Source organism: Paenibacillus sp. NPDC056722, assembly GCF_042790635.1.
In the GTDB taxonomy this organism is placed as follows: Bacteria; Bacillota; Bacilli; order Paenibacillales; family Paenibacillaceae; genus Paenibacillus_AQ; species Paenibacillus_AQ agri.
In genome coordinates, this window is the sequence record NZ_JBHTYV010000023.1 from 1 (window position 1) to 47542 (window position 47542).

The 47542-nt window shown below is 50.4% G+C and carries 42 protein-coding genes, 9 tRNA genes, 1 rRNA gene and 1 other RNA gene; 3 read left to right on the top strand and 50 right to left on the bottom strand.

Annotated elements, in window-relative coordinates; all coding sequences use genetic code 11:
• Positions 1–420: 420 nt before the first annotated feature.
• From ssrA to ACFRAM_RS27905, 10 genes are all read right to left on the bottom strand, one after another.
• Positions 421–785: a transfer-messenger RNA gene (gene ssrA, locus ACFRAM_RS27860) on the bottom strand.
• Between the two features lie 194 nt (positions 786–979).
• On the bottom strand, positions 980–1459 hold the full coding sequence (smpB, locus tag ACFRAM_RS27865) for an SsrA-binding protein SmpB (RefSeq protein WP_175369975.1): 480 nt from the start codon (positions 1457–1459) through the stop codon (positions 980–982).
• A 309-nt stretch (positions 1460–1768) separates the two neighbouring features.
• Positions 1769–4657 carry a ribonuclease R gene (rnr, locus tag ACFRAM_RS27870; protein ID WP_379470225.1) on the bottom strand — a complete coding sequence of 963 codons (2889 nt, stop codon included), beginning with the start codon at positions 4655–4657 and terminating at the stop codon, positions 1769–1771.
• Between the two features lie 262 nt (positions 4658–4919).
• Positions 4920–5153 carry a preprotein translocase subunit SecG gene (gene secG, locus ACFRAM_RS27875; RefSeq protein ID WP_175369973.1) on the bottom strand — a complete coding sequence of 78 codons (234 nt, stop codon included), beginning with the start codon at positions 5151–5153 and terminating at the stop codon, positions 4920–4922.
• A gap of 207 nt (positions 5154–5360) precedes the next feature.
• Positions 5361–6647, bottom strand: a complete 1287-nt coding sequence (gene eno / locus ACFRAM_RS27880) for a phosphopyruvate hydratase (RefSeq protein WP_379470227.1) — start codon at positions 6645–6647, stop codon at positions 5361–5363.
• 73 nt (positions 6648–6720) lie between these two features.
• Positions 6721–8265: a 2,3-bisphosphoglycerate-independent phosphoglycerate mutase gene (gpmI, locus tag ACFRAM_RS27885; protein WP_175369971.1), complete on the bottom strand. Its 1545-nt coding sequence runs from the start codon at positions 8263–8265 to the stop codon at positions 6721–6723.
• Positions 8266–8267: 2 nt separating this feature from the next.
• Positions 8268–9020, bottom strand: a complete 753-nt coding sequence (gene tpiA / locus ACFRAM_RS27890) for a triose-phosphate isomerase (protein ID WP_175369970.1) — start codon at positions 9018–9020, stop codon at positions 8268–8270.
• Between the two features lie 24 nt (positions 9021–9044).
• Positions 9045–10226: a phosphoglycerate kinase gene (locus tag ACFRAM_RS27895; protein WP_175369969.1), complete on the bottom strand. Its 1182-nt coding sequence runs from the start codon at positions 10224–10226 to the stop codon at positions 9045–9047.
• 120 nt (positions 10227–10346) lie between these two features.
• Positions 10347–11357 carry a type I glyceraldehyde-3-phosphate dehydrogenase gene (gap, locus tag ACFRAM_RS27900; protein ID WP_379470231.1) on the bottom strand — a complete coding sequence of 337 codons (1011 nt, stop codon included), beginning with the start codon at positions 11355–11357 and terminating at the stop codon, positions 10347–10349.
• Between the two features lie 117 nt (positions 11358–11474).
• Positions 11475–12527: a sugar-binding transcriptional regulator gene (locus ACFRAM_RS27905; RefSeq protein WP_379470233.1), complete on the bottom strand. Its 1053-nt coding sequence runs from the start codon at positions 12525–12527 to the stop codon at positions 11475–11477.
• A gap of 321 nt (positions 12528–12848) precedes the next feature.
• Here ACFRAM_RS27905 and ACFRAM_RS27910 point away from each other — a divergent pair.
• Together ACFRAM_RS27910 and clpP are read left to right on the top strand one after the other, a co-directional pair.
• Positions 12849–12923: transfer RNA gene (locus tag ACFRAM_RS27910), tRNA-Arg, on the top strand.
• A gap of 188 nt (positions 12924–13111) precedes the next feature.
• The gene (gene clpP / locus ACFRAM_RS27915; RefSeq protein WP_175369966.1) at positions 13112–13708 is read left to right on the top strand and encodes an ATP-dependent Clp endopeptidase proteolytic subunit ClpP; all 597 of its coding nucleotides are present in this window, start codon (positions 13112–13114) and stop codon (positions 13706–13708) included.
• A 100-nt stretch (positions 13709–13808) separates the two neighbouring features.
• On the opposite strand, the gene ACFRAM_RS27920 is transcribed toward clpP, so the two are convergent.
• The 23 genes from ACFRAM_RS27920 to ACFRAM_RS28030 all read right to left on the bottom strand — a co-directional run bounded on the left by ACFRAM_RS27920 (position 13809) and on the right by ACFRAM_RS28030 (position 36277).
• Positions 13809–14447 (bottom strand): GDSL-type esterase/lipase family protein, encoded by a 639-nt coding sequence (locus ACFRAM_RS27920; protein ID WP_175369965.1) that lies wholly within the window; start codon positions 14445–14447, stop codon positions 13809–13811.
• Between the two features lie 84 nt (positions 14448–14531).
• On the bottom strand, positions 14532–15638 hold the full coding sequence (locus tag ACFRAM_RS27925; protein ID WP_379470236.1) for a PdaC/SigV domain-containing protein: 1107 nt from the start codon (positions 15636–15638) through the stop codon (positions 14532–14534).
• A gap of 263 nt (positions 15639–15901) precedes the next feature.
• Positions 15902–16657, bottom strand: coding sequence for an SIMPL domain-containing protein (locus ACFRAM_RS27930; RefSeq protein ID WP_379470238.1), 756 nt, complete (start codon positions 16655–16657; stop codon positions 15902–15904).
• 105 nt (positions 16658–16762) lie between these two features.
• Positions 16763–17314 (bottom strand): GNAT family N-acetyltransferase, encoded by a 552-nt coding sequence (locus tag ACFRAM_RS27935; protein ID WP_379470240.1) that lies wholly within the window; start codon positions 17312–17314, stop codon positions 16763–16765.
• A gap of 114 nt (positions 17315–17428) precedes the next feature.
• Positions 17429–17698: an HPr family phosphocarrier protein gene (locus tag ACFRAM_RS27940; protein WP_019914358.1), complete on the bottom strand. Its 270-nt coding sequence runs from the start codon at positions 17696–17698 to the stop codon at positions 17429–17431.
• Between the two features lie 97 nt (positions 17699–17795).
• Positions 17796–18725 carry a DNA-binding protein WhiA gene (gene whiA / locus ACFRAM_RS27945; protein WP_175369961.1) on the bottom strand — a complete coding sequence of 310 codons (930 nt, stop codon included), beginning with the start codon at positions 18723–18725 and terminating at the stop codon, positions 17796–17798.
• A gap of 64 nt (positions 18726–18789) precedes the next feature.
• A complete protein-coding gene (locus tag ACFRAM_RS27950) occupies positions 18790–19758 on the bottom strand; it encodes a gluconeogenesis factor YvcK family protein (protein ID WP_379470308.1) in 969 nt (322 codons plus the stop codon).
• 57 nt (positions 19759–19815) lie between these two features.
• Positions 19816–20715, bottom strand: coding sequence for an RNase adapter RapZ (rapZ, locus tag ACFRAM_RS27955; protein WP_066375696.1), 900 nt, complete (start codon positions 20713–20715; stop codon positions 19816–19818).
• A 57-nt stretch (positions 20716–20772) separates the two neighbouring features.
• Positions 20773–21723 (bottom strand): ROK family glucokinase, encoded by a 951-nt coding sequence (locus tag ACFRAM_RS27960; RefSeq protein ID WP_379470251.1) that lies wholly within the window; start codon positions 21721–21723, stop codon positions 20773–20775.
• A gap of 332 nt (positions 21724–22055) precedes the next feature.
• Complete coding sequence (locus ACFRAM_RS27965; RefSeq protein WP_379470253.1) at positions 22056–23324, bottom strand: DUF438 domain-containing protein; 1269 nt, start codon at positions 23322–23324, stop codon at positions 22056–22058.
• A 45-nt stretch (positions 23325–23369) separates the two neighbouring features.
• Entirely contained in the window at positions 23370–23597 is a 228-nt protein-coding gene (locus ACFRAM_RS27970) for a DUF1858 domain-containing protein (RefSeq protein WP_379470255.1), read from the bottom strand.
• 785 nt (positions 23598–24382) lie between these two features.
• On the bottom strand, positions 24383–25336 hold the full coding sequence (gene trxB / locus ACFRAM_RS27975) for a thioredoxin-disulfide reductase (protein ID WP_175369956.1): 954 nt from the start codon (positions 25334–25336) through the stop codon (positions 24383–24385).
• 206 nt (positions 25337–25542) lie between these two features.
• Positions 25543–27243 carry a tetratricopeptide repeat protein gene (locus tag ACFRAM_RS27980; protein ID WP_379470258.1) on the bottom strand — a complete coding sequence of 567 codons (1701 nt, stop codon included), beginning with the start codon at positions 27241–27243 and terminating at the stop codon, positions 25543–25545.
• A 264-nt stretch (positions 27244–27507) separates the two neighbouring features.
• Positions 27508–28458: a ribose-phosphate diphosphokinase gene (locus tag ACFRAM_RS27985; protein ID WP_066375716.1), complete on the bottom strand. Its 951-nt coding sequence runs from the start codon at positions 28456–28458 to the stop codon at positions 27508–27510.
• A 25-nt stretch (positions 28459–28483) separates the two neighbouring features.
• On the bottom strand, positions 28484–29311 hold the full coding sequence (hisJ, locus tag ACFRAM_RS27990) for a histidinol-phosphatase HisJ (protein ID WP_379470260.1): 828 nt from the start codon (positions 29309–29311) through the stop codon (positions 28484–28486).
• Positions 29312–29326: 15 nt separating this feature from the next.
• On the bottom strand, positions 29327–30061 hold the full coding sequence (gene hisIE / locus ACFRAM_RS27995; RefSeq protein ID WP_379470266.1) for a bifunctional phosphoribosyl-AMP cyclohydrolase/phosphoribosyl-ATP diphosphatase HisIE: 735 nt from the start codon (positions 30059–30061) through the stop codon (positions 29327–29329).
• Entirely contained in the window at positions 30058–30816 is a 759-nt protein-coding gene (hisF, locus tag ACFRAM_RS28000) for an imidazole glycerol phosphate synthase subunit HisF (RefSeq protein WP_379470269.1), read from the bottom strand. Before hisF ends, hisIE begins: the two co-directional genes overlap by 4 nt.
• Before the next feature lie 18 nt (positions 30817–30834).
• Complete coding sequence (gene hisA / locus ACFRAM_RS28005) at positions 30835–31572, bottom strand: 1-(5-phosphoribosyl)-5-[(5-phosphoribosylamino)methylideneamino]imidazole-4-carboxamide isomerase (RefSeq protein WP_175369951.1); 738 nt, start codon at positions 31570–31572, stop codon at positions 30835–30837.
• 186 nt (positions 31573–31758) lie between these two features.
• Complete coding sequence (gene hisH, locus ACFRAM_RS28010; protein WP_379470272.1) at positions 31759–32382, bottom strand: imidazole glycerol phosphate synthase subunit HisH; 624 nt, start codon at positions 32380–32382, stop codon at positions 31759–31761.
• Between the two features lies 1 nt (position 32383).
• On the bottom strand, positions 32384–32992 hold the full coding sequence (gene hisB / locus ACFRAM_RS28015; RefSeq protein ID WP_175369949.1) for an imidazoleglycerol-phosphate dehydratase HisB: 609 nt from the start codon (positions 32990–32992) through the stop codon (positions 32384–32386).
• Positions 32979–34289: a histidinol dehydrogenase gene (gene hisD / locus ACFRAM_RS28020; RefSeq protein ID WP_379470289.1), complete on the bottom strand. Its 1311-nt coding sequence runs from the start codon at positions 34287–34289 to the stop codon at positions 32979–32981. The genes hisB and hisD overlap by 14 nt, the downstream gene beginning before the upstream one ends.
• A 24-nt stretch (positions 34290–34313) precedes the next feature.
• Positions 34314–34973 (bottom strand): ATP phosphoribosyltransferase, encoded by a 660-nt coding sequence (gene hisG / locus ACFRAM_RS28025; RefSeq protein WP_066375749.1) that lies wholly within the window; start codon positions 34971–34973, stop codon positions 34314–34316.
• Between the two features lie 98 nt (positions 34974–35071).
• The gene (locus ACFRAM_RS28030; RefSeq protein ID WP_379470291.1) at positions 35072–36277 is read right to left on the bottom strand and encodes an ATP phosphoribosyltransferase regulatory subunit; all 1206 of its coding nucleotides are present in this window, start codon (positions 36275–36277) and stop codon (positions 35072–35074) included.
• A gap of 434 nt (positions 36278–36711) precedes the next feature.
• Between ACFRAM_RS28030 and gntK the strand changes: the two genes are divergently transcribed.
• On the top strand, positions 36712–38256 hold the full coding sequence (gene gntK / locus ACFRAM_RS28035; RefSeq protein WP_379470293.1) for a gluconokinase: 1545 nt from the start codon (positions 36712–36714) through the stop codon (positions 38254–38256).
• A 119-nt stretch (positions 38257–38375) separates the two neighbouring features.
• Here gntK and ACFRAM_RS28040 read toward each other — a convergent pair whose 3' ends face one another.
• The 17 genes from ACFRAM_RS28040 to ACFRAM_RS28120 all read right to left on the bottom strand — a co-directional run.
• The gene (locus ACFRAM_RS28040; RefSeq protein ID WP_379470295.1) at positions 38376–39527 is read right to left on the bottom strand and encodes an acyltransferase; all 1152 of its coding nucleotides are present in this window, start codon (positions 39525–39527) and stop codon (positions 38376–38378) included.
• 112 nt (positions 39528–39639) lie between these two features.
• Positions 39640–40149, bottom strand: a complete 510-nt coding sequence (locus tag ACFRAM_RS28045) for an acyltransferase (RefSeq protein ID WP_379470297.1) — start codon at positions 40147–40149, stop codon at positions 39640–39642.
• Positions 40150–40151: 2 nt separating this feature from the next.
• The gene (gene ppaX, locus ACFRAM_RS28050) at positions 40152–40802 is read right to left on the bottom strand and encodes a pyrophosphatase PpaX (RefSeq protein WP_379470298.1); all 651 of its coding nucleotides are present in this window, start codon (positions 40800–40802) and stop codon (positions 40152–40154) included.
• 2 nt (positions 40803–40804) lie between these two features.
• Positions 40805–41836: a prolipoprotein diacylglyceryl transferase gene (gene lgt / locus ACFRAM_RS28055; protein WP_379470300.1), complete on the bottom strand. Its 1032-nt coding sequence runs from the start codon at positions 41834–41836 to the stop codon at positions 40805–40807.
• A gap of 12 nt (positions 41837–41848) precedes the next feature.
• Complete coding sequence (hprK, locus tag ACFRAM_RS28060) at positions 41849–42787, bottom strand: HPr(Ser) kinase/phosphatase (protein ID WP_175369942.1); 939 nt, start codon at positions 42785–42787, stop codon at positions 41849–41851.
• A gap of 237 nt (positions 42788–43024) precedes the next feature.
• Positions 43025–44146, bottom strand: coding sequence for an ABC transporter ATP-binding protein (locus ACFRAM_RS28065; protein ID WP_379470302.1), 1122 nt, complete (start codon positions 44144–44146; stop codon positions 43025–43027).
• A gap of 109 nt (positions 44147–44255) precedes the next feature.
• Complete coding sequence (locus ACFRAM_RS28070; protein WP_379470304.1) at positions 44256–45353, bottom strand: PucR family transcriptional regulator; 1098 nt, start codon at positions 45351–45353, stop codon at positions 44256–44258.
• Between the two features lie 107 nt (positions 45354–45460).
• Entirely contained in the window at positions 45461–46405 is a 945-nt protein-coding gene (locus tag ACFRAM_RS28075) for an NAD(P)/FAD-dependent oxidoreductase (protein ID WP_379470306.1), read from the bottom strand.
• Between the two features lie 168 nt (positions 46406–46573).
• Positions 46574–46646, bottom strand: a tRNA-Lys gene (locus tag ACFRAM_RS28080).
• Positions 46647–46651: 5 nt separating this feature from the next.
• Positions 46652–46737, bottom strand: a tRNA-Tyr gene (locus ACFRAM_RS28085).
• 8 nt (positions 46738–46745) lie between these two features.
• Positions 46746–46818: transfer RNA gene (locus ACFRAM_RS28090), tRNA-Phe, on the bottom strand.
• Positions 46819–46899: 81 nt separating this feature from the next.
• Positions 46900–46977, bottom strand: a tRNA-Asp gene (locus tag ACFRAM_RS28095).
• An 18-nt stretch (positions 46978–46995) separates the two neighbouring features.
• Positions 46996–47071 (bottom strand) — tRNA-Thr (locus ACFRAM_RS28100).
• A gap of 28 nt (positions 47072–47099) precedes the next feature.
• Positions 47100–47175: transfer RNA gene (locus tag ACFRAM_RS28105), tRNA-Val, on the bottom strand.
• A gap of 8 nt (positions 47176–47183) precedes the next feature.
• A tRNA-Met gene (locus ACFRAM_RS28110) sits at positions 47184–47260 on the bottom strand.
• A 29-nt stretch (positions 47261–47289) separates the two neighbouring features.
• A tRNA-Ser gene (locus tag ACFRAM_RS28115) sits at positions 47290–47381 on the bottom strand.
• A gap of 79 nt (positions 47382–47460) precedes the next feature.
• Positions 47461–47542: ribosomal RNA gene (locus tag ACFRAM_RS28120) — 23S ribosomal RNA — on the bottom strand; the annotation flags it as partial.

The window sequence follows — 47542 nt, forward strand, 5'->3', positions numbered from 1 at the left end:
TCACTTATTTCGTACCGTCTTTGAATCATGCTTGATGCTCCATTCGTTTTTCTCAAATCTTACCACATTATTCTTTAGTTTTCAGACACGTCCTAATTAAAAACCTAGTTAAAAAGGCAATTTGAGTAGGTTCCTCGGGAAAACCAAGTACATTAACCATAAGTACTCCCAATAGCTTAATGTAACATCGTCTGTCTTAAATTTATCTATCCTGACACGCTACTTAATTTCCAAAAGCCACGTATTTTTGCACATATTCATTGCGGTACCACCCTGACTACCATCAGTGACTGTCACTGGTTACATCAACAGCACACCCTACAAACCCAGTCACATCAAGCTTTTTAACCACAACGTACCCTGTCATAAGCCCAAGAAATGCAGAAAGACCACCTCTTGAGGTGGTCTCACTGATGGTATTGGTGGAGCCGAGGGGAGTCGAACCCCTGTCCGAAGATAACGGCACATAAGTTTCTACGAGTGTAGTCACAGTTTTGATGTCACCCGAGTATCGCCCTGTAACCGGCTATACGTTGGGTCAGCCTGATTATCTTCTTCCGTCGACCCCAGGCGGAGACCAAGCGGCGTATCCCACTACTTGTTAGCCCCTATCCCTGTCACATGGGCGATGCAGGGTAGAAGCACGCACACAGGTTATTAAGCTGCGAAAGCGTAGTTGTTTTGTTGTTTGCCGTTTAATAGGCTTTAGCGTTGATGAAGCGGACGCGTCCCCACTACTCGCTGCTCATGCTCGAACTACCCCCGTCGAATCCAAGAACGGCCCCTCATTAAAAAGGGCGCTTCGGATTAAGCGGATCATCCAGCAAGAGAGATCCAATCCACAGCTTCTTCATCAGAAGACTGCTTAGAAGCAATTACTTTACTTACACAGTATATCACATTTATCAACACTTTAACACGTGGGTTAAAGGAATTGAAGGTTGAAACTGGAACTGCTACAAACAACGCACCAACTAGACTATCTGGCGATCTTTTGCTTCTCGCGCAGTGCACGTTGAATATCGCGTTGTGCATCTCTTTTAGCAGCAGAATCACGCTTGTCATATTGCTTCTTACCTTTACCCAAGCCAATCAACAGCTTCGCATAGCCATTGCGCACGTAGATCTTCAGCGGCACGATGGAGTAACCATCCTGCTTCGACAGACCAAGCAGCTTGTGAATCTGCGCTTTATGCATCAGCAGCTTACGTGTACGGGTAGGATCATCAGGATTGGAACGGTTGCCCTGCTCAAAAGGACTGATATGCATATTGTGAATGTGAATCTCGCCATTACGAATCGTGGCAAAAGCATCCCCAATATTAGCGCGGCCGTTACGAAGCGATTTGATCTCCGTTCCCGTCAGCACCATTCCAGCCTCAAAAGTGTCCTCGATAAAATAATCATGGGATGCTTTTTTATTCTGGGCGAGCACTTTCCCGTCTGCCTTTTTACCCATGAGAATCACTCCTTGAATCATATTTCATAAAATCATCCGAACGTCAGATCTATATTGTAACAAATGGAATCCACGGAGCGCAAGGAAGTTGGCAGGTCAGTCTTCAATTTATACTTAACCTTCTCCTCGTGTCTTGGAATTTTGTGTGTCTTCGTCCCTTAGGAGTATGGAATTGAGGTTTATCTCTGTGCCAAGGACTCTTACGGGCTAAGCAAATGCTTATTTGCTGCTGTAAAAAGAACGCTGTTCCCTGCAAACAGAGAACAGCGTCTTAATCAAGACTCCTTCAGCAGCTTATTGCGCTGCGTGCTACTTCTTTTTCTTCTTACGGCTCTTACCTTCGCCGTCTTTACCACTGCGCTTAGAGGATACCTGCTCTGCGGTCTCCACGTTGCCCGGGGTCACGGCTTGTCCGATGAACACGCCGCCCTTGGCTTTTTTCTTGCGACGCCCTTTGCCTTCGGTGCCCGCCCCAGCAGAGCTGGTGCCGCCGCGGTCTTCCCGGCTGCGGAACTTCGTGCTGCCGTCTACGCCGCGGAAGTCGCTGCGGCCGTTGCGGTCATGGCCGCTGCCTGGCGCGCTGTAGCCGCCTTTGCCAGACCCGAAGCCGAAGTTGATGCCTCCACTTCGGCCCTGCTCCTTCGCGCCGCCAGCGGTACGCTCGGCGCCGTCGCTGCGCTCTGCACCCGTGCTTACGCCGGGAGCGAGCACTGCTGCTGCCCGGCTCGCATCCTCGCCGGCCCCACGGCCGCCGCGTTTACGCTTGCCGCGGCCACTGCCAGCCGCGCTGCCTTCGGCACCGCGCGGCATTTCCCAGGCACGTGCACCTGCCGCGCCTGTCTTCCCTTTACCGGCCTTGCCAGCATCGGCCGTAACACCCGCGCCCTTGCCTCTGCCTGCCTTGCCAGCATCGGCACCTGAGCCGGGCTTGCCTTTGCCGCCGCGGCCCTTACCAGCGCCGGCCTTACCGCTGCCCGGCTTGTTGAACCCGCCCGGGCGGCCACCCTTGCCTCCACGTCCGCCGCCAAAACCACCGCTGCGGCGCTCGCCTGCCGCACGCGGCTTCATATCGACGAGCTCGAAGTCGATCGTGTGGTCGTCCATGTTCACACGGGCGACCCTGATCTTCACCTCGTCGCCGATGCGGAACACCTTCGAAGTGCGCTCACCGATAAGCGCCATATGGGCTTCGTCGAAGTGGTAATAATCATCGGTCAGCGCGCTGAGACGAATTAGTCCTTCGACGGTGTTTTCCAGCTCAATGAACATCCCGAAGCTGGTCACACTGCTGATCATGGCGTCGAATTCCTCGCCCACCTTATCCAGCATGTACTCTGCTTTCTTAAGCTGCTCGGTATCCCGTTCTGCTTCTACTGCTACGCGTTCGCGCTCAGAGGACTGCTGGGCAATGTCCGGCATCCGGGTAGCAAGATATTCTTGTCTCTTTGGAGTCAGCACACCGCCGCCTTCAATCACCTCGCGCATCACCCGGTGAATAACCAGATCGGGATAACGGCGAATTGGCGACGTGAAGTGGGAATAGTATTCTGCGGCAAGGCCAAAGTGGCCTGTGCTTTCCGCATCATATTTAGCCTGCTTCATAGAGCGAAGCATCATCGTGCTGATAACCGTCTGTTCCTTCGTACCCTGAATCTCCTCCAAAAGGTTCTGCAGCGCACGCGGGTGAACAGAGTTGCCCCGGCCCTTGACATGATGGCCGAAGTTGGCCGCAAAAGCCATAAAGTTCTGCAGCTTCTCCGGGTCTGGGTCTTCGTGAATCCGATATAGGAAAGGAACCTTCAGCCAGTGGAAATGCTCAGCCACTGTCTCATTGGCTGCGAGCATGAATTCTTCGATAATCTGCTCAGCAACAGAACGTTCCCGTTTTACAATATCTACAGCCTTGCCGTTCTCATCAACAATAATCTTGCTCTCTTCAAAGTCAAAGTCAACCGCCCCGCGCCGCATCCGCGCATCGCGAAGCTTCATGGCCAGCTCTTTCATCAGACGGAAGTCTTCAATCAGCGGACTGTAACGTTCCAGCAGCTCAGGATCTTCATCCTCCAGAATTCTGCGGACATTTTTATAAGTCATCCGCTCTTTGGTACGAATAACGCTCGTGAAGACATCATGCTTCACAACCTTCATATGCTCGTTGAACTCCATCTCACACGACATCGTCAGACGGTCTACCTGCGGATTCAAGCTGCAAATCCCGTTTGACAGCCGGTGTGGCAGCATCGGGATTACCCGATCCACCAAATACACGCTACACCCGCGATCATAAGCTTCTTTATCGAGTTCTGAGCTCTCACGCACATAATAGCCGACGTCCGCAATGTGAACGCCGAGCTTATAGTTTCCGTTCGGGAGCCGCTCTACGTTGACTGCATCATCGAGGTCCTTCGCATCTTCACCGTCAATGGTAACAATGTTCAGACCGCGTAGATCGCGTCGTCCCTGTTGAACGATCTCCTCTTCGGTAATGGCATCTGGGGCAGCATTCGCCTCCGCCATAACTTCCTCTGGGAAAGCCTCCGGCAGCTGATGCTTGCGGATAACAGACAGAATATCGATACCCGGATCATCCTTGTGCCCAAGAATCTCGATAATCTCCCCTTCAGCCGCTGACCGGCCCTCCGGATAATTCACGATGCGTACAACGACCTTCTCGCCGTCCACCGCACCATTAAAGGACTCCCTAGGAATAAAAATATCCCGGTTAATCCGTTTATCATCAGGCAGCACAAAACCATAAGTCTCCAAGCTTTGGAATACGCCTACAGTCTGCAGCACACCTCTTCTAACAATCCGTACAACCTCGCCTTCCATCCGTCCACCGGATGGGCTCTTGGAGCTCACGCGCACCAGTACGATATCGCCATTCATGGCACCCTTTAGGTCGTTCGCATGGATGTATACGTCAGGATGTTCCCGATCATCGGGGATAAGAAAAGCAAAGCCCTTAGCATGTGCTTGCAGTCTTCCGCGCAGCAGGTCCATCCGTTCCGGCACGCCGTAGCGGCCATGGCGGGTCAACACCATACGCCCGTCCTGTTCCAAGGCAATCAGCAGATCCTCGAACGCTTTGAACTCGTTGCTATCTTCCAGAGCGAAATGGCTCACCAGTTCGTCGTAAGTCATAGGTTTGTAAGCTGTTTCGCGCATAAAATCAAGTAGTACTTCCTGTGTTATCATTTGTTCCTTCACCTCGGCCCTCCGCGGCTCCGTAGCCGCTGGCATATATGTATGGCTTGTCCCTATAGGATAAATATGCCGCAAGTAAAATTTACCTTTACCTACTTCATACCCTAGTATACACGAAATCAATCGTCGGCATCCCTAGAACTGTAATCTGGACGTTAAGTCGGGACAAAAAATTAAGATATATAACAAAAAAAGCCTTCGCTCTGTTCCATCCAGAAGAGAGCCAAGGCTTTGCATGTACATTATAAAGAATCTAGTCAACAAAAACTGCAACAAGGATCGCCATGATAAAGAATCCGGCTGCCAAACCAACTGTTACACGTTGCAGTACGAGTTCCATACCACGTGCCTTTGTTTTACCGAAAAGATGCTCAGCACCGCCGGAGATGGCACCGGAAAGACCTGCGCTTTTCCCCTTTTGCAGAAGAACGACCGTAATCAGACCGATCGAAAAAACAAGGAGCAATACTTTCAAAAAGATATCCATTCACTTCCACCTCCTACGTCTAAGCATCATATCTATAGGCATTTAGGGTTCACGAATCTTAAACAGCATTCTCATTTTATCATAACAACTGGGGTAATACAACCAGTAAGACCATAAGTTCCTTTGAAATCCAGCGATTTGTCTACAATCAAAAAAAGACCTGCCGAAAACGGCAGGTCTTCTGTTCACTTCTTCGAGAGAAGTAAATTATCTTTTGAGGTTGTAGAAGGATTTCAGGCCGTTGTATTGAGCCAATTCACCCAGTTCGTCTTCGATGCGAAGCAATTGGTTGTATTTAGCAACACGGTCTGTACGGGAAGGAGCACCTGTCTTGATTTGACCAGCGTTAGTCGCAACTGCGATGTCAGCGATGGTGCTATCTTCGGATTCACCGGAACGGTGGGAGATAACCGCTGTGTAACCAGCGCGTTTAGCCATTTCGATCGCGTCGAAAGTTTCAGTCAGTGTACCAATTTGGTTAACTTTAACCAAGATGGAATTACCGATACCTTTTTCGATACCTGTTGCAAGACGCTCAGTGTTAGTAACGAACAAGTCGTCACCAACCAATTGAACTTTGTCGCCCAATTTCTCAGTAAGCAATTTCCAGCCATCCCAGTCGTCTTCGGACATACCGTCTTCGATGGTGATGATTGGGTATTTATCAACCCAAGAAGCAAGAAGGTCAACATACTCAGCGGAAGTGTAAGATTTACCTTCGCCAGCAAGTGTGTATTTACCGTCTTTGTAGAACTCAGTGGAAGCAACGTCCATACCCAGGAATACGTCAACACCTGGTTTGTAACCTGCTTTTTCGATAGCTTCGATGATTGTAGTGATTGCTTCTTCGTTGGAACCAAGGTTCGGTGCGAAACCACCTTCGTCACCTACAGCTGTGTTCAAGCCTTTGGAGCTCAGTACGGATTTCAGGTTGTGGAAGATTTCCGCACCAACGCGAAGAGCTTCTTTGAAGCTTGGAGCGCCTACAGGAAGAACCATGAACTCTTGAACGTCGATGTTGTTGTCAGCATGCTCACCACCGTTGATGATGTTCATCATTGGTACTGGAAGAGCTTTAGCGTTGAATCCGCCAAGGTATACATACAAAGGTACATCCAAAGCGTCAGCAGCTGCGCGAGCTACAGCCATGGATACAGCCAAGATAGCGTTAGCGCCGAGTTTACCTTTGTTTGGAGTACCATCAAGGGCGATCATCAATTTGTCGATACCCAGTTGGTCAAGAGCGTCCATACCGATAACTTCTGGAGCGATCAGCTCATTTACGTTCTCAACAGCTTTCAGAACGCCTTTACCGAGGTAACGGGATTTGTCACCATCACGAAGTTCTACAGCTTCGTGTGCACCAGTGGAAGCGCCGGAAGGAACGATAGCGCGGCCTTTAGCACCGGATTCCAGGTAAACGTCAACCTCTACAGTTGGGTTACCGCGGGAGTCAAGGACCTCACGAGCATATACGTCAGAAATAATAGTCATGTTAGTTAATCTCCTTTTATCGTTGGTATAGTCTTAATCTTGCTTTATTAAACGTTCCAGCGCCGGGTGAAGCTTACTTGCGGCTGGCAATCATGGATTGTCCGGTCATTTCCGCAGGTTGCGGAAGGCCCATCAGATCCAGAATAGTTGGTGCTACATCCGCCAGAATGCCGGAATCGCGCAGTACAACATTTTCATCGGTGAGGATGAACGGTACAGGATTGGTAGTGTGCGCCGTGAACGGACGACCGTCCTCGTCAAACACCATATCCGCATTACCGTGGTCGGCGATAATAATCGCTACGCCGCCCTTGGCAACAACCGCGTCTACTACCTTACCTACGCACTCATCTGTTACTTCGACAGCCTTGATGGTCGGCTCCAGCATGCCAGAGTGTCCAACCATGTCAGGATTGGCGAAGTTCAAGATAATAGCATCTTGTCTATCGGCTTCGATTTCCGCTACGCAGGCTGCAGCCACTTCGTATGCGCTCATCTCCGGCTTCAAGTCATAGGTTGCTACCTTCGGCGAATTAATCAGAATACGGGTCTCCCCAGGAAGCTCTTCATCGCGGCCGCCGCTGAAGAAGAAAGTCACGTGCGGATACTTTTCAGTCTCTGCAATGCGCAATTGCTTCTTGTTATTCTGCACTAGCACTTCACCTAACGTGTTGTCCAGGTTCTTCGGCGCGTAGGCTACGTATCCTTGCACCGTTTCGCTGAATGTCGTCAGGCATACGAAATGCAGTCCTTGCGGGAACAACGGACCCCGGTCGAAACCGCGGAAATCCGCATTGGTGAAGACTTGCGACAGTTGAATGGCACGGTCTGGACGGAAGTTAAGGAATACGACGGAATCGCCGCTCTCTACCGTTGTCAGAGGCTTGCCTTCGCTGTCCACAATTACACTTGGCTCAACAAATTCATCATATACAGAATTCTGATAAGATGAAGTGATTGCTTGCAGTGCATCTGTGTATTTCGGGCCTTCGCCATAAACCATTGCACGGTAAGCTTTCTCTACCCGTTCCCAACGTTTGTCGCGGTCCATCGCGAAGTAACGTCCAGATACGGTAGCGATATGGCCTACACCAACTTCTTCGATCTTAGCCAGCAGGTCCTTAATGAACTTCTGACCACTATCAGGCGCTACGTCGCGGCCATCCATGAAGGCATGGATGTACACATCGTGCATATCTTCCTTCTTCGCCAGATCAAGCATCGCGAACAAGTGTTGAATATGGCTATGTACCCCTCCGTCGGATACAAGCGCGTACAGATGAAGCTTTTTACCGGTTGTTTTAGCATTTCTTACAGCCGCAACAAGCGTCTCGTTATCGAAGAATTCTCCGTCACGAATCGATTTGTCAATACGGGTAAGATCCTGGTATACGATCCGGCCGGCACCAATGTTAAGGTGACCCACTTCAGAATTCCCCATTTGTCCTTCCGGCAGACCCACAGCTTCACCGCAAGCGGTTAGTGTGGTGTTCGGATATTGCTTAAGATAACGGTCATAGTTGGGCTTGTTGGCTTGGGCAACAGCGTTGCCTTCATCCGTACCGCGCAGACCGAAACCGTCCATGATAATAAGAGCTACAGGTCTTGGTGCTGACATTATTACTTCGCCCCCTCAACCAGGGACACGAAGGAATCAGGCTGCAGACTGGCACCGCCGACGAGAGCGCCGTCGATGTCGCTTTGACCCATGTACTCCGTTACATTCTCAGGCTTCACACTGCCGCCGTATTGAATGCGAACCGCTTCAGCTGTTGCTTCATCATACAGACCTTTTACAAGGCTGCGGATGTAGGCAATAACTTCATTAGCGTCCTCGGAAGTAGAGGATTTACCTGTACCAATGGCCCAGATCGGCTCATAAGCGATAACCACTTTAGCTGCTTGCTCAGCGCTAAGGCCTTGGAATGCAGCTTCAGTTTGAACTTTACAAACGTCTTTAGTTTGGTCAGCTTCACGCTCTTCGAGCTTTTCGCCTACACAAACGATTGGAGTAATGCCGTGACGGAATGCTGCGTGCAGCTTCTTGTTCACGATTTCGTCTGTCTCGCCAAAATAAGCACGACGCTCGGAGTGGCCGATGATAACATAATCCACACCAAGATCGCTAAGCATTACGCCGCTGATCTCGCCTGTGTAAGCTCCGTTATCTTCGAAGTGCAGGTTTTGTGCACCAATCTTGATGTTAGTACCTTTTACTGCTGCTACCAAAGCAGGCAGGTTAGTGAATGGAGCGCAGATTACAGTCTCTACGCCTTCTACTTCCGCTTTGCCTTTGATGTCGGCGATAAAGCTTTCCGCCTCCGGAACAGTTTTGAACATTTTCCAGTTGCCGGCGATAATAGGTGTTCTCATGGCTTGGTTGCCTCCTTCTACGTCTTACTTATCGTTAAGTGCTTCTACGCCAGGAAGAGCCTTGCCTTCCATGAATTCCAGGGATGCGCCGCCGCCAGTGGAGATGTGATCCATTTTGTCAGCCAGATGGAACTTCTCTGCTGCCGCTGCGGAATCACCACCACCGATTACAGTGTAACCTTCTGTAGTTGCGCAAGCATTAGCTACTGCAAGTGTACCTTCAGCAAACTTGTCGATTTCGAATACGCCCATAGGACCGTTCCATACAACCAGCTTGGAGTTTTTGATTACATCTGCATAGATTTCGCGGGTTTTTGGTCCGATATCAAGACCTTCCCAGCCTTCTGGAATTTCATTGAAAGGAACAATCTTCGTGTTAGCATCGGCACCGAATTTGTCGGCTACTACAACGTCAACTGGAAGCAAGAAGTTCTTGCCAAGCGCTTTTGCTTTCTCGATGAATCCAAGGGCAACATCCAATTTCTCGTTGTCCACCAAGGAAATACCGATCTCGAATCCCAATGCTTTGGTGAAGGTGTAGGACAAGCCGCCACCGATCAGGACATTGTCAGCCAGTGTCAGCAGGTTGTCGATCACGTCGATTTTGTCTTTTACTTTGGAACCGCCGATAATGGCAGTGAAAGGACGTTCCGGATTGGACAGTGCTTTGCCAAGTACGGACAATTCTTTCTCCATGAGCAGACCAGATACCGCTGGAAGGAAGTGAGCGATGCCTTCTGTAGATGCATGTGCACGGTGAGCCGCGCCAAATGCGTCATTCACGAACAGGTCAGCCAGTTCTGCAAACTGCTTAGCCAGTTCAGGATCGTTCTTCTCTTCACCTGGGTAGAAACGTACATTCTCAAGTACGAGAACGTCGCCTTCGCCCAGTTCAGCGATTTTAGCTTTAACGGCTTCGCCAACTGCTTCATCTGCTTTTGCCACTGGTTTGCCAAGCAGCTCGGACAGACGCTCAGCAGCAGCTGTCAAACGCAAGGAATCTACGAATTCACCTTTAGGACGGCCCATGTGGCTGGCCAGAATGACCTTTGCACCGTTCTCGATCAGGTATTTAATCGTAGGAAGCGTTTCACGGATACGAGTATCATCTGTAATTTTACCATCTTCTACAGGAACATTGAAATCGACGCGTACGAATACGCGTTTACCCTTTACTTCTACATCACGTACACTCTTTTTGTTCATGACAGTTTCCTCCACACCCATAGTTTATCCGAACAGGAATTACAAGGAATGCATTTAGAAAGAGCGGAAACAAGGAACTTCTGTTTCCGCTCTATAGATAATGCTTATATAAAAGTGATATTACTTAGCGATTTTTGCGAAGTGCTCCAAAGTACGAACCAATTGAGCAGTGTAGGACATTTCATTGTCATACCAAGCAACGGTTTTAACCAGTTGTTTGTCGCCAACAGTCAATACTTTAGTTTGTGTAGCATCGAACAGGGAACCGAAAGTGATACCCTTAACGTCGGAAGATACGATTTCATCTTCAGTGTAGCCATAAGTTTCTGGATCAGAAGCTTCTTTCATAGCTGCGTTCAGTTCTTCAACAGTTACGCTCTTCTCAAGTACAGTTACCAGCTCAGTCAGGGAACCTGTAGCTACTGGAACGCGTTGAGCAGCGCCGTCGAGTTTGCCTTTCAGCTCTGGAATAACCAGACCGATCGCTTTAGCAGCACCGGTAGTGTTAGGGATGATGTTCTCAGCAGCTGCACGTGCGCGTCTGAAGTCACCTTTGGAGTGAGGAGCATCCAAAGTGTTTTGGTCGCCAGTGTAAGCGTGAATTGTAGTCATCAAGCCTTCAACGATACCGAACTTGTCGTTCAGAACTTTAGCCATTGGAGCTAGGCAGTTCGTTGTGCAAGAAGCACCGGAGATAACAGTTTCAGTACCATCAAGGATGTCATGGTTAACGTTGTAAACGATAGTTTTCATATCGCCAGTAGCTGGAGCAGAGATAACTACTTTCTTAGCTCCGCCTTTCAAGTGCTTCTCAGCTGCTTCTTTAGTTGTGAAGAAGCCTGTGCACTCCAGTACGATGTCAACGCCAAGGTCGCCCCAAGGCAATTCTTCTGGGTTGCGGTTCGCAAGAACCTTAACTTCTTTACCGTTTACTTTGAAGAATCCATCATGCACTTCAACATCGCCTTTGAAAGTGCCTTGAGTTGTATCATATTTAAGCAAATGAGCAAGCATCTTAGCGTCAGTCAAGTCATTGATTGCTACCACTTCGATACCTTCTACATTTTGAATACGGCGGAAAGCAAGGCGGCCAATACGTCCAAAACCGTTAATACCTACTTTTACACTCATTGAATAGTTCCTCCTAGATTTCGTTTTATTTATTCAAGACAGGCCGTAAAGCTTGTCATGACAACAATATTAAGTATAATGCAAAATAATTAACGTTGCTCCCCATTTTCTGTAAAACTATAAAGGAAGCTGTAATTCACTGTCGATTTCTCTGCCAATCTCCACCGCAGCGGCCTCATCGGTAATCAGAATATCCTCCTGCCCAAAACGAAGCATCGCATGAATGGCTTTGGCCTTGCGTTTGCCGCCGGCAATTCCGACGACGACTTCCGTCCGCATGATATCCTCCAGACGCAGTCCCATTGTGAGCATGGTGTGAACCACCTTGCCCTCTTCATTGAAGTAATAACCAAAAGATTCGGCTACCGCCCCTTCTCCTTGGATCTCGTCCACTGTGGCTTCATCCAGATTACGGCGGCGGGTCATCTCCAGGGCGTCACCGATACCGTGCACGATGATACGTGAGCGGCGGATGATGCCGACGATCTCTCCAATATTGGAGTCCAGTCCGAGGGACTGATAAGCATCCTCGCTGAGCAAATCCGGTACATGTAGCAGCCGGTAGTTTGCGCCTACCCGTTTGGCCATCGTGGATGCGATGGTATTCGCTTGAATCTCCATACTCTCTCCCAGCCCTCCGCGCGCCGGTACAAACCAGGCGTTCTTATAGGAATGGGATAGCGGGGGGGACAACTGATCGGCCATCTCGGCTAGCGTTGAGCCGCCTGTAACGGCAATGGTATCGTCTGAACGCAGTACACCGAGTAACGCCTTGGCGCCAGCGCGTCCAAGCTCTCGTTTGGTGAACGGTGACGACTCGCAGTCACCCGGTACTATGATAACTTTACTAAGACCATAGGTTGTGCGGATTTTCTCTTCCAGATCATCCAGGCCGAACAGGCTCTTGGCGATCGGCTCCAGCAGGTCAAGCAGTCTGCGACCGGCATCGCTAATGCGCATGCCTACGCTCTCGATCTCAATGAGCCCTTGCGATTTCAGAAGATCCGTCTCGGCACGCAGCACCCGCTCCGTCATATCAAGGGAAGCGGCCAGCGTTCTGCGCCCAATAATATCGGACAACATGATCTGATGAAGAATCGTGTACCGTCTCTTAAGGGTTTCCATGAGATCAGGCAGAAGCTGCTTTTGGATTTCCAATAAATTACGCATGCTTTCACTCCTGCAACTTCGTCTTTCTCTATTCCCTTGTTCATGGTCTTAAAACGTCCCGGGTTAACTTTTTAAGTCCCACCCCTATTCTAACCAAATTTCGCAGGGAGCGCAAGTCTTCCGAGAGTAGAATTCACAACCTCTTTTCAACTTATACATATATCACGGGATGTAAGGGCTTTACCGCATCTATATTGCTTGTTCTGCAGCGAGGGCGGGCTTGTACCATTTCCATCCGATACCCATGGGAAATAAAGATTCTAACGCTTTGATATTAATACATTGCAATTGTAACCTTCTTGTATTATAATAATTTCTGTTGCGCCCGTGGTCCAATGGATATGACGTAGGCCTCCGAAGCCTGAGATCCAAGTTCGATTCTTGGCGGGCGCGCCACTAATTTTAACAGCTTTATTTGTAAGTTCTATAGTGTTCTTAACCAAAGTGCCATGATGTGGCTCTTTTTTTTGCAACTAAGTTTGACTTTCTTTGACTTTTTGTTTGAATTTGTTTATCATGTGGTTATTACGGTAAGAGTAAAAAATGAACACATTCGAAGAGCCAATACCAAGGAGGTTTTCCACGTGAGTTATATCCCAATGGTAGTAGAACAGAGCAACCGCGGTGAACGCGCTTATGACATCTATTCCCGCTTGCTGAAGGACCGCATCATTTTCCTCGGAACGGAGGTTAATGACGTGGTGGCCAATTCCATCATCGCCCAAATGCTGTTCCTGGCAGCTGAGGACCCGGAGAAGGATATTCACCTTTATGTGAACAGTCCTGGCGGATCAATCACTGCTGGTATGGCTATATTTGATACAATGCAATACATCAAGCCTGACGTTTCCACCATTTGTGTGGGCATGGCTGCTTCTATGGGAGCTTTCCTGTTGAACGCCGGTGCTAAAGGCAAGCGTTTTGCGCTTCCGAACAGCGAGATCATGATTCACCAGCCGCTGGGCGGTGCTCAGGGACAGGCAACGGATATCGAAATCCGCGCCCGTCGTATCCTGAAGCTGCGTGACAAGCTGAACCGTATCCTGTCCGAACGTACTGGCCAACCGCTGGAGCGTATTGAGAAGGATACTGACCGTGACTACTTCATGAGCGCTGCTGATGCTGCCGAGTACGGTATTGTTGACAAAGTGATTGAGAAGACACTGGTTCCTGGAGTTTAATTCTCCTGAGCATGCAAAAGCCCCTGAATCTGCGCTGCAGATCCAGGGGCTTTTTTTACATATTCGATCGGACTTTATGCTCTTATCCTACGTCTGTTAATCAGTACAGCATTCCGTACCCGAGTCCATCCAGTTTGCTCGCAATCACCCGATATCCCCGTCCATTGGGATGAAGATGGTCAATCGATAGCAAACCTCGCTCGTTGCCGGCGAACTCACCGTAGATCGAAGCGAAACCTACTACCCGGCTGCTGTAACCAGAAGCATACTGGTTAAATTGACGTACCCATGCTGTCGCTTCCTCTACTTGGGGGTAGGGATTATACAATCCCACGATTCTTATGATATAAGGCTCCCGTGTACCCGCCTTCAATTGTCCAAGCGAGTTCATGATGCCGCCGAAGTTCTGCCTACATTCCTGCAATGATTTTTGCAGAACCCTGGGTGAAATCCCATTAGGGCCTGACCCCGACTTTGCTGCACGGATTAGGTCATTGCCGCCGATAGATATCGTGATAATGTCCGCTTCCCGCACCGATTGCCGGAAGACGTTGCTTCTACGCAGACGTTGTTCCAGTTCAGCTGTAGTCATCCCATTAACACCCAGATTGGACGAGGCCACGAAGGAACCCAGCCTGGACTCCGCCGTTCTGCGGTATACTGGCACAAATCCATTGCCCGGCAACGCCCCAAATCCGGTCGTCAAGGAATCACCCAGCGCTGTATACTGAAAGCTCATAACTCTCCCTCCCCGCTCTATGCTGGACCTCTATGTATCATATGAGCCTTGCATAGAATAGGTAACGGGGAGGTGTCCTTGGCTCTATTTTAAAGCGGAAAACGGGCTACCCCCATTCGGTAACAACTCCTTGAAAGTGAAGGCGAATTCAGGGAATCCGGCAGCGTATGGAGTGTATTCATAAAGTTGGAAAAAGATAACGACCTTACCGTCTTTCAAATAGTAACTTTGCTCCGTATTCAGGCCTGTGAAGCCGCCAAAATAACTTTCATCAGCTTTGAATCGCTGGCTCAGCTTGGTGTTCAGGTCTTTCTTGTAATTGGGATTAGCGCCGAACAGATCACGCAAGAGCAGCTGTTTCCCATCTTTCAAAGAAAAGGTAAAGGCCTGACGGTAGGACATACCATGCGCGCCCCCGCTATAACCATACTGATTCAGCAGAACACTCAGCACACCATTTTGATTGTAGGTCACCGCATATCCTGCATCATATTCATAGGGAGGGCTCTGTTCGTCCCTGTCTGCGATGTCTGCTTCGGCCCCAGCCGCGAATCTCATGGTCGACTGCTTGAGTGCAGCGTTGATTTTCTGTTGCACATCCGTATTAGCTAGCCCGCTTATCTGTGGGTAATCGAGGTTGATGACTGCCCCCTTATCCTCACTACCCTTGGCATAATTCGCCGTGGTGATTTTCAGTGCATTCTGCGGACTGACCATAAGGTTCAGGCGGCCAGAGGGGGCGTTCCAGTCACCTTTATAACCCATATAATCGGTCAGGAGGCCCAGTGGTACATAAAGCCGGTTATTGACGTTTAGTCCTTCATAATCGTTAATGAAAAAGTTATTCACCGTGATGGACACCCCATACGAAGAGACCAGAAGCTTCGTCTCCGCACTGTCTTTTCCAATCGTATAGGCGCTGTCCTTTTGACTGTAGGTTACCGGAAGCTTTACGACATCACGCAGAAAAGTTACCGGCACAAAAACCTGTCCGTTTCTAACAATTCCGGTCTGCTGTGTAAGGGCACCATTCCATTTCAGAACTGCTACTGTGTCCGCTTTGCTCGGATTGTTCACAGCAGGTGCAGCAAAGCTAGTATGTACTGGCAGCACGCCTCCGCCCAGCAGCAGCCCCGCCGCCAGCAGGCCCACGCCCCATTTTCGTCCATTTTTCATCGATATCTTACTCATCTGTCATTTCTCCCTCCGAGTCATTTGCACTCCTCTAATTATAGAGAACACGCCATATGCAGTCGTTACAAATCTCTTTACAATTCCTTAGTAAATTAGCAGCATAACAGGTAGTGTTATTACATTTCATTAAACAAAATGAGAGAATTCGTACCTTTCTATAGAATATCCGCAGCAAAAAGAGGCCACTCCCTCCGCACACGCGGCTGGAAATGGCCCCTTCATGATTACAGCCTATCGTCATTCATGACGGGACTGCTGGTTTATTTCAATTCATAGGTTACATTAAGCTGTGTAGTCACTTTAACTTCTCCCGGCTGCACGGATGTGTTGCCAGAGGCATCAGCTGAAGCGGCCATCGCCTTTAAAGTTTGATCGAAGAACACTGGTTGGCTACCAAGGTCGTTTTGGCTAACACTGATCACCTGACCCAGGCTGCGCTTAGCGGCTTTGGCGATCGCACCAGCTTTAACATCGGCGTTAGCCATTGCTTTTTCAATAACCTGTGCTTCAAAAGCAGCGCTGTCCTCTACTGCAAAACGGGCATTGCCGATATTGTTAGCTCCTGCAGCCGAAGCAGCATCCAATAACTCTCCTACTTTTGCCAGATCACGGTAAGCAACCACCAATGTATGATTAGCGTTGTAGCCCTTTACCTGCTGTCCTTCTTTTTCATTGTAGGTGTAATTTGGCTGTACATAGAATTGGGTGCTTTGAATGTCCTTATCCGCGATCTTCCAAGTGCCCTTCAGCAGTGTAGTGATTTTTTGGATCTTGGCTGCGTTCGTTTTCTGTGCTTCCTGTGCCGTTGCTGCCGAAGTATCCACAGCGATGGACAGATAGACGATATCCGGTTTGATCGACAATTCGCCTTTACCGACTACATTTACTACATTCTTCTGTACCTCATCCGCATAGGCCGTGGCAGTCCCCTGGAATACAGCGCTCAAAGCACTGCCTCCAACAAGCAAACTCCCTGCCAGCATTACCGTTCCAAATGATTTAGCTAATTTATTCATGTTTACTATCCCCTTTCAGCCTTCTTGATTAGTTGGTACCCTTTAGACGGGACGGGTTGGCAAATGTTGCATCATTTTATATCGGAACACAAAAATATTTATCGATTATTCCAGACTCTTTTCAAGATATCCTCCGGTTTCAATCCAGAAGCGACGGATGACATTCCCATCTTCCTCGGTGTAGGGCTTATCTTCGACGCCGCCGTTATTAGCAATCGTCTTCGCCGATCCTGTATTCACTGCATCACAGAGTACCAGCACTTTATTAATACCGAGCTCCCGGGCCTTCACCAGCGCCTGCTTTAGCAATTCTGTAGCGTACCCCTTGCGTCTGGCCGCAGGTCTGATCCCATAGCCGATATGCCCACTCACGAGTAGCCCTCGCTCGGTTAAAGTGTGTCTGATATTAACAGCGCCGACAACTTGCCCATCCTCGGTCACCAGCCAAAATGTTGAATTCGCCACCCAGCCTTCCGGTAGACCCAGGCCTAGTCGGTTCTCCTCCAGAAAGTGCAACATCGCTGCAAAATCACTAGGATCCTTCTCAACAACCCAAGGAACGATATCTTCCTCACTATCGACCCATTCCCGGTAAAATTCCAAATAGGCCTCTTTATACTCAGGACCCGGCGTTACCAATCTCACATGCTTCGCCATAACTATACACCTCATTATCAATAGTCTAATAAATTCAAATTTATAGTTTTCAATATAAAAAAAAGCCCACAAGGGGGCTTTTGGTCCTGCCGAATATAAAGTAAGGCCTTACAATTATTGGTTCTCCAGTTCTTCCTTGCTCACCAAACTGGTCAAAGCGGTTACAGCTTGATCCGCATCAGCGCCATCTGCGCTAATATAAATCTCCGTGCCGGAACTGATCGCCAGACTCATGATACCCATAATGCTCTTAGCGTTTACTTTTTTATCGTCTTTTTCCACGAAAATCTCCGACGAAAACTTGTTGGCTTCTTGCACGAACAATGCTGCCGGCCGAGCATGGAGACCCGTCTTCAGCCGTACAACTACCGGGTGCTTTGTCATGAAACACTTACCCCCTAATTGAGATCTGCCCAAAAATTTCACATTAAATTTTATAATATTATATCATTATTACTTATTCCACACTAGAAAAAAATACTTAGCCGCCTCTTACCTTATCCGCCAGCTCATCAATCTTCCGCAGTCGGTGGTTTACGCCCGATTTACTGACCGTTCCCTTCAACATCTCACCAACCTCTTTAAGGTTGATATCCGGGTGCGCCAGCCGTATTTCTGCTACTTCACGCAGCTTATCCGGCAGGCTTTGCAGGCCAACTTCCCGCTGCAGCAGCTTGATATTCTCAATCTGCCGCACGGCTGCACTGATGGTTTTGTTCAAATTGGCCGTCTCGCAGTTCACGATCCGGTTGACGGAATTACGCATGTCGCGCATAATCCGCACATCTTCAAATTTGAACAAGGCCTGGTGCGCCCCAATCAAGCTAAGGAATTCGATAATTTTCTCGCCTTCCTTGATGTACAGAATGAAGCCTTTTTTTCGCTCAATGCAGCGGGCATTCAGGTGGAATTCACCCGCAAGATCCACTAACGCCTTGCAATGCTCCTCATACATAGAAGCAATCTCCAGATGGTAAGAGGAGCCCTCCGGGTTGTTGACCGATCCGCCCGCCATGAATGCTCCGCGCAGATAAGCCCGCTTGCAGCAATTCTTAGCGACAATTTCATGGTCAATCCCATCCGTGAAAATAAAGCCCTCGGAGACGATTCTTAGATCATTCAATATCTCCTGCACATGGCTCGGGATTCGAACGATATAGACATTATTCTTCTTCAAACGCATTTTTTTACGCACGAGCAGCTCGATATGGACCTGGTAATATTTCTTAAGCAAAGAATATACCCGTCTTGCAATCGCGGCGTTCTCCGTCGAGATGTCAAGAACCACCTTTTTGCTTGAAAGCTGCACCGAACCGTTCATCCGGATCAGGGCTGACATTTCCGCTTTCTCACAGCAGGGCTGGCTCTCCACCATCGTCAGCTCTTTTTTGGTAAGTGCCGCAAAAGACAAGAATCTCACCTCTTTCATGATATCACTTTATTACCGCTACGGGAAATTCCGCAGACAACTGTACCTAAGCCTCGGGGCCCGATCCGTTGCTGACAGGTTTTCTGGTCATCCAGTCCTGTACAAGCTGGTAAATGTGATGGCTTAACTTATCCGTATCATGCCTTAAATACGTCCGAAATAGTACAAGCTTATCGGCAATCACCTTATAGCGGTTGCTTTCAAGCGCCTCCCGGTCGAGCTGCACCGGACGTGCGCCCTTCTCGGCGTATTTACTCTGTACCTGCTCTGGGATTTCGCCATCATTGACGATGACGTAATCGAACAGATGCAGCCCAATATGCTCATAGACCGCCTGGAGGTGATCACTCACGGTGTAATTATCCGTCTCTCCGGGCTGTGTCATGACATTACAGACAAAAATCTTGATCGCATTCGAATTCACGACCGCCTCCGCCAGCTTCGGCACAAGCAGGTTCGGCAGAATGCTGGTGTAGAGACTGCCCGGTCCAAGAAGAATCGCATCAGCCTCTTCAATGGCCTGCAGCGCTTCGGGGAGCGGTTCCACATCGGCAGGCTCCAAGAACACCCGCTTGATGACACCACCGGCTTCCGGAATCTTCGATTCGCCGGTGATAATGCTGCCATCCGCCATTTCGGCATGCAGCACAACCGCATCGCCCGCAGCCGGAAGCACCCGTCCGCGTACGGCGAACAATCGGCTGAGCTCACGCACGGCGGTGACGAAGTCACCGGAGATATCGGTGAGCGCCGCCAGAATCAGGTTGCCGAGGCTATGCCCGGCAAGCCCCTCACCATTGCTGAAGCGGTATCGCATGATATCCGCCATCAGCGGCTCTACATCCGCCATCGCCGTGAGGACGTTGCGGATATCGCCTGGAGGAGGCATCTGCAGCTCACTGCGCAGAATGCCGGAACTGCCCCCATCATCGGCTACCGTGACGATAGCCGTTATATCAAGCGGCTTTTCCTTCAAACCGCGAAGCATTACAGACAGTCCGGTCCCGCCGCCCATCACGACGATTCGGGGACGCTGTCTTTGTTCTTCAGCCACTATTGATCCCTTCTCTCGTTAATGCCGATCACGCTCGGAATCACGATGACTGACCGTGACGGATTCCGTCTCGCTGACCCCCAGCATTTTACCCAGATATTCTGATATCGCTACCGAACGATGCTTACCGCCGGTACAGCCAATGCCAATAATAATCTGGGATTTACCTTCCTTGCGGTACTGGGGAATCAGAAAATGAAGCATATCGAGCAGTTTGGTCAGGAACGCCTGCGTTTCAGGCCATTTCATTACGTACTCATAGACATCACTATCCTGGCCTGTGTGAGGCCGCAGGTGATCCACATAATGCGGATTGGGCAGAAAGCGGACATCGAAAACGAGGTCTGCATCAATGGGTATTCCGTACTTGAAGCCGAACGATGTGATATTGACAGAGAGTGTGCTTTTTCCAAGGTGGGAAAAACGAGATACAATCTTCTCCTTCAACTGCGCCGGTTTCATGCTGCTGGTGTCCAGGTACTGGGTTGCTGAACTCTTCAGTTCATCCAGCATTTTGCGTTCCAGCTTGATGCCATCAAGCGGCATGCCCTTCGGGGCAAGCGGATGCCGGCGCCGGCTTTCCTTGTAGCGCTGGACGAGTACGGAATCGGTCGCGTCGAGGAACAAAATCTCGCATCCGATGGTGAACTGTTCTTTAATAAAACTGAGCGATTCAGACAGGGCCGTGAAAAATTCCCGCCCCCGCAAATCGATGACAAGCGCGACCTTGGCGATTTTGCCTTTGGACTGCTCGATCAGCTCTGCAAACTTCGGGATCAGTACGGGCGGCAAATTATCGACGCAGAAGAAGCCTAAGTCTTCCAGACTCTGAACAGCAATCGTCTTGCCCGCACCCGACATGCCTGTAATGATGATCAGGGTGGCTCCTCCGGTCGGAGCTTCCTCCAGTTCCGTCATCAAGCGTCCCCTCCTATCGGATATTATATGAATAAAGGCGGTCTTTCGAGAACAACTCTAAGAGCGAAGCAGCAAGCCTGCGGCGCCAACAATACCAGCATCATTACCCAGCTCGGCAGGGATAATGCTTACGCCACCCTGGAGCGGCTCAGGCGCCAGCTTAGCGAATACACGGCGAACCTCATCAAATAGAATATCTCCGGCCTTGGACACGCCTCCGCCTACAATAAAGCTCTCAGGGTTAAGCACAGCAGCTACAGCAGCCATAGACTTGCCCAGATAGAAGGCAGCACGGTTAACGATACGGATCGCAACTTCATCGCCAGCTTTTGCCGCATCGAATACTTCCTTAGCAGCGATTTTCTCCACTATGGACAGGGAAGTACGATCACCGCGTGCTACAGCGTCATTGGCCATACGAATAATTCCCGTTGCCGAGGAAACGGTTTCCAGACAACCCATCTTGCCGCAGCCACATTGAATAGCTTCCAGATCCGGCACAACAGAGATGTGTCCAAGCTCACCAGCCAGGCCTCCGAAGCCTTGATAAATCTTACCGTTAATGATAATACCGCCACCGACACCGGTTCCGAGAGTATAGCAAACACAATTGTCTACGCCGCGTCCCGCACCGCTCCAGGCTTCGCCAAGAGCTGCCACATTGGCATCATTGTCTATTTTGACAGGCTTGTTTAAACGCTCCTCCAGAATGGCACGGATCGGCACATCCCGAAAACCTATGTTCGGCGCAAGAATGATGATTCCTTCACGGATATTTGTGAACCCGGCCACCCCTGCTCCCACACCGGCAAGCTGGTCCCAAGTGTATGGAGAGTCTTCAACGATTTGACGTACGTACTTTACGATATTATCGATAACCGTATCGACGCCTTCTTGGGTCCCTGTCGGACCTTCATAAGTATGCAGCAGGTGCCCCTCGGCATTGCAGATTCCAACCTTGATTGCGGTTCCGCCCAAATCCACGCCAACGTAGATATTTTCAGACATGTAACAAGCCACCTTTTTCTATACTAAAATAGTTAATCCTACGTACCCACTATAATAGAAGCCCTCCCTGCGGTCAAGGAAAGGCGACACACCCGGCTTTTTGTTATATATCTCCTGTGAGACTGATTAATTCTATATTAGTAAGTAGACACGGCTTTGCCGTCCTCTAAGGGACGGTATCCGTTTCAGCGAGAAATATAAGGATAATTTGTAGCGTAGAACATATAAATTCTTATATTTTAAAAAAAGACTCCCTGCCCAATGGGGTAGAGAGTCATATATTCGACTACCAGGACTCCCTGGTATATTATAATCCACTCGCAGTGCTGATGTTACTCCGATAAAATGCGTTTCTGTCCCTCTAGCGCCCGGATCGGAGCAATATTCTGCGTAAACTCCAGAGTGCCCATATAGTTACCTTCCTTATCCCGCACAGCAAAATAACGGATATAGATGAATTTATCCTTGATCGCAATCCAGAAATCCTCGGCATCCTTGCGGCCCGCCTTGAAATCTTCCAGCAGCTTCTCTACTACATGTACACTTTGCGGCGGATGGCAGTTCTGTACTGTACGGCCGATAACGGCTTTGGTCCGGGCGAAAATACGCTCCTTGCCGTGCGAGAAATACCGTACCACGTCGTTCTCATCTATAAAAGTCAGGTCCACCGGCAAATGATTGAGCACAGTCTCCAGTTGATGAAGTGACAACAGTCCAGTCTCAAAACGGATAAAGCCCTTCGGTACAGTCCCGCCTTCTTCTTCTGAGGCTACGAATTCGGCGGCTCCCTCCGGTTCCGAGGCACGCTCCGGTATCCATTCCTGCTCAGGGAAGGTCAGGCAAGAGCCGATTTCATCGCTTTCCCGGGCAATCTTCACCCATTCATCCTCAGTCAGCTTGTCGAGCGCCATAGGCAGCAGAATATTTTCTTCCTTAAATATCATCTCATTAACTTCCTGGATGATCTCTGTCAGCAGCTCGCCAACTTCCTTCTGATTACCTTGATAAGGACTCAGCTGCGCCTTGGCGGTCTTAATCAGGCTGCGGATGCCGTCATCGACGCCCCACATCACTTTGGTCGGACCATAGATCCCGTATTTCTCTAGATAAGGGAACAAAAGATTTTCCTTACGACTATAATGCTTGTCGAGGTCCAGCAACAGACTGAGGTCCTCCAGTAGCTTGTAGACCATCTTCTCGCTGTCCGCTCTCCCGAATTTGTCTGCGTGCAGAGATAGACGGAAGTTCAGGAGCTTTTCCACCTCACGGTTCTCCAGCTTGAATGTATGCACAGGGTGTCCAGGCTGCTCTTCCGGCGTCGAGGAACGGTGAATCTCCTCTATTGAGCCTTTAAAAATTGCCGTATGCACGGAACACAGGCGCTGCACCTCGGAGACCGGAATGCCCTCCTCTGTCATTAGCGAATGCTCCATCGCGGAAATTTCGGCTACCGTCACATTCCCTACCGCTTCAGCGAAGCGGGCTTTGACCTCCTCTACGCTTTTTCCAGCATGCAGTTCCTTGATAATCTCCTTTAGCATGGCTTGACGGCGGGTCTGCTCCGGCACTGTGGCTTCACGGTTATTGATCAGTTCGCTCATTGGTATTCTCTCCTTGTCTGTAATGGGGGTCATTCGGCGGAGCATCTATTCCAGAACCTTGAACCCCCGCTGCTCAAAAGTCAGCTTAACTGTACTCGGGTCCATTTTCTTCAACTTGATTCCCTTGGACAGGGTCATGAAACGGCCGGCCGTCTGCAGCATTCCTGGCTTGGCAATATCGTGAAATCCTAGCTCCACCATAATCTCCATTACCTCGGGGTGCCTGCCCACCAGTTCGAAGATGGATTCATCCAGCTTCAGCACCTTTTTCATCTGTACTCCCCCTCACTGAGAACTGTTCTCAACATCAGATTATCATAGGAAAACAGGCACCATAGTGATTGCAATCACAAAGTGAAAAAAAGTGTTTTTAAGCGGGCAGGTAGAGATTTTCAAGCAACAAACTTTCGATAATCGTAACCTCTTCAACTATGTAGATTGAACCTGGATGTTAACAAGTCTATAGTTGTCATTACGGCAAGTGTTTGGACTTCCGGCTACGGTTGTCTCCAGATTTATTGGGATTGTACCGCTATTCGCGGGTAAAGCCCGGACCGCGTATGCCTATGCTTCCGATGCCAGTTTTCCTACGAAAAGCTTTTAGGACGACACTATCGCTCCTACAGATCCAAAATCCCCTTCCAATCCGTTCCCTTAAGTAAATTTTTCAGTTCAGGCCATATAAGAGCATTTTTGTACCTTATATTTCTCAAATAGAGGCATATAAGCAAACTAAGAGCATTTTTGTAGCTTATTTTTAAGAAATCACGTTAAAAGGGGTATTGTGGAAGATTTAAGGTACAATATTGCACTTAATTTCTAATAACCACTAATTGCAGACTATTTAAGATACAAAAATGCCGTTAATTACACTTCGGAAATCATGATTATTAACTCAGGCTTTGTTTGTCATTCTAATTCGTCTATATAGATGAAATTTAAGAATAATCCAGAGGGAAATATTGGGGACGAACGTGCTACATATGGAGATTTAATCTAAACATAAAAAAAACCGCGTACCCTCAACGGTACGCGGTTGTATTACATTGAAAATATGCTTATTTATCGAGAGTCTCGCTCCAGTCATGCACCATGGTACCTTCGAGGAACTTCTCCGCATCCATTGCAGCCATACAACCTGTGCCCGCAGCCGAGATCGCTTGGCGGTAACGGTTATCCTGCACATCGCCACAGGCGAAGACGCCTGGAATATTCGTCTCCGTTGTACCCGGGTTCACTACAATATATCCGCCTTCATCCGTGGTAATTTGTCCACCGAGGAATGCCGTGTTTGGGGTGTGCCCGATAGCGATAAATACACCGTCTGCTTCAACAAGCTCTTCTTGCCCCGTCTCATTGTTGCGCACCGTCAAGCCCTTCACGCCAGACTCATCTGTCGTGACTTCAAGCGGTGTGCGGTTAAGCGCCCAGGCTACCTTGCTGTTGTCCCGCGCACGATCCTGCATGATCTTCGAAGCACGCAGTTCGTCCCTACGGTGTACCAGCGTGACGCTGGAAGCAAACCGGGTCAGGAAGCTGGCTTCCTCCATCGCGGAGTCGCCGCCGCCGACCACAACAATCTTTTTGCCGCGGAAGAAGAATCCGTCACAGGTTGCGCATGTGCTGACCCCGCGCCCCACGTTGTCCTGCTCACCGGGAATACCCAGATATCTTGCCGAAGCGCCGGTCGAGATAATCACCGACTCCGCCTCTAGTACGCCTAATCCATCTACCGTTACTTTGAATGGACGCTGGGAGAAATCAACAGACTCCACCCAACCATTCTTGAACTCCGCTCCGAAGCGCTCGGCCTGCTTGCGCATATTATCCATCAAATCAGGACCGAGTATTCCTTCAGGGAATCCTGGAAAGTTCTCTACTTCTGTAGTGGTGGTCAGCTGTCCACCCGGCTGCAAACCTTCAATAACCAGCGGGTTCAAGTTGGCACGTGCTAGATAAATAGCGGCAGTCAGCCCGGCCGGGCCTGTTCCGATTACAATTGTTTTGTACATCACAGTGGCCTCCTCGCAGATAGGGTTTTATAAGAAACGGGTTGGCCGTCCTCCAAAAAAGAGAATCGACATCCGTTTTCTCGTCAAAAAATAGGTCTCATTTATGTCATAACGCCTATAAATTGTGATATTTTCAGACATCCTCCGGTATGCATCAGGCACTTATCTGTTCTCGGTAAACGCGGAGTCAAGCTCCTGTCCAAGATCTAGTTAATTTCACATTCTGCTGCGATCCGCTTGGCATAGCGGCTGACCATCGATTCGGTGACGCCATATCGCTGCGCGACCTCACGGAACGTGACCGGCCTTTTATGCAGCTTGGCGGTCAGATACTCCAAGGCGGCACACCAGCCCTCAGCGTGACGGATGTAAGGCACATCCGGGTACAGCCGGCCGATGAACTGCTGCCAGAGCTGCTCGGCGTCCTTCTTCTGGCCGGCATCATAGCGGCGGTCCATCATGCTGGCGGTCTGGTCAATGACCCGCTGCCAGTCCTCTTTCCATTCCGGCTGTCCCTTCTGGAACAAGGGGGCCGGTTCTGGATCTTGCTGCAGCGGCGCGTTCTCCACCGGGCCACTGCCAATCAGCTTCTGCAGGCTAAGCAGAGCGGCCTCCTGCAGTTTCTCCTCCTGCAAAGGCTGTTGGCTAAGCAGGTCTTGTAGAATCCGGGACATCTCTGCGTCGTCAATCCAGCGCAATGCTTCGGTGACCTGCAGCTTCGTGTTGGTATCGCCATAACGCAGCGCCCAGAAGAATGAGGAGCGCAGCAGCGGATTGGTCTTCACTTCCTCGGCGAAGCTGCCCTTGTTATCCTTCCACAGCTTCAACTTCTCCTGAAAGGGCAGTTGATAGTTGTAGCTCACCAGCGGCATTTCGATCCCTTCACTCTGGGCTTGCTCCAGCTGGGCTAAGAAGAACTGCGGGACCACCGATTCGGGGTCCAGCTTGGTAACTTGCCGCCAGCAGCGCTGGGCTTCGGCATAAAGCCCGCTGTTGCTGGCTGCAGCCGCACAGTAATGGTAGAGGCTAGCATCCCCGCCAACCTCTTCATCCTTCAGCAGACGACGGAAATGGCCGTAAGCGGTGCGGTGGCGGCCTAGAATACCCATGGTCGTTGCCAATTTGAAGACATGCTCCTGGTGGAAGGGAACTGTAGCCTCTAGCATGCGTACCAGCCCGGTGAGTTGATCCCGGTCCCCTTCATATTGCAAGAAGATCGCCAGATTGCACAGGGCATGCAAATTGCCGGAATCTTGCTCAAGCACCTCGGAGATGCACTCCCGGGCCTTGGCGAAACGCCCCATATAGAAATAGGCCAGGGCCAGATTGTTATGTGCGGCGAGAAAGTCCGGAGTAGCGCTCACGATCTCTTCCAGCAGTCCCACTGCCTGCGTAAACTGACCTGCTTCCAGAAGTGCCCGGGCCCGGTCATGTTCCACGACCCCTTCCCGGCTCTTGATCCGGTTCAGCGGTGCCGGGCGATCCAGCTCGTACTGCAGCAGCTCCATCAGTTCCTCGGATTCAGCCAGGAACTCTCCCTTGGCATCCTCTTCCAGATATGTGACGAGCGCCCGCTCCGCCTCTTCAAAGCTTTCCATATTAGCGTAATTATTAGCCATATAGAAGTGGCATTCCGTCATTCCTGGATCTATTGTCTCCAGAACCTGGGCCAATATATCATTCGAGGCTTCATATTTACCCATCTCTGATAATATACCCGCCATGTTGCAATGATTCACCGGATTATCCGGCTCGTACTCTACAGCCTTGCGAAAATGTTTTAATGCCTTATCATATTGAAAGCGGTCCAGCGACCGAACGGCTCTTTCAAAGAAAAAATTGGCATCCAGAGTGACGGGGATCAGCTTGCTGTTCACCGCATCGTTCTCTGAAGTGGTTTCCATCATGGAAGCAACGCACCTCCCTTGTAAGCTTCCTTTATCCTTATGAAAAATAGGAGAGTGGCGCCCTGCGGCAGCCCTACACTCCTTATTTAAGGTCTCTGTCGTTTCCAGTAATGGTTCCGACTGTCTTCACACAGTATACCACATGTATCAAGGAGATTCTCACCATGAGAATAGGGTTCCGACTGCAAAAACAGGAAAAGAAAGCCTTCAGAGAGTGCCTGAGACCTCAATCATGAAGATTACGCATAAAAAAAGACGGGGAATCTAGATTCCCGCGTCTCTGAATAATTGATCAATGGAGCCACCTTCCAGAATGATGCGCGTAGCCTGTGCCAGCATAGGGGCAACAGACAATACTTTGAAGCGGCTGGAGTGGTTATCAGGCAATGCGATGGAATCGGTGACCACGACTTCCTGAATGTTAGGGTGATCCAGCTTCTCTAATGCCGGCCCGGAGAACAGGCCATGCGTAGCGCAGATGATGCTGTCCTTGGCCCCTCTTTCCTTCAAACCCTCGACCACATTAACAATCGTGGTTCCCGTATCAATCAGATCTTCTATAATAATAGGCGTACGCCCTTCCACATCACCGATCACATGAGTAATGACTGATTCATTATGGGCTGGACGCTTCTTGATCATGATCGCGAACGGCGAGTCCAGACGGTTCGCCAGCTTTTCAGCCATCGATGCACGTCCGGCATCCGGAGAGACGACCACGAGATCCGTAAGCTTCTTATTCTTCAGATATCCGCTGATCAGGTCAAGCGCCGTCAGATGATCGACAGGAATATTGAAGAAGCCCTGAATGGCTGCTGCATGCAGATCGATCGTAATGACGCGGTTCGCACCCGCTGTGGTCAGCACATCCGCCACCATTTTAGCCGAGATCGGCTCACGCGGTGCGGACTTGCGTTCCTGCCGGGCATACCCGTAATACGGCACAATAATATTGACGGTGCGAGCCGATGCACGCTTGGCGGCATCAATCATTACCAGCAGCTCTACAAACATCTCATTGATGGGATGAGAGAGGGATTGCACCAAAAATACGTCGCAGTTCCGGATGCTTTCTTCGTAATGCACGTAAATCTCGCCGCTCTTGAAGCGGGTCAGCTTGATCTGCCCCAATTCCACTCCTAACCGTTCCGCAATATTTGCGGCCAGCTTTGGATTCGACGAACCGGAAAAAATACGCAATTGATGATGATGCATGACGCCCTCCTGCAAGATTATATTTTTATAGTTCAAACGGTACGGATGTGCGCTTGCGACCCTCGAATACCGCTAACTCGCGGAAGCCCGTCTCCCACAGCAGCCTGCGTGCCTCTTGAAGGCCTTCGCCGAGCTTAGCTGGGTCATGAGCATCAGAACCAAGGGTAAGCGGAATACCGAGCGCCAGCGCCTCCTGAAGCACATGCTCCGCCGGGAACATCTCGGCGCAGGGCTTAGTCAGCCCGGAAGCGTTCAGCTCCATGGCGATGCCACTTTCAGCAATGGCTTGCAACGCGCTGCGTTCAAGCTCCTTTACCTCAGCACGACCTTCAGGGCTTTGCGGCCCATAGCCGAAGCGCTTAATCACATCCATATGTCCTATAATATCATATAATCCCGATAACGCCGACTTCCTAACCGCATCATAATATTTCCGGTAAACGTCCAGGGGATCCTTGCCCTCCCAGCCGTGAACTTGCCGGAAATCCGTGATATCCCACTCTCCCAGAAAGTGTACGGAACCGATTAAATAATCCCACGGGTACGGAGACAGCAGCTCACGAATCTGCTCCTCGTAGCCTTCGATATAATCAGCCTCCAGGCCTACTCTCAGATCAATAATGCCCCGGTATCGCTCTTTTAGCGACAGACACTCTTCCACATAGCAGGGCAGCTCTGACAGTGGCATCGCCATCTCGGGATAATAGCTGGCCGGGTCCACATGAATCAACGGCAAATGATCAGATAAGCCCATTTGTTCCAGACCCAGCTCTATCCCGCGCTTGACGTACTCCTCCAGCTTGCCCACAGCATGCCCGCAGCGTTCATGATGGGTATGATAGTCGATATGCATTTCTTAAGAACCCCCTTAGTCGCGGCGTGGGCGTTCGTGACGAGCGCTTAGTTCTTCCATGATCTCGTCCAGCGGCAGCTTGCGTTCCTGCAGCAGCACGAGCAGGTGGTAGATCAGATCACTGATCTCCAGACGCAGCTCGGCATTATCTTTATTCTTGGCGGCGATGATCGTTTCGGAAGCTTCTTCGCCTACTTTTTTCAGAATCTTGTCGACGCCCTTATCGAACAGATAAGTTGTGTACGCACCTTCCGGCCGTTCTACTTCCCGCTCAGCAATGACGCGTTCCAGTTCGCCAAGTACCGCGAAGCGTTGAGCGTCTGAAAGATTGGCTGCAGCATTGGCCGCTTGCGCATCTTTCTCTGCGTCCAGTGCCACCTCAACTGGTGGATTAAGCGGAATCTCGCGGAAGAAGCAGGAGGTCTCGCCTGTGTGGCAAGCGGGGCCTTCAGGAACCACTTTGACCAACAGAGTATCACTGTCGCAATCGTAATGAATGGAAGTGATCCCTTGGGTATTTCCGGAAGTACCGCCCTTATGCCATAGTTCACTGCGCGAACGACTCCAGAACCAAGTCTGTCCACTCTCCAGCGACAGCCGCAGCGATTCCTCGTTCATATAGGCGAACATTAGAACCTCCAGCGTATTTGCATCCTGAACGACTGCTGGCAGCAGACCCGCCTCGTTCCAGCGGATGCCCTCCAAGACCTCTTGTTGTGTCAGCTCTTTCTTTCCTTGCTCCTGGCTCATCGGATCTCCACCCCTTTTTGCTTCAAATCAGTCTTCAACTCATGAATAGCAATTTCTTTATAGTGAAAAATGGTAGCGGCCAGCCCAGCATCCGCCTTTCCTTCCGTAAATACATCGTAAAAGTGCTCTTTCTTCCCGGCCCCGCCTGAAGCAATCACAGGAATGCTGAGCAGATCGCAGACAGCGCTTGTCAGCTTCAGGTCAAAGCCGTCCTTTGTACCGTCAGCATCCATACTCGTAAGCAAGATTTCACCTGCTCCTAGTTTTTCCGCTTCCTTGGCCCAGGAAAGTGTACGGATTCCGGTCGGCTTGCGTCCGCCATGCGTATACACTTCCCACTCGCCCCAAGCGTCATTGTATTTGGCATCAATAGCCACGACAATACATTGGGAACCGAAACGCCGGGCACCTTCCAAAATTAGCTGCGGATTGGTGATAGCCGCAGTGTTGATACCAATCTTATCCGCACCTGCGCGCAGCAGCCGCTTCATATCCTCCGGTGCGGAAATTCCGCCGCCGACGGTAAAAGGAATTCTGATCTCACCTGCGGTCTGCCGTACCACCTCAATCATGGTCGCCCGGCCTTCCACTGAAGCGGAGATGTCCAGAAATACCAGCTCATCCGCACCTTCGCGGTCGTATAGAGCTGCCAGTTCGACTGGATCACCAGCGTCGCGCAAATTGACAAAGTTGACGCCTTTGACTACCCGCCCGTCCTTGACGTCGAGGCAGGGAATGATACGTTTAGCCAACATAGATGATATCCCCCGATCTTATTTCTGTCCTAGCGCCTTCAATGCTCCGCCAAGGTCGATGTTGCCAGTGTAAAGCGCTTTACCGACAATTGCGCCGCCAATACCACTGCTGCTATGCACGTTTAGACGCAGCAGGTCATCAAGGCTGGTCACACCGCCGGAAGCGATCACTGTTTTGCCGCTGGCCGCTGCCATCGACAGAATGCCTTCCACGTTCGGACCCTGCATCATGCCATCCCGGGAAATGTCAGTGTAGATAAAGGTCTCAGCGCCTTTGGCCGCCAATTCCTTGGCTAGATCCTCCGCACGCACCTCCGAGGTTTCAAGCCAGCCATGCGTGGCTACGAAGCCGTTCCGCGCATCAATGCCGATGGCTACCTTGTCGCCGTATTTACCCAGCACGGCTTCCGTGAATTCGCGGTCATTGATCGCCGCTGTCCCGATAATCAGACGGCTGACCCCAAGGCCCAGCAGCTTTTCTACATCGGCAAGGGTACGAAGACCTCCACCAACCTGCACAGGAACATTCACACTGGAAGCAATGGCGCCAATAATGGCATCGTTGACCGGGTGTCCAGCCTTTGCTCCGTCAAGGTCAACCAGATGGATAAACTCTCCACCTTGGGCTTCCCACGACTGCGCCACCTTCAGTGGACTGTCGCTGAAGATCGTTTCCTGGTTGTAATCGCCCTGCTGCAATCTGACGCATTTTCCATCCCGGATATCAATCGCCGGATACACTATAAAAGAAGACATTGACGCTCCCCGCTCTCGTTACAATATGGTTATAGCCCAGCAATGGGCTTATGTTTGTTATAGCTGATACGGTTATTGTTACTCTCGGAACTAGTATTCTAATTCTCGTTGCTACGGTTTTAGCACCTTACTATTAGCCCTTACTTGATTCTCAGAAGCTCATTGTCCGTAGCCGTTAAAAATCCCCTAAACCCGTTCCCTAGTAAGCTTCAAAAAATTCCCCAGTAACTGCACGCCGAGGTCCCCGCTCTTCTCGGGGTGGAACTGCATGCCGAAGACATTATCCTGTCCGACGATTGCCGTTACCGGATGACCATAATCAGTCACGGCCAGCAGATTGCTCTCCCGGCCCACTTCCACATGATAGGAATGAACGAAGTACACATGTCCTTCCTCTAGCCCTTCTAGAAGTGGACTCTCCGGCTGGCGGAAGCTCAAACGGTTCCAGCCCATATGCGGCACCTTGTAACCATCACGGGGCGCGAAGCGCACCACGGACCCAGGCAGAATATCTAGGCCAGCGTGGGAGCCATGCTCCTCACTGCTGCTGAACAACAACTGCATGCCTAGACAGATGCCGAGGAGCGGCTGTCCAGCGGCAGCGACCTCTTTTACCACGATATCCAGGCCGCTCTCCCGCAAATGCTCCATGGCATCGCCAAAGGCGCCGACACCCGGCAGAATAACGCTATCTGCAGCCAGTATCTGCTCACGATCACCCGTCACCAACGCCTCGCAGCCGAGACGCTCGACAGCCTTACTGACGCTGTGCAGATTGCCCATGCCATAATCGACGATCGCAACAGCCATGTTACAGCACTCCCTTAGTGGAAGGCACACCCTTCACACGAGGATCAATCAAGGTGGCTTCATCCAGTGCACGTCCCAGCGCCTTGAACACAGCCTCGATCATGTGGTGCGTGTTGGAGCCGTAGTGTACGATGACATGCAGGGTAATCCGTGCTTCCAGTGCGAGCTTCCAGAGGAATTCATGCACCAGCTCTGTCGAGAAGCTTCCTACCTGCTGAGAAGGATACTCTGCCCGGTACTCAAAGTGAGGCCGGTTGCTGATATCAATAACAACCTGAGCCAGCGCCTCGTCCATTGGAACGAACACACTCGCATAACGCTTGATTCCCTTTTTATCGCCCAGCGCTTCACGTAGCGCCTGCCCGAGACAGATACCGATATCCTCCACCGTGTGGTGATCGTCAATATCAATATCGCCATTCGCCTGAACCGTCAGATCAAACTGGCCGTGCTTGGTGAAGAGATCCAGCATATGGTTCAGAAAAGGTACTCCAGTCTCCAGCTCCGAAGTCCCGTTCCCGTCTACAGCAAAGGACAGCTTGATGTCCGTCTCGTTCGTTGTGCGGCTTAACCCCGCTTCGCGTGCCACCTGTCCGTTATTGCTCTCCATGTCCGTTTCCACCTTTCAGTTCGTTCTCCAGTCTGATTTCAATGGCCCGCGCATGGCCTTCCAGCCCTTCACGGCGCGCCAGTTCTATAATCGTCTGCCCATCACGCAGTAAAGCTTCCTTACTGTAGTAGATCAGGCTTGATTTCTTAATAAAATCGTCCACATCCACAGGGGAGGAAAAGCGTGCCGTTCCATTGGTCGGTATGATATGGTTCGGTCCCGCAAAATAATCCCCCACTGGCTCCGAGCTGTACGGGCCCAGGAAAATCGCGCCAGCATTCTCGATGGCCCCGGTCAGGCTCATCGGATCAGCGGTTACAATCTCCAGGTGTTCCGGCGCCAGCCGGTTAACGACCGAGATTCCCTCTTCCATCGACTCTACGACGATGATCGCACCGTAATTCTCCACCGAGGCCCGGGCGATGGCCTGCCGCGGCAACGCCTGTAATTGCCGCTCCACTTCGGCGGCAACCGATTCCGCCAAGCTTTGCGTTGGCGTCACCAGAATGGCCGAGGCCATCTCGTCATGCTCGGCCTGTGAGAGCAGGTCAGCAGCGACATAAGCCGGCTCGGCGGTCTCATCCGCCAGCACGACAATCTCGCTTGGACCGGCGATGCTGTCGATATCGACAGCCCCGTACACCTCGCGCTTTGCCAGCGCGACGTAGATGTTGCCGGGGCCGCAGATTTTATCGACAGGCGCGATGCTCTCCGTGCCGTAGGCCAGCGCGGCTATCGCCTGCGCACCGCCGACACGGTAGATCTCGTGTACGCCCGCTTCCGCGGCGGCCACGAGAATATAAGGGTCAATGCCTTCCTTGCCGCCGGTGGATGGCGGAGTCACCATCACAATCTCCGGCACGCCCGCGATTTGGGCGGGGATGACATTCATTAGCACGGAAGACGGGTAAGCCGCCTTCCCGCCTGGTACGTATACGCCCACCCGCTTCAGCGGGCGGATGATCTGGCCGAGGATGGTGCCATCCGGCTGCAGATCCATCCAGGAATTGCGTTTCTGCCGGGCATGGAACGCCCGAATGTTGGCTGCCGCCGCGCGGATGGCGGAGACAAACGACGCCTCAACCTTCCCGTAGGCTGCCTCTAGCTCCTCCGGCTTCACCCGCAGTGTATCCGGCGTCAAGAGGGCACCGTCATGACGCTCCGTGTAACGGAAAAGCGCAGCGTCTCCTTCTTTTTTAATATCGGCCACAATTTCCTTCACGGCCTTATTCTGCTCCGGCGTTCCATATTCAACTTCCCGCTGAAGATTGAATTCTTTGCTTGATTGGATCTTCACTGCTGGTTCCTCCTTTAGACATCCCTAACGCTGCTTGCTCACGCCAACTTCGAGCCCTGGACCTGCAATCACGCCTTGAAGCCGGTCACACAGCTGCTGGATTTCTGCATTCTTCATCCGGTAGCTTACCCGGTTCGCCACAAGACGGCTTGTAATTTCAAAGATACTGGTCATTTCCACGAGTCCGTTATCCCGCAAGGTCTGTCCTGTCTCCACCATATCAACGATCCGATCCGCCAGTCCGATCAGCGGGGCCAGTTCGATAGAGCCGTTCAGCTTAACAACCTCCACCTGCTGACCCTGCTCGCGGAAGTAACGGGACGCAACATTGGGGTACTTGGTTGCCACCCGCTGCTGAATGCCCGGCTGCCAGTTCGGCAGGCCGATAATCGACATCCGGCACCGTGCAATACCAAGGTCAAGCAGTTCATACACATCCCGGTCCTCTTCCAGCAGAACATCCTTCCCCACGATTCCGATGTCTGCCACACCATATTCGACATATGTAGGAACATCTACCGGCTTCGCCAGTATGAATTCCATGCCAGCTTCGGGAATTGGGACGACCAGCTTGCGGGATTCTTCGCCATCCGGCGGAATCGGAAGCCCGGCTTGACGGAATAATTCCGCCGCTTTATTGTAAATGCGGCCTTTAGGCATAGCCACCTTCAAAATCTGCGCCATTGTTCAATTGCCTCCATTTCCGGTGCGATCATTGGTTATTTTCTCCTGTCGCTCACGACAGTTATTTAGATCTGGTTAATTATATTTATAATTCGAAGTCATGAACGGACCGCGAATGTACGTACTTCCTCATATCTTTCTTCCTGTAGCCCGGCGCTATCAGCCCCTGGTTTATCGCCGCTATCAGAATCTCCTTGCTCGGAGAGCAAACGGGTTACTACAACACGTCCCTCCGACCGTAATCGCGCAGCCTCCTGCAGCCCATCCTGACGCCGGGATACATCGTATTGTACCAGAATAGGCAGCTCTTCCGTTTCATTCTCTGCAGGAACACCGTCCAGAATACGATTCGTCTTGAGCGAAAAGCCTGTGGAAGGAACGGGACGACCAAACTGCTGCAACAGATTGTCATAACGTCCGCCGCTGCATACCGGGAAGCCCAACTCAGCCGCGTAGCCCTCGAAGGTCATTCCGGTATAGTAAGTGAAGTCTCCGATCATCGTCAGATCGATCAACACGTGCTGGGACACCCCGTAAGATTCCAGCACCTCCCACACTTTGCATAAATGCTCGATGGAAGCCCGGGCCAGCGGGTGACCGCTAAGTTCCAGCGCCTGATTGCATATTTCCTTACCGCCACGAAGACGCAGCAGGTCGTTAAGCTCCTTCTTCTGCGCTTCAGGCAACTCCAGACGGCGCAGGGTTTCACGGAAGGAGACATAATCCCGGCTCAGCAGGTGGCTCTTTAATTCCTCTTGAGCCTCCGGCAGACCCGGCACAGCCTCCTGGAACAGCCCATTTAGGAAACCGACATGGCCCATCGCGATTTTGAAAGACTTCACCCCTGCAGCCTGCAGCGATGCAATCGCCAGCGCAACCACCTCTGCATCCGCCTCTGGGGAATCGTCACCCACCAGTTCAACGCCAGTCTGAAAAAATTCCGCTTCCCGCCCGGCCTCTTCCTCAATTGCCCGGAAGACATTAGCGTGATAAGAGAGACGTAGCGGCAGTGGCTCATCCTTCAGCAGCGAAGATACCACCCGGGCTACGGGTGCAGTCATCTCCGAACGCAGCACCAGTGCCTGACCGCGGTTATTCAGTAATTTATATAACTTCTGATCGGATGTAGAGCTGGCAACACCAACGGTATCGTAGTATTCCAGCGTAGGTGTGATCATCTGCCGGTATCCCCAACGGCTCATGCAATGCAGCACGTCTCTTTCAATCTTGCGCAGCTTCGATACCGCATGCGGGAGATAGTCACGCACGCCGGCCGGCTTCTCGAATCCTTTTGGTTTGGACATCTTCTAGGTTCACCTCATCAGGTATCATTGTGATTTATAAATTCCACTTGCTTTACTATGGTAAAGTGGTAGCAAATTAAAGTATTTGCAATATCGTATCACGTACTACTCTAAATCGTCAATTGTGCCTTGTAAAACTGTTGCTTTTCAAACCTAATTTCTTGATGGTTACCGTAGTTACAAAACCCCTCGGACCTTCCACTCCATTCAGATGCAAAGCAGAGCTCTGGCTTAAAGGGGTTGGAACCGCCCTGTCAAGGTATGCTAAAATCGTTAGGGAATCGGCCTAGTTGACCTCGTTGTACTTAGAATACCGGAATATTTCAAAGATTTATGTAATTGTGTACGTAATACATTTTCTTCAGACTGCATGAAATCCCCTTTAAAATGTTCGTATCTTATGTAGTACTTCCAGTGGAAAGAAGGAATGAAGCATGAGCAATTCTTATATGATTGGCGTGGATATCGGGACGACTAGCACCAAAGCGGTCCTCTTCGGGGAAAATGGTGACATTGTAGCCCAGGCTAACATCGGCTACCCGCTTCATCAGCCGTCCCCATCAGTGGCAGAGCAGGACCCGAATGAGATTTTAGAGGCGGTCATCGGCACCGTGTCGGATGTAATGAAACAGAGCGGGACCCGGGCAGATGATGTATTGTTCGTCTCCTTCAGCTCCGCCATGCATAGTGTTATTGCCATTGACGGCAGCGGCAATCCCTTAACGGCCTGTATCACCTGGGCCGATAACCGTAGTGCAGGTTGTGCGCTGCGTCTCAAGAATGAACTGCATGGCCAGGACCTGTACCTTCGAACAGGGACACCTATCCATCCCATGTCGCCAATTACCAAGCTAATGTGGCTGCGGGAAGATCATCCGGACCTGTTCCAGCAGGCCGATAAGTTCATTTCCATTAAAGAATACATATTCGCCAAGCTGTTCGGCGAATATGTTATTGATTACTCCATCGCCTCTTCGACTGGGATGCTTAACTTGGAGCAGCTCGACTGGGATGCTGAAGCCCTGAATATCGCCGGGATTACCAAAGACCGACTCTCGAACATTGTGCCGACTACACATGTCATGCAGGGCCTGCTCCCCGGGCTGGCGGACAAGCTTGGCTTGCTCCAATCGACCCGGTTCGTCGTTGGCGCCAGTGATGGCGTGCTGTCCAATCTCGGTGTAGGTGCCATTAAGCCGGGAGTTGTCGCCGCTACGATCGGGACCAGCGGGGCTATCCGAACGGTTGTAAATCGTCCGATTACAGATCCCAAAGGGCGGATTTTCTGCTACGCTCTTACGGCAGACCATTGGGTCATCGGCGGACCGGTGAACAATGGCGGCATGCTGTTCCGCTGGGTACGCGATGAATTCGCCGCCTCCGAAGTAGAAACCGCGAAGCGTCTTGGCATCGACCCCTACGAGGTGCTGACACGTATCGCCGAGCAGGTGCCCCCTGGCAGCGGCGGCTTACTGTTCCATCCTTATCTGACAGGTGAACGAGCGCCACTATGGAATCCTGACGCCCGCGGCTCCTTTTTTGGACTGTCGATGAACCATCACAAAGAGCATATGATCCGCTCCGTGCTGGAAGGCGTAATTTTCAATATGTATACCGTGCTGCTGGCGATGGAAGAGAGTATCGGCCGCCCGCATCAAATTCTTGCGACAGGCGGCTTCGCCCGCTCCCCGCTGTGGCGGCAGATGATGGCCGATATTTTCGACCAGGAGGTGGTTGTGCCAGAGAGCTTCGAAAGCTCTTGCCTAGGCGCGGTTGTCCTCGGACTGCTCGCCACTGGGCGTGCAGAATCCTTCGACGTCGTGTTCGATATGATTGGCTCCACACACCAGCACCATCCGTTCACTGAGCATGCCAAGGTGTACAAGAAGCTCCTGCCGATCTATATTTCCGTATTTAGAAGTCTGGAAAGTCAGTACGAGGCCATTGCCCAATTCCAGCGGGAACAAGCCGGGGAGTAGAATCCGCTATTTCTTCTATAGTAACCAGAAAGCGCCGCACACCCCACTTTGGGGATGTACGGCGCTTTTTAAGCTGTCACCTAGTATTTTAGGCAGAATGTAGGCTACAGGTCCGCAGATTAGCTCTGCACGCCTGGTTTCGCCTTCTGCGGTGCAGAGCCGAACACAATCCATGCTGGCTTCACATAGCGGAAGGCTATCGCGACAATCAACCAGGACACGAGCAACGCGACCAGCCAGCCTCCGGCAATGGCCGCGGTGTAGGCCAGTGAACCGCCATGGAACGGCAGCTTTCTATAGAAGAAGAGAAGCGCCGGATGGATCAAGTAGATTCCGAACGAGCATGCGCCTGCAGAGGTCAGCAATCTAGCAGTCAGACTGCGGCCCGCCCCGTATAGCAGGAAGGACAGCTGCAGCAGAACAAGGCAGGAGAGCAGCGCATGCAGATTGGAGAATGCCTCATACCACAGACTGTTGATGACGGTTTTCTTGGTAAAGTTATTGAACCACAGCTCCACATGAACCACACCTGCAGCGATCCACAGCAACCAGAGTGCAACCCAGACATAACCCCTGCTGGCACGCCAGCCTTCGCGAGAAGGTACCAGCCATTTTTTCAATGATCCGTAATAGACCGCTATCCCTGCCCCGAGCAGGAAGTAAGAGAAGTATGTAATGGCCAGGCTTCCCTTCGTCAACTGCCAGTACCCGTGGTTGGTCATATATTTGTTAAGAACGACGAAGCCCCACTGAAGCGCCAGCCCGATTAACGGAGCCCAAGCCGCCAGTGAACGGACCTTTTGCAGACACCACAGAATCAGCGGGAACAGCACATAGAATTGAATAATGATAATGACATAATAAAGGTGCGTGTACGCCGTACCTGTCAGCAGATACTTGCCCAGCTTGGAAGCCAGCTCCATGGGCGGCAGACTCCAACTATGTCCTGCGGTCATTTTCAATATAAAGTACATCAGCGAGAACATCACATACGGCACTATGATATAAATTAACCGTCTGCTATAGAATTTCCCAAGCGTCTTGCCGCTTAGCGGCCGATCTATGTAATTGTAGAACAAGACAAACCCGCTCAAGAATACAAATGAAGGTACTGCAAACTGACTGAATTTATTAATGAATAAGAACGGGTGAAACATGGAGGTTCCCAGCGTCTCCGCGAGTGTACGCGAAGTAGCATGAATCGCCAGCACGGCAAAAATAGCAATGGCCCGGAAAATATCCAGCTGTGGAATCCTTTCTTTTTGCTTCATTATCTTCCCTCCTGTTAAGCTTTGTGTTTCCATTATTCATATAAGACGCGAAAAACCCTGCAGGTGTTGCGCACAAGCACGCAATATTCAACTGCAGGGTCCAAGCTGTTATTCACGATTCTTCCACACTCTCCGCGCTTTGAGACGATTTCAGGTCTCTAAGTGGATTACCTCCCACAAAAGCACCGGCTGGCACGTCTCTGTGGACTACAGAGCCCGCAGCTACGATCGCCCCATCCCCAATGGTCACCCCGGGAAGGATCGTGGTATTGGCACCCACCAGTACGTTCTCCCCGATAATGACTTCACCCAGGCGGTATTCCTTAATGAGATACTCATGCGCCAGGATAGTTGTGTTATAGCCAATAATTGAGTTTTCACCAACCGTTATTTTCTCCGGAAAAAATACATCCACCATCGCCATCAGTCCAAACGCCGTATGCTTTCCTACCTTCATACCTAGCACACGCCGGTATATCCAGTTCTTTAACGGCAGAATCGGACAGTAACGGGCAATTTGAATGAAAATAAAGTTTTTGACGCCCTTCCACGGGCTGACCGTACGGTAAATGTACCACAACGAGTTATGCCCTTCCACGGGATAACGGGTCACATTTCTCACAATTAATCCGTCCCTTGATCCACGAGATCACAGATTTCCTTCATATCGTGGATGATATAGTCCGGCCCATACTTGCTAAGCGTCTCCTCGCCCTTGAGTGACCAGGCGACAGCTGCCGCATACACTCCCGCAGCCTTGGCCGACTGAATATCCACGATGCTGTCCCCCACCATCAAGGTTGTACGGAGATCAGCATTCAGATTGCGTACAGCTGTCAGGACAGGCTCCGGATGTGGCTTAGGTTCCGTAACATCGTTCACTGTCACAATGGTATCCATGTACTTGAGCAGATCGAACATTTCTAGCGCTTTGATAGTCGTCGGACGGATCTTGGTGGTTACAATCCCCATCTTAATCCCCCGCCGCGCCAATGCTTCCATCGTCTCATTCACATGTGGAAAAGAACGAATCAGAGCATCGTGATGCTCGTAATTATAGGAGCGGTAGGAAGCTTCCAAACCACTTATATCCTCCAGCCCCGAGAACACTCTCATCTGATGCTGAAGCGTAGTCCCCATGTGAGGAATCATCTCTTCCCTGCTCAGTGGGGGCAGGTTGTTGTGCTGTAATGCATACTTAAACGAATTCAGAATCAACTCGTTCGTATCAACAATCGTTCCATCCAGATCAAAAAGAACGCATTCTATTTTCAAGTTTACTGCTCCTTCTTATCCTCTTCAGTAGGCGGCTTGAGACCGGCCTGTGACCCCTTAGAGGCCTGCTGTGGTGTATGCTCTGCGCTGTCAGGTACAACGGCATCTGTGTTCCCGGTCTTTGTCGAAACAATAGGATCGGAATAATGAGCTTTCGGCTGTCCTGTAGTCCGACGGATAATAATGAGCACCACAGCAGCAACAATAATTAACAAGGACAACAGCTGAGAAATGCGGATATTTCCGTAGTTTGGATCCAGGAACCCTGGTTCAAAGCCCAGCCATTTCATCGGACTCCACAGTCCATTGATGAATGATGCCAGACCACTGCTTCCATTGTAACCTAGACTGTCCGTACGCAAGGCCTCAATGAAGAAACGTCCAATGGAGTACCAGATGAAGTAAGACAGGAATATTTCACCTGCACGGACAAACTTCTGGCGCCGGAGTATCATTAGAATTGCGATCCCGAGCAGACTCCAGAGTGACTCATAGAGGAAGGTAGGATGATGAAAAGCATCTCCTATGTACATTTGATTAACAATGAAGTCAGGCAGATGTAGCTTGCTGCGCAGGAAAGATTCCTCAACAACGCCGCCATAGGCTTCCTGATTCACAAAGTTCCCCCAACGCCCGATCATCTGACCGGCAAGCAGCCCAGGTGCGCAAATATCGATAATGCGCCAGAATGGATAACCTTTATACCGGAAATAGATGATTCCGCATATAATGGCACCGATTAGCGCCCCGTAGATGGCAATGCCTCCGTTCCAGATTTTGAAGACATCCACAAAGTTATCCTTATAGTCATTCCACTTGAACGCTACATAATAAATGCGGGCACCGATAATTGCGGAGGGCACTCCCAGCAAAAGCATGTCCATAAAGAACTCCTGAGGAATGCCAAACCGGCTGCCTTCGCGAATGACCAGAAATAATCCCACCAGTGCGCCCAGTCCCAGAATCAAACCATACCAGTGAACCGGCAGAGATCCAATTCTAAAGACTATGGGGTCCAAAGCTAAAGGGAACATTCTCTCACACTCCTAGTCCAGATCATCCATATCCTCAGAGATGGTGGCTGTTAATTTGTTGGTAAACTGTAGCGCCGCATTAAAGCCCATTTGCTTCAACCGGTAGTTCATCGCCGCAACCTCGATAATAACGGCAAGGTTACGTCCCGGGCGAACAGGAATGGTTACGAGCGGAATATCCGTATCGATAATACGAGTCGTCTCTTCATCAAGTCCCAGGCGGTCGTATTGTTTATCCTGCTGCCAAGCTTCCAGTCTAACCACTAGCGTAATACGCTTATGATTGCGAATCGCACCAGCACCAAATAGCGTCATCACGTTGATAATCCCTACGCCGCGAATCTCCAGCAAGTGACGGATCAGTTCCGGTGCTGTACCATGAAGCTGGTTATCCGAAGTTTGGCGAATCTCAACCGCATCATCGGCAATCAGACGATGACCGCGTTTGACAAGCTCAAGCGCCGTCTCACTCTTACCGATACCACTGCTGCCTGTAATAAGCATCCCTACCCCATACACGTCACACAATACGCCATGAATGGTAGCCGTAGGAGCCAAACGCCCTTCCAGGAAACTCGTCAGACGGCTGGAAAAAATCGTAGTAGCCATCGAGCTGCGCAGCACAGGCAATCCCTTTTCATTACTTATATCAATGAGTTCCTGTGGTACTTCCAAAGCACGGGTGATTACAATACAAGGCGTATTGTCATTACAAATGCCCCGGACACGGCTCTTCCGCTCTTCCTCCGGCAGCATGGAGAAGAAAGCCAGCTCGGTCTTGCCCAGCAGCTGAACACGTTCTTCAGGGTAATATTCAAAATAACCGGCCATTTCCAGACCAGGGCGGTTGAGGTCATCGACCGTGATCGGCCGCTTCAGACCCTCATGTCCCGATACCACTTCTAATTGAAAATGCTGTACCAATTCAGATACTTTTACCTTCTTAGCCATGTGAATTCTTCCTTTCCTCGCCTGCGGTTTTTTCTCCGCTATCCCGCGTTCGGTTAGGATGATATTCCCATTCCATCCGCAGGTAATTCTCCTGCTAATCTTAATGGATAATGCCTATGAATGCAATCTTAATGCCCCTTAACAAAGGGTATATCCCCTTTCGGAGAAGGATGCATACCCTTCACAGGCCAATAAAAAAGCCACCCCAAAGGGGTGGCTCGCAAAGCGGGATAAGACTTATCCCAGCAAAATGTTCTTTTCGGATTCTTTGTCGAAGAAATGAACTTTGTTCATGTCGATCGCCAATTTTGGCTTGCTGCCTTCACGAGTTGTAGAACGTCCGTCTACACGGGCAATAACAGTGCTGTTGCCCACTCCGCTCAGGTACAAGAGCATTTCGTGACCCAGATTCTCGGTAACATCAACCAACGAAGAGAAGATTGTGTTCGGAGAAGCTTCCAGGAATACTGGCTCTTCGTGGATATCTTCTGGACGAACGCCCATAACCACTTCTTTACCGATGAAGCCTTTGTTACGAACGATTTGAGCTTTGCCGCCTGGTACTTCAACATCCAGGTTGTCAGCACGGAAACGAACAGCGCCGTTTACATCGCTCAAAGTACCTGTAATAAAGTTCATTGTAGGGGAACCGATAAAGCCCGCTACGAACAGGTTTTGAGGTTGGTTGTAAAGCTCTTCAGGAGAAGCAGCTTGTTGAATGATACCATCGTACATAACTACGATACGGTCACCCATTGTCATAGCTTCTGTTTGGTCATGCGTTACGTAGATACAAGTAGTTTCAAGGCGCTTAACCAGTTTAGTGATTTCCGCGCGCATTTGACCACGAAGTTTAGCATCCAAGTTGGAAAGAGGCTCATCCATCAAGAAGACTTGCGGATCACGGACAATCGCACGTCCCAAAGCGACACGTTGGCGTTGACCACCGGAGAGTGCTTTTGGTTTACGCTCAAGCAAGTGCTCGATGTCGAGGATCTTCGCAGCTTCACGTACCTTCTTGTCGATTTCTTCTTTCTTCACTTTACGCAATTTCAAACCAAACGCCATGTTTTGGTATACGCTCATGTGCGGGTACAACGCGTAAGATTGGAATACCATCGCGATGTCACGGTCTTTAGGAGCAACGTCATTCACGACACGGTCGCCAATGTACATTTTACCTTCGGAGATTTCTTCCAGACCTGCGATCATCCGCAAAGTTGTGGATTTACCGCAACCGGAAGGTCCAACCAGTACTAGAAATTCTTTATCTTTAATATCAAGATTGATATCCTCAACTGTAGCTTTATCAGAACCCGGGTATTTTTTGAAAATATGCTCTAAACGTACGCCTGCCATTGTATTTCCCCCTCGAGTCATTTATTGGATTAAAACATCAATTCGTTTCTTGTACATTTATCTTACCCCAGTTATGCCGGGATGGCTATTTGTAACGTTCACAAAAAACCTATTTTCTTTTCGTCACTTTATACAATAGCATCGTCAGCTTTACAATTGCAGCGTCTCCAAAGCTTCGGACGTCGGCCCCAGTCTCCTGCTTGATCTTGTCCAAACGATAGAGCAGCGTATTACGGTGGATATATAGCTTCTTAGCGGTTTCACTCACATTACAGTCCATTTCAAAGAAAGTCTCCAGTGTCAGCAGCATTTCCTTGTCGGACAAGACAGAGCTATAGTCGCCGATCTGCCCAAGTAGCTTGCGTCGTCTGGTGTCAGGAATACTATTCACTAGACGCTCTAAGCGCAGCTCCCAAGGGAGATGAATATATTCGCCGACCTGGAAAATCCGACCTAAAATGATGGTTTCCCGTAGCAGCGCCACTGAACCCGTTAGACCTTTGACCGGAACAACCGCCGGTGCTACCGCTAGATGAAAGATCCCTACCCATTCACTGGCGATCAGCTCATGCAGCCCCATTGAAGTCTGGGCCAGCAGATCATCGTCATTCTCTTCTTCATCTTCCTTATCATCCCCGCCGGTGAGCAGTTCCTTACGCGCTAAAATCAACCATTCCTTCTCCTGAAGCGGAATAAGCAGAACCTCATTCTCAAAATAACTCCGCAGCAGCTTCATTAACGATCTGTAAGATACCTGAGGACTGTGTACGTTTTCACTACTTAGGAGAAAAGGAATCATATCGCTGAACAGCCGGCTCTTTAAAGCCATATCATCAGGGATCTCTGCGTCATCCTTCTCTTGCTCCAACTGGGCATTCAACCAACTGCTAAGCTGACGGGCTTCCACCTCGCCTTCTTCACGAAACCCTGTGGCTTTCAGCGCTACTGCAAAGTTCTGGGCTGCATAATTGACCAGCTGAACTTCCCGCGAACTAAGACCTTCCAGTTCTACCCATACTGTCGTTATACGGCCATCATTATCATATAAGGGCACCCACAAACTTCCTTCAGAGATAACAGGCTGCTGTTCCTTGCCTTCCGTTCCTACGCCAAAAAGGGAAGCGGATTGCTGCCTCCCTAACTGCTTGAGTCCGGTTCTTTTTCCGGTGAGCTGTTCCAACTTTTGACGCAATGTCTCGCTATCCATCGTCACCATACTCCACCACTCTTACTCTTTTCGACTATTTTAACATATTTCTATGCATCATGCGGTGTCAGAACAGGTCGAACGATAATATCTTGTGCAATTTTATGTCATATTCCGGTTGTACTCTCAGAATAGTTATGTTCTTCACGTTTCAATTTCTTCAAAGCTTTGTTCATCCATATCGCTGCCAGGGCACCCTCGCCCATAGCTACTGTCGCTTGCTCAGCATGAACAGCTACATCTCCTGCCACCCATACATTCTCCACATTGGTTGTCATTGAGCGCTTATTAGCTTCTATGTGCTTGTTCTTATGCAACTCCACGCCTAGTTCGGCTGCAAGCTCCGAATGCACAGGGTTTCCGCCAAAAGCAATAAAGCCACGCTCTGCGGGAAGAAATGTACCATTTTCCAAAGCTACTCCCGTAATCATTCCATCCTCTTGCCCGTTCACACGCGATATAGTTTCTTCTATATATGTTATGCCCTCTGCGTTCAAGCGATTTAGCAATTCAGGGGACAACGCTGTTTTCTCATGATTAATATAGGTTAAATGCTTCGTCCGTTCGCGTAAAATAAAAGCCATATTCGCCCCGGCTTCCCCCGCACCCATCAGCACGGTCTGCCGGTCCTGAATCTCATACCCGTCACAGTCGGGGCAGACATATACACTGCAGCCCAGCAAGGAGGTCAACCCTGGCAGGTCTGGAAAACGATCCGATACCCCAGTTGCCAGCAATATCGTCTTCGTGCGATAGGTCTGACCTTGAATACCCCGCAGCTGAAAATGGTTCTCCTGCTTCTCCGCCTTCAGGACCTCATCCACCAAAAACTCTACTCCGACACGTTCCGCCTGTTGTCTACCACTGGCCCTCAGCGCCTCTCCCGATACGCCATCCGGCCATCCCAGTATGTTATGATAGCTCCGGCACAGACTCGAGCGTCCCTTCCCAGCGTCCACCACCAACACACGATGAGCCGAGTACCGACCCAACTGAATCGCTGCCTGTAAACCAGCAATCCCACCACCAACAATAATCGCATCATATATCAAGGAATATCCCTCGTTTCTGCACTGCATGAATACCCTTATAATTAAACGAAATCCAGATTTTTAAACTTGCTTACTGTAATCCTTCTTCAGTTTTCACTGGAAAAACAAAAAATAACTAAAAAACAAAAAAGCCACCACCATAAAGGTGATGACTTTTTCTAATTGGGATGAGCCATGAAGGACTCGAACCTTCGACACCCTGATTAAAAGTCAGGTGCTCTACCAACTGAGCTAATGGCTCATAAATGGTGGGGGATGATGGATTCGAACCACCGAACACGTACGTGAGCAGATTTACAGTCTGATGCGTTTGGCCACTTCGCTAATCCCCCAAGAAAGGTGGCTCGGGACGGAATCGAACCGCCGACACGAGGATTTTCAGTCCTCTGCTCTACCGACTGAGCTACCGAGCCATATGAAATTTTTACATGACAATGAAGCGGAATAGTTACACTTCCACTCTTCTGTGGAAAACTATACTTCATTAAGATAAATGGCGGAACCGACGGGATTCGAACCCGCGATCTCCTGCGTGACAGGCAGGCATGTTAGGCCAACTACACCACGGTTCCACAATTTAGATGAAAAAATGGTGCCGGCGAGAGGACTTGAACCCCCAACCTACTGATTACAAGTCAGTTGCTCTACCAATTGAGCTACACCGGCACAGTGTAAGGTATTACGGTATTATAAATGGTGGAGGCTGAGGGGATCGAACCCCCGACCCTCTGCTTGTAAGGCAGATGCTCTCCCAGCTGAGCTAAGCCTCCAGGTATTATGGTAGCGGCGAAGGGGATCGAACCCCCGACCTCACGGGTATGAACCGTACGCTCTAGCCAGCTGAGCTACACCGCCACAATAATTAGTATTCATATGGATTGGAATGGCGGAGAGAGTGGGATTCGAACCCACGCACCGCTTACGCAGTCTAACCCCTTAGCAGAGGGTCCCCTTATAGCCACTTGGGTATCTCTCCAAACAAGACTTTTTCCATATAATCCATACAGGCTTAATCGCCTGAAAACTGAATCCGAAACGAATTTGCATTCTAACTATAGGATAAGCCCTCGACCGATTAGTATTGGTCAGCTCCATGCATTGCTGCACTTCCACCTCCAACCTATCTACCTCGTCGTC

Excerpts from the sequence above, each read along its gene's own strand:
- smpB (WP_175369975.1), bottom strand. The coding sequence starts at position 1,459 with ATGGGTAAAAAGGCAGACGGGAAAGTGCTCGCCCAGAATAAAAAAGCA.
- rnr (WP_379470225.1), bottom strand. The coding sequence starts at position 4,657 with ATGATAACACAGGAAGTACTACTTGATTTTATGCGCGAAACAGCTTAC.
- secG (WP_175369973.1), bottom strand. The coding sequence starts at position 5,153 with ATGGATATCTTTTTGAAAGTATTGCTCCTTGTTTTTTCGATCGGTCTG.
- eno (WP_379470227.1), bottom strand. The coding sequence starts at position 6,647 with ATGACTATTATTTCTGACGTATATGCTCGTGAGGTCCTTGACTCCCGC.
- gpmI (WP_175369971.1), bottom strand. The coding sequence starts at position 8,265 with ATGTCAGCACCAAGACCTGTAGCTCTTATTATCATGGACGGTTTCGGT.
- tpiA (WP_175369970.1), bottom strand. The coding sequence starts at position 9,020 with ATGAGAACACCTATTATCGCCGGCAACTGGAAAATGTTCAAAACTGTT.
- ACFRAM_RS27895 (WP_175369969.1), bottom strand. The coding sequence starts at position 10,226 with ATGAACAAAAAGAGTGTACGTGATGTAGAAGTAAAGGGTAAACGCGTA.
- gap (WP_379470231.1), bottom strand. The coding sequence starts at position 11,357 with ATGAGTGTAAAAGTAGGTATTAACGGTTTTGGACGTATTGGCCGCCTT.
- ACFRAM_RS27905 (WP_379470233.1), bottom strand. The coding sequence starts at position 12,527 with ATGCGTAATTTATTGGAAATCCAAAAGCAGCTTCTGCCTGATCTCATG.
- ACFRAM_RS27920 (WP_175369965.1), bottom strand. The coding sequence starts at position 14,447 with ATGAGCTTTCAGTATACAGCGCTGGGTGATTCCTTGACGACCGGATTT.
- ACFRAM_RS27925 (WP_379470236.1), bottom strand. The coding sequence starts at position 15,638 with ATGAGTAAGATATCGATGAAAAATGGACGAAAATGGGGCGTGGGCCTG.
- ACFRAM_RS27930 (WP_379470238.1), bottom strand. The coding sequence starts at position 16,657 with ATGAATAAATTAGCTAAATCATTTGGAACGGTAATGCTGGCAGGGAGT.
- ACFRAM_RS27935 (WP_379470240.1), bottom strand. The coding sequence starts at position 17,314 with ATGGCGAAGCATGTGAGATTGGTAACGCCGGGTCCTGAGTATAAAGAG.
- ACFRAM_RS27940 (WP_019914358.1), bottom strand. The coding sequence starts at position 17,698 with ATGACAAAGCACCCGGTAGTTGTACGGCTGAAGACGGGTCTCCATGCT.
- ACFRAM_RS27950 (WP_379470308.1), bottom strand. The coding sequence starts at position 19,758 with ATGGGCGGCGGGACCGGACTGTCTGTAATGCTTCGCGGTTTGAAGGAA.
- rapZ (WP_066375696.1), bottom strand. The coding sequence starts at position 20,715 with ATGACGGAACTGGAGGAAGCTCCGACCGGAGGAGCCACCCTGATCATC.
- ACFRAM_RS27960 (WP_379470251.1), bottom strand. The coding sequence starts at position 21,723 with ATGTCTGAAAATATCTACGTTGGCGTGGATTTGGGCGGAACCGCAATC.
- ACFRAM_RS27965 (WP_379470253.1), bottom strand. The coding sequence starts at position 23,324 with ATGAGCGAACTGATCAATAACCGTGAAGCCACAGTGCCGGAGCAGACC.
- ACFRAM_RS27970 (WP_379470255.1), bottom strand. The coding sequence starts at position 23,597 with ATGAAAAAGGTGCTGAAGCTGGATGAATCCATCTTCGAACTGGTGGGC.
- trxB (WP_175369956.1), bottom strand. The coding sequence starts at position 25,336 with ATGTACAAAACAATTGTAATCGGAACAGGCCCGGCCGGGCTGACTGCC.
- ACFRAM_RS27980 (WP_379470258.1), bottom strand. The coding sequence starts at position 27,243 with ATGATGGAAACCACTTCAGAGAACGATGCGGTGAACAGCAAGCTGATC.
- ACFRAM_RS27985 (WP_066375716.1), bottom strand. The coding sequence starts at position 28,458 with ATGCATCATCATCAATTGCGTATTTTTTCCGGTTCGTCGAATCCAAAG.
- hisJ (WP_379470260.1), bottom strand. The coding sequence starts at position 29,311 with ATGCATATCGACTATCATACCCATCATGAACGCTGCGGGCATGCTGTG.
- hisIE (WP_379470266.1), bottom strand. The coding sequence starts at position 30,061 with ATGAGCCAGGAGCAAGGAAAGAAAGAGCTGACACAACAAGAGGTCTTG.
- hisF (WP_379470269.1), bottom strand. The coding sequence starts at position 30,816 with ATGTTGGCTAAACGTATCATTCCCTGCCTCGACGTCAAGGACGGGCGG.
- hisA (WP_175369951.1), bottom strand. The coding sequence starts at position 31,572 with ATGTCTTCTTTTATAGTGTATCCGGCGATTGATATCCGGGATGGAAAA.
- hisH (WP_379470272.1), bottom strand. The coding sequence starts at position 32,382 with ATGGCTGTTGCGATCGTCGATTATGGCATGGGCAATCTGCACAGCGTC.
- hisB (WP_175369949.1), bottom strand. The coding sequence starts at position 32,992 with ATGGAGAGCAATAACGGACAGGTGGCACGCGAAGCGGGGTTAAGCCGC.
- hisG (WP_066375749.1), bottom strand. The coding sequence starts at position 34,973 with ATGGCGCAGATTTTGAAGGTGGCTATGCCTAAAGGCCGCATTTACAAT.
- ACFRAM_RS28030 (WP_379470291.1), bottom strand. The coding sequence starts at position 36,277 with ATGTCCAAACCAAAAGGATTCGAGAAGCCGGCCGGCGTGCGTGACTAT.
- gntK (WP_379470293.1), top strand. The coding sequence starts at position 36,712 with ATGAGCAATTCTTATATGATTGGCGTGGATATCGGGACGACTAGCACC.
- ACFRAM_RS28040 (WP_379470295.1), bottom strand. The coding sequence starts at position 39,527 with ATGAAGCAAAAAGAAAGGATTCCACAGCTGGATATTTTCCGGGCCATT.
- lgt (WP_379470300.1), bottom strand. The coding sequence starts at position 41,836 with ATGTTCCCTTTAGCTTTGGACCCCATAGTCTTTAGAATTGGATCTCTG.
- hprK (WP_175369942.1), bottom strand. The coding sequence starts at position 42,787 with ATGGCTAAGAAGGTAAAAGTATCTGAATTGGTACAGCATTTTCAATTA.
- ACFRAM_RS28065 (WP_379470302.1), bottom strand. The coding sequence starts at position 44,146 with ATGGCAGGCGTACGTTTAGAGCATATTTTCAAAAAATACCCGGGTTCT.
- ACFRAM_RS28070 (WP_379470304.1), bottom strand. The coding sequence starts at position 45,353 with ATGGATAGCGAGACATTGCGTCAAAAGTTGGAACAGCTCACCGGAAAA.